Origin of the sequence: Mesorhizobium captivum, from assembly GCF_033977165.1 — a bacterium.
Classification (GTDB): domain Bacteria; phylum Pseudomonadota; class Alphaproteobacteria; order Rhizobiales; family Rhizobiaceae; genus Mesorhizobium; species Mesorhizobium captivum.
In genome coordinates this window covers 1-56,156 of sequence record NZ_JAVIJB010000011.1, presented here as the reverse complement: position 1 = coordinate 56,156, position 56,156 = coordinate 1, and the positions used below count along the sequence as shown (strand labels likewise).

At 64.6% G+C, this 56,156-nt stretch carries 53 protein-coding genes and 1 tRNA gene; 29 read left to right on the top strand and 25 right to left on the bottom strand.

Annotation, left to right across the window (positions count from 1 at the left end):
- Positions 1-126 precede the first annotated feature (126 nt).
- Positions 127-1,134 (bottom strand): iron ABC transporter substrate-binding protein, encoded by a 1,008-nt coding sequence (locus RFM40_RS11960; protein ID WP_320224507.1) that lies wholly within the window; start codon positions 1,132-1,134, stop codon positions 127-129.
- Between the two features lie 208 nt (positions 1,135-1,342).
- Here RFM40_RS11960 and RFM40_RS11955 point away from each other — a divergent pair, with 208 nt between their 5' ends.
- From RFM40_RS11955 to RFM40_RS11945, 3 genes are all read left to right on the top strand, one after another.
- Positions 1,343-1,879, top strand: a complete 537-nt coding sequence (locus RFM40_RS11955; RefSeq protein ID WP_320224506.1) for a sigma-70 family RNA polymerase sigma factor — start codon at positions 1,343-1,345, stop codon at positions 1,877-1,879.
- Between the two features lies 1 nt (position 1,880).
- Positions 1,881-2,519 carry an NrsF family protein gene (locus RFM40_RS11950; RefSeq protein ID WP_320224505.1) on the top strand — a complete coding sequence of 213 codons (639 nt, stop codon included), beginning with the start codon at positions 1,881-1,883 and terminating at the stop codon, positions 2,517-2,519.
- 193 nt (positions 2,520-2,712) lie between these two features.
- A complete protein-coding gene (locus tag RFM40_RS11945) occupies positions 2,713-4,617 on the top strand; it encodes a PAS domain S-box protein (protein ID WP_320277572.1) in 1,905 nt (634 codons plus the stop codon).
- A 28-nt stretch (positions 4,618-4,645) separates the two neighbouring features.
- Here the strand turns inward: RFM40_RS11945 and RFM40_RS11940 are convergent, their stop codons facing one another.
- The 7 genes from RFM40_RS11940 to RFM40_RS11910 all read right to left on the bottom strand — a co-directional run bounded on the left by RFM40_RS11940 (position 4,646) and on the right by RFM40_RS11910 (position 10,213).
- Positions 4,646-5,524 (bottom strand): 3-hydroxybutyryl-CoA dehydrogenase, encoded by an 879-nt coding sequence (locus RFM40_RS11940; RefSeq protein ID WP_320224503.1) that lies wholly within the window; start codon positions 5,522-5,524, stop codon positions 4,646-4,648.
- Positions 5,525-5,739: 215 nt separating this feature from the next.
- Positions 5,740-6,669: an electron transfer flavoprotein subunit alpha/FixB family protein gene (locus RFM40_RS11935; protein ID WP_320224502.1), complete on the bottom strand. Its 930-nt coding sequence runs from the start codon at positions 6,667-6,669 to the stop codon at positions 5,740-5,742.
- Positions 6,670-6,691: 22 nt separating this feature from the next.
- The gene (locus RFM40_RS11930) at positions 6,692-7,441 is read right to left on the bottom strand and encodes an electron transfer flavoprotein subunit beta/FixA family protein (RefSeq protein ID WP_040989245.1); all 750 of its coding nucleotides are present in this window, start codon (positions 7,439-7,441) and stop codon (positions 6,692-6,694) included.
- A gap of 249 nt (positions 7,442-7,690) precedes the next feature.
- A complete protein-coding gene (locus RFM40_RS11925; protein ID WP_320224501.1) occupies positions 7,691-8,500 on the bottom strand; it encodes a rhomboid family intramembrane serine protease in 810 nt (269 codons plus the stop codon).
- 25 nt (positions 8,501-8,525) lie between these two features.
- Positions 8,526-9,107, bottom strand: a complete 582-nt coding sequence (locus tag RFM40_RS11920; RefSeq protein ID WP_320224500.1) for a cob(I)yrinic acid a,c-diamide adenosyltransferase — start codon at positions 9,105-9,107, stop codon at positions 8,526-8,528.
- 23 nt (positions 9,108-9,130) lie between these two features.
- Complete coding sequence (locus tag RFM40_RS11915) at positions 9,131-9,322, bottom strand: twin transmembrane helix small protein (protein ID WP_126097705.1); 192 nt, start codon at positions 9,320-9,322, stop codon at positions 9,131-9,133.
- A 24-nt stretch (positions 9,323-9,346) separates the two neighbouring features.
- Complete coding sequence (locus RFM40_RS11910) at positions 9,347-10,213, bottom strand: SDR family oxidoreductase (protein WP_320224499.1); 867 nt, start codon at positions 10,211-10,213, stop codon at positions 9,347-9,349.
- A gap of 58 nt (positions 10,214-10,271) precedes the next feature.
- Here RFM40_RS11910 and RFM40_RS11905 point away from each other — a divergent pair, with 58 nt between their 5' ends.
- Positions 10,272-11,123: a YihY/virulence factor BrkB family protein gene (locus RFM40_RS11905; protein WP_320224498.1), complete on the top strand. Its 852-nt coding sequence runs from the start codon at positions 10,272-10,274 to the stop codon at positions 11,121-11,123.
- A gap of 7 nt (positions 11,124-11,130) precedes the next feature.
- Here RFM40_RS11905 and RFM40_RS11900 read toward each other — a convergent pair whose 3' ends face one another.
- The gene (locus tag RFM40_RS11900) at positions 11,131-12,006 is read right to left on the bottom strand and encodes a DMT family transporter (RefSeq protein ID WP_320224497.1); all 876 of its coding nucleotides are present in this window, start codon (positions 12,004-12,006) and stop codon (positions 11,131-11,133) included.
- A gap of 159 nt (positions 12,007-12,165) precedes the next feature.
- On the opposite strand from RFM40_RS11900, the gene RFM40_RS11895 reads away from it, so the two are divergent.
- Positions 12,166-12,453, top strand: coding sequence for a hypothetical protein (locus RFM40_RS11895; RefSeq protein WP_320224496.1), 288 nt, complete (start codon positions 12,166-12,168; stop codon positions 12,451-12,453).
- On the opposite strand, the gene gluQRS is transcribed toward RFM40_RS11895, so the two are convergent.
- On the bottom strand, positions 12,454-13,323 hold the full coding sequence (gene gluQRS / locus RFM40_RS11890; protein ID WP_320224495.1) for a tRNA glutamyl-Q(34) synthetase GluQRS: 870 nt from the start codon (positions 13,321-13,323) through the stop codon (positions 12,454-12,456).
- 91 nt (positions 13,324-13,414) lie between these two features.
- Here gluQRS and RFM40_RS11885 point away from each other — a divergent pair, with 91 nt between their 5' ends.
- A complete protein-coding gene (locus RFM40_RS11885) occupies positions 13,415-14,074 on the top strand; it encodes a DNA-3-methyladenine glycosylase family protein (protein ID WP_320224494.1) in 660 nt (219 codons plus the stop codon).
- 110 nt (positions 14,075-14,184) lie between these two features.
- Positions 14,185-14,742, top strand: a complete 558-nt coding sequence (locus tag RFM40_RS11880) for an HNH endonuclease (protein ID WP_013892845.1) — start codon at positions 14,185-14,187, stop codon at positions 14,740-14,742.
- Between the two features lie 161 nt (positions 14,743-14,903).
- Here the strand turns inward: RFM40_RS11880 and RFM40_RS11875 are convergent, their stop codons facing one another.
- A complete protein-coding gene (locus RFM40_RS11875) occupies positions 14,904-15,422 on the bottom strand; it encodes a disulfide bond formation protein B (protein ID WP_320224493.1) in 519 nt (172 codons plus the stop codon).
- Positions 15,423-15,550: 128 nt separating this feature from the next.
- The gene (locus RFM40_RS11870; protein ID WP_320224492.1) at positions 15,551-16,141 is read right to left on the bottom strand and encodes a YqaA family protein; all 591 of its coding nucleotides are present in this window, start codon (positions 16,139-16,141) and stop codon (positions 15,551-15,553) included.
- 274 nt (positions 16,142-16,415) lie between these two features.
- Between RFM40_RS11870 and RFM40_RS11865 the strand changes: the two genes are divergently transcribed.
- Positions 16,416-16,500: transfer RNA gene (locus tag RFM40_RS11865), tRNA-Leu, on the top strand.
- A 44-nt stretch (positions 16,501-16,544) separates the two neighbouring features.
- On the opposite strand, the gene RFM40_RS11860 is transcribed toward RFM40_RS11865, so the two are convergent.
- The 5 genes from RFM40_RS11860 to RFM40_RS11840 all read right to left on the bottom strand — a co-directional run bounded on the left by RFM40_RS11860 (position 16,545) and on the right by RFM40_RS11840 (position 21,918).
- Positions 16,545-17,711: a YncE family protein gene (locus RFM40_RS11860; RefSeq protein WP_320224491.1), complete on the bottom strand. Its 1,167-nt coding sequence runs from the start codon at positions 17,709-17,711 to the stop codon at positions 16,545-16,547.
- Positions 17,712-17,782: 71 nt separating this feature from the next.
- Positions 17,783-19,063, bottom strand: coding sequence for a GNAT family N-acetyltransferase (locus RFM40_RS11855; RefSeq protein WP_320224490.1), 1,281 nt, complete (start codon positions 19,061-19,063; stop codon positions 17,783-17,785).
- Entirely contained in the window at positions 19,063-20,466 is a 1,404-nt protein-coding gene (locus tag RFM40_RS11850; protein WP_320277571.1) for a lipopolysaccharide biosynthesis protein, read from the bottom strand. Before RFM40_RS11850 ends, RFM40_RS11855 begins: the two co-directional genes overlap by 1 nt.
- A gap of 283 nt (positions 20,467-20,749) precedes the next feature.
- Positions 20,750-21,202, bottom strand: coding sequence for a hypothetical protein (locus RFM40_RS11845; protein ID WP_320224488.1), 453 nt, complete (start codon positions 21,200-21,202; stop codon positions 20,750-20,752).
- Between the two features lie 443 nt (positions 21,203-21,645).
- The gene (locus RFM40_RS11840; RefSeq protein ID WP_320224487.1) at positions 21,646-21,918 is read right to left on the bottom strand and encodes a DUF4242 domain-containing protein; all 273 of its coding nucleotides are present in this window, start codon (positions 21,916-21,918) and stop codon (positions 21,646-21,648) included.
- Between the two features lie 245 nt (positions 21,919-22,163).
- Between RFM40_RS11840 and RFM40_RS11835 the strand changes: the two genes are divergently transcribed.
- Positions 22,164-24,749, top strand: coding sequence for a helix-turn-helix transcriptional regulator (locus RFM40_RS11835; protein ID WP_320224486.1), 2,586 nt, complete (start codon positions 22,164-22,166; stop codon positions 24,747-24,749).
- A 104-nt stretch (positions 24,750-24,853) separates the two neighbouring features.
- Here RFM40_RS11835 and secA read toward each other — a convergent pair whose 3' ends face one another.
- Complete coding sequence (gene secA / locus RFM40_RS11830; RefSeq protein WP_320224485.1) at positions 24,854-27,586, bottom strand: preprotein translocase subunit SecA; 2,733 nt, start codon at positions 27,584-27,586, stop codon at positions 24,854-24,856.
- Positions 27,587-27,849: 263 nt separating this feature from the next.
- On the opposite strand from secA, the gene RFM40_RS11825 reads away from it, so the two are divergent.
- Entirely contained in the window at positions 27,850-28,767 is a 918-nt protein-coding gene (locus RFM40_RS11825; protein ID WP_320224484.1) for a peptidylprolyl isomerase, read from the top strand.
- A gap of 54 nt (positions 28,768-28,821) precedes the next feature.
- Here RFM40_RS11825 and RFM40_RS11820 read toward each other — a convergent pair whose 3' ends face one another.
- Positions 28,822-29,412 carry a TetR/AcrR family transcriptional regulator gene (locus RFM40_RS11820; protein WP_320224483.1) on the bottom strand — a complete coding sequence of 197 codons (591 nt, stop codon included), beginning with the start codon at positions 29,410-29,412 and terminating at the stop codon, positions 28,822-28,824.
- A 247-nt stretch (positions 29,413-29,659) separates the two neighbouring features.
- Between RFM40_RS11820 and argJ the strand changes: the two genes are divergently transcribed.
- From argJ to RFM40_RS11795, 5 genes are all read left to right on the top strand, one after another.
- A complete protein-coding gene (gene argJ, locus RFM40_RS11815; protein WP_320224482.1) occupies positions 29,660-30,901 on the top strand; it encodes a bifunctional glutamate N-acetyltransferase/amino-acid acetyltransferase ArgJ in 1,242 nt (413 codons plus the stop codon).
- Positions 30,901-31,680 (top strand): GNAT family N-acetyltransferase, encoded by a 780-nt coding sequence (locus tag RFM40_RS11810; protein ID WP_320224481.1) that lies wholly within the window; start codon positions 30,901-30,903, stop codon positions 31,678-31,680. The genes argJ and RFM40_RS11810 overlap by 1 nt, the downstream gene beginning before the upstream one ends.
- Positions 31,677-32,099, top strand: a complete 423-nt coding sequence (locus tag RFM40_RS11805) for a (deoxy)nucleoside triphosphate pyrophosphohydrolase (protein WP_320224480.1) — start codon at positions 31,677-31,679, stop codon at positions 32,097-32,099. The genes RFM40_RS11810 and RFM40_RS11805 overlap by 4 nt, the downstream gene beginning before the upstream one ends.
- Before the next feature lie 175 nt (positions 32,100-32,274).
- Positions 32,275-32,592 (top strand): hypothetical protein, encoded by a 318-nt coding sequence (locus tag RFM40_RS11800; protein ID WP_320224479.1) that lies wholly within the window; start codon positions 32,275-32,277, stop codon positions 32,590-32,592.
- Between the two features lie 111 nt (positions 32,593-32,703).
- Positions 32,704-32,886, top strand: coding sequence for a Flp family type IVb pilin (locus tag RFM40_RS11795; RefSeq protein WP_320224478.1), 183 nt, complete (start codon positions 32,704-32,706; stop codon positions 32,884-32,886).
- Positions 32,887-32,915: 29 nt separating this feature from the next.
- On the opposite strand, the gene RFM40_RS11790 is transcribed toward RFM40_RS11795, so the two are convergent.
- A complete protein-coding gene (locus tag RFM40_RS11790) occupies positions 32,916-33,788 on the bottom strand; it encodes a methyltransferase domain-containing protein (protein WP_320224477.1) in 873 nt (290 codons plus the stop codon).
- Between the two features lie 63 nt (positions 33,789-33,851).
- On the opposite strand from RFM40_RS11790, the gene RFM40_RS11785 reads away from it, so the two are divergent.
- From RFM40_RS11785 to RFM40_RS11770, 4 genes are all read left to right on the top strand, one after another.
- Positions 33,852-34,652: a ComF family protein gene (locus RFM40_RS11785; RefSeq protein WP_292344743.1), complete on the top strand. Its 801-nt coding sequence runs from the start codon at positions 33,852-33,854 to the stop codon at positions 34,650-34,652.
- 68 nt (positions 34,653-34,720) lie between these two features.
- A complete protein-coding gene (gene grxC, locus RFM40_RS11780) occupies positions 34,721-34,990 on the top strand; it encodes a glutaredoxin 3 (RefSeq protein ID WP_292372991.1) in 270 nt (89 codons plus the stop codon).
- Between the two features lie 2 nt (positions 34,991-34,992).
- Positions 34,993-35,859: a carbon-nitrogen hydrolase family protein gene (locus RFM40_RS11775; protein WP_320224476.1), complete on the top strand. Its 867-nt coding sequence runs from the start codon at positions 34,993-34,995 to the stop codon at positions 35,857-35,859.
- Positions 35,856-36,281, top strand: a complete 426-nt coding sequence (locus RFM40_RS11770) for a DUF1178 family protein (protein ID WP_320224475.1) — start codon at positions 35,856-35,858, stop codon at positions 36,279-36,281. Before RFM40_RS11775 ends, RFM40_RS11770 begins: the two co-directional genes overlap by 4 nt.
- A 65-nt stretch (positions 36,282-36,346) precedes the next feature.
- On the opposite strand, the gene RFM40_RS11765 is transcribed toward RFM40_RS11770, so the two are convergent.
- Positions 36,347-36,832, bottom strand: a complete 486-nt coding sequence (locus RFM40_RS11765; protein WP_320224474.1) for a MarR family winged helix-turn-helix transcriptional regulator — start codon at positions 36,830-36,832, stop codon at positions 36,347-36,349.
- A gap of 102 nt (positions 36,833-36,934) precedes the next feature.
- On the opposite strand from RFM40_RS11765, the gene RFM40_RS11760 reads away from it, so the two are divergent.
- A complete protein-coding gene (locus RFM40_RS11760; RefSeq protein ID WP_320224473.1) occupies positions 36,935-37,849 on the top strand; it encodes a DMT family transporter in 915 nt (304 codons plus the stop codon).
- A 128-nt stretch (positions 37,850-37,977) separates the two neighbouring features.
- Here the strand turns inward: RFM40_RS11760 and ubiG are convergent, their stop codons facing one another.
- Both ubiG and RFM40_RS11750 read right to left on the bottom strand, forming a co-directional pair.
- A complete protein-coding gene (ubiG, locus tag RFM40_RS11755; protein ID WP_320224472.1) occupies positions 37,978-38,727 on the bottom strand; it encodes a bifunctional 2-polyprenyl-6-hydroxyphenol methylase/3-demethylubiquinol 3-O-methyltransferase UbiG in 750 nt (249 codons plus the stop codon).
- A gap of 134 nt (positions 38,728-38,861) precedes the next feature.
- Positions 38,862-39,158 carry an antibiotic biosynthesis monooxygenase family protein gene (locus RFM40_RS11750; protein WP_320224471.1) on the bottom strand — a complete coding sequence of 99 codons (297 nt, stop codon included), beginning with the start codon at positions 39,156-39,158 and terminating at the stop codon, positions 38,862-38,864.
- A 218-nt stretch (positions 39,159-39,376) separates the two neighbouring features.
- Here RFM40_RS11750 and RFM40_RS11745 point away from each other — a divergent pair, with 218 nt between their 5' ends.
- From RFM40_RS11745 to RFM40_RS11710, 8 genes are all read left to right on the top strand, one after another.
- On the top strand, positions 39,377-40,630 hold the full coding sequence (locus RFM40_RS11745) for an aspartate kinase (protein WP_095804440.1): 1,254 nt from the start codon (positions 39,377-39,379) through the stop codon (positions 40,628-40,630).
- 83 nt (positions 40,631-40,713) lie between these two features.
- Positions 40,714-42,984, top strand: a complete 2,271-nt coding sequence (ptsP, locus tag RFM40_RS11740; RefSeq protein WP_126097733.1) for a phosphoenolpyruvate--protein phosphotransferase — start codon at positions 40,714-40,716, stop codon at positions 42,982-42,984.
- A gap of 8 nt (positions 42,985-42,992) precedes the next feature.
- The gene (gene prfA / locus RFM40_RS11735) at positions 42,993-44,072 is read left to right on the top strand and encodes a peptide chain release factor 1 (protein WP_320224470.1); all 1,080 of its coding nucleotides are present in this window, start codon (positions 42,993-42,995) and stop codon (positions 44,070-44,072) included.
- Positions 44,065-44,934, top strand: a complete 870-nt coding sequence (prmC, locus tag RFM40_RS11730) for a peptide chain release factor N(5)-glutamine methyltransferase (protein ID WP_320224469.1) — start codon at positions 44,065-44,067, stop codon at positions 44,932-44,934. Before prfA ends, prmC begins: the two co-directional genes overlap by 8 nt.
- A gap of 336 nt (positions 44,935-45,270) precedes the next feature.
- Positions 45,271-46,269 (top strand): DUF4167 domain-containing protein, encoded by a 999-nt coding sequence (locus RFM40_RS11725; protein WP_320277570.1) that lies wholly within the window; start codon positions 45,271-45,273, stop codon positions 46,267-46,269.
- Between the two features lie 221 nt (positions 46,270-46,490).
- Positions 46,491-49,097: an ATP-dependent chaperone ClpB gene (clpB, locus tag RFM40_RS11720; protein WP_320224467.1), complete on the top strand. Its 2,607-nt coding sequence runs from the start codon at positions 46,491-46,493 to the stop codon at positions 49,095-49,097.
- A gap of 122 nt (positions 49,098-49,219) precedes the next feature.
- Positions 49,220-49,579 (top strand): MmcQ/YjbR family DNA-binding protein, encoded by a 360-nt coding sequence (locus tag RFM40_RS11715; protein WP_320224466.1) that lies wholly within the window; start codon positions 49,220-49,222, stop codon positions 49,577-49,579.
- Positions 49,580-49,712: 133 nt separating this feature from the next.
- Positions 49,713-51,248, top strand: coding sequence for a L,D-transpeptidase family protein (locus tag RFM40_RS11710; protein ID WP_320224465.1), 1,536 nt, complete (start codon positions 49,713-49,715; stop codon positions 51,246-51,248).
- Here RFM40_RS11710 and RFM40_RS11705 read toward each other — a convergent pair.
- Positions 51,222-51,854, bottom strand: coding sequence for a TMEM175 family protein (locus RFM40_RS11705; RefSeq protein ID WP_320224464.1), 633 nt, complete (start codon positions 51,852-51,854; stop codon positions 51,222-51,224). The genes RFM40_RS11710 and RFM40_RS11705 overlap by 27 nt on opposite strands.
- 167 nt (positions 51,855-52,021) lie before the next feature.
- On the opposite strand from RFM40_RS11705, the gene RFM40_RS11700 reads away from it, so the two are divergent.
- Positions 52,022-53,578: an MFS transporter gene (locus RFM40_RS11700; RefSeq protein ID WP_320224463.1), complete on the top strand. Its 1,557-nt coding sequence runs from the start codon at positions 52,022-52,024 to the stop codon at positions 53,576-53,578.
- On the opposite strand, the gene RFM40_RS11695 is transcribed toward RFM40_RS11700, so the two are convergent.
- Positions 53,575-55,554, bottom strand: coding sequence for a M23 family metallopeptidase (locus tag RFM40_RS11695; protein ID WP_320224462.1), 1,980 nt, complete (start codon positions 55,552-55,554; stop codon positions 53,575-53,577). The two genes, RFM40_RS11700 and RFM40_RS11695, sit on opposite strands and share 4 nt — an antisense overlap.
- Between the last annotated feature and the right edge of the window lie 602 nt (positions 55,555-56,156).

Here is a 56,156-nt window from a genome sequence, read left to right as displayed (position 1 = left end):
GCCGCTGACGCGGCCGGAAAGGCAGCTGATCGTCATCGACGAGGCCATCTCCAAAACAAAAACGCTCCCGCGGAAAGCGAATTCCCGCAGGAGCACGGTCGGTTGTCCTTTTAGGACGAACGCGAACTAAAGCAAGCCGGCTTGCGTCATCAGGTCGATGACCTTCTTGGAGTTCAGGTGCGTCGGATCGATCTTGGGTGCCTGCAGATCGGCCAGCGGCACGAGCTTCGGGTTGGACTCGGCACCTTTGCCCACAGCGTATTCATAGGAGGTTCCGGTTTTCAGCACCTCCTGGCCGCCCTTGCCGGTCACCCATTTCAGGAAGGCCTGAGCCTCCTTCGGATGCTTGCTCGAGGCCAGCACGCCGCCGCCGGAGATCGACACGAACGCGCCCGGGTCCTGGTTCTTGAAATAGTGCAGGCCGACATTCTTGCTGTTCTCGCCGGTCTTGGCCTGGTCGCCGAAATAGTAGTAGTGGTAGATCACGCCGCCATCGATCTCGCCGGCATTGACCGCCTTCATCACCGTGCTGTTGCCCTTGTAGGCGGTGAAGTTCTCCTTCATGGCCTTCAGCCAGTCGGCGGTCGCGGCTTCGCCCTTGAGTTCGAGCAGGGCGCTGACGATGGCCTGGAAATCGGCGCCGGCCTGCGAGGCGGCCCAGCGGCCCTTCCAGCTCGGATCGGCGAGGTCGAGCAGCGACTTGGGCAGCTGGTCTTCCTTGAGCTTGTCCTTATTGTAGGCAAAGACGGTGCTGCGTGCGGCGACGCCCACCCACTTGCCGCTCGAGGGCTGATATTCCTGCGGCACCTGGGCGAGGGTGTCGGCATCGACCGGCGCGAACAGGCCGGCCGCCTCGACCAGCGCCATGGCGGGTGAATTCTCAGTCAGGAACACATCGGCCGGCGAGGCAGCGCCTTCGGCTACGATCTGGTTGGAGAAATCGCTGTCGCCGCCATTGCGCAGCGTCACCTTGATGCCGGTTTCCTTGGTGAAACCCTTCGCCCATTCCTTGGCGAGGCTCTCATGCTGGGCGTTGTAGACGATGATGCCTGCATCCTCCGCCATAGCCGGTGCTGCGATCAGGCTGGCTGTCAGCGCAACGGCGCCGGCAAGGGTCGAAAGGGCAAGTTTCATGGGCATCGTCCTCAAAATCTGGAGACAGGGGTTCGGGCACGGCTGCACCTAGCAATACCTGAATATCATAGTCAACATTGTGATGCTGCTTCAATTGGTCGCCCGCGCCACAAGCTTTCGTGATTTTCCGGTACTTTGGCTTGGACATTATTTGATCGGCCACGTAACAAATCAGCGCCGAGGCACGAAAATCGGGGGAGTGGACTCTGTGACCGGCAAGGACGAGACCGAACTCTCCGGGCTGTTCAGGGCCGCAATCGCGGGAAATGAAAGGGCGTATGCCGACTTTCTGCACCGGATTGCCGCTCTCGTTCGCGGCTTTGTCCGGCGCAAGATCGTACAGGGCGGGGTCGACCCCGAGGATGTCGTGCAGGAAACCTTGCTGGCCATTCACGTCAAACGGCATACCTGGCGCGAGGACGCGCCGGTGCTGCCATGGGTCTATGCGATTGCCCGCTTCAAGCTGATCGATGCGTTCCGCAGGCGTGGGCGTCGGATCGAGATCGAGATCGACGAGATCGCCGAGACTTTCGCCGAGCCGGAAGCCGAGACGGTCAGCGAGCGCGACATAAACCGGGCTCTAGACGGCCTGCCGCCGGCGCAGCGCTCCGTGGTTTCGGCGATTTCGGTCGATGGCCGCTCGATCGGCGAGACGGCGGCGAAGCTCGGCGTCAGCGAGACTGCGGTGCGCGTGTCGCTGCATCGCGGCCTCGCCGCGATCGCCAAAAGGTTCGGACGGCAGTGACATGAGAACCGAGGATCTCATCAAGGCGCTCGACGCCGATGCAAGCAGCAAGGCGATGCCGCTGGGGCTGGCCTGGTGGGCAGCCTTCGGTGTGGCGGTGGTGGTCGCGGCGGCGGTCTTTTTCATGACGATCGGCCCGCGCCCCGACATCATGCCCGCCATGCACACGATGCGCTTCATGTCGAAGTTCGTCTTCACACTCACGCTCGCCGCCAGCGCTTTCGCGCTGATCCGCGCCCTGTCGACACCCGGCGCGGCAACAAAGCGGACGATGGCGTGGATGGTCGCCGCGCCATTGCTCGTCGCGGCGGCGGTGGTCCTGGAGCTTTTCGTCGTGCCCGAGGCCGACTGGGGCAGGCGGCTCGTGGGATCCAACATGATGATCTGCATGAGCTTCATCCCGCTGATTGGTATCGGCCCTTTGGCGATCTTCCTCGGCATGCTGCGCTACGGCGCGCCGACGCGGCCGGTGCTGGCCGGCGCGGTCGCGGGCCTTTTGGCGGGCGGATTGGCGGCGACCTTCTATGCCGCTCATTGCTTCGATGATTCGCCGCTGTTCGTCGCCACCTGGTACACGATCGCCATCGCCTTCCTGACCGCGCTTGGCGCGCTTGGCGGGCGGCTATTCGTGCGCTGGTAGGATTGCACACCGATCCTTAATCATGCCGGCAATTGTTTGCCGGTTATCGGAGCGGTCGGTCTCCCACGCAACCATTCCTTAAAATCGATCCGCCAGGGTTGTGGCAACGCGCAGTTGCGCATGGGGTGGATCGCATTTGACGTGGTTGGGTTTGAAAGCTCCGCGGACCAGCGAGCGCGCGGTGCTGGTCTTGATGACAGCCGGCATCGTTGCCGTGGCCGCATCGATTCTGTCGCCGAGCTTTCAGCTTAGCGCCGAGGCGCTCAGGCTCTGCCTGCAGCTGTCGATTGCCGCGATCGGAGCGTCGCTTTTCCTTTTCGCGCTGTTCATTCGCCGGATCGCCGACGACCACCGGCAAATCGCCGAAAGCGAGCAGCGCTTCCGCCGCGCGATGGAGGATTCAGCGATCGGCGTCGCTATCGTCGGTCTCGACGGTCGCATCGTGCAGACCAATCCCGCCTTCGCCACCATGCTCGGCTACAGTCGCGCTGAAATCGAGACGCTGACCTTCTTCCAGATCACGCATCCCGACGATCAGCAGCTCGGCCGCGAGACGATGGTTGCGCTGAAGGAGGGAAAGATCGATTCCTTTCATTTCGAGAAGCGCTACCTCAAGAAGGACGGCACTCCGGTCTGGGCGCAGCTTGCCGGTTCCGTCATCCGCGAAGAGGAGACCGGCAGGCCACTCTATCTCGTGTCGCAGATCGAGGACATCGATGCGCGCAAGCAGGCCGAAGCGCGCATCGCCGAAGCGGAGACCCGCTGGAACTTCGCGCTGACCAGCGCCGGACAAGGCGTCTGGAGCCTCGACATGCGCAAGGGCGGCACGACCTATTCCGAAACCTGGGTGAGGATGCTTGGTTATGACGACGGCGAGCTCGACGGTGATCCCGACCGCTGGCTGACGATGATCCACCCGGACGACCGCGAGCGCGTCGCCGAGGCGGACCGGGCGCATCTTGCCGATGAGACTGCCTTCTTCGAGGCCGAGTTCCGGATGCGCCACAAGGACGGTCATTGGGTGTGGATCCTGGACCGCGGCAAGGCAATCGAGCGCGACGGCGAAGGCCGGCTGATCCGTGCCATCGGCAGCCTGACCGACATCACCGAGCGCAAGGAAGCGGAAGAACGTCTCAAGGTTTCGGCAGCCATGCTGGCCGACGAGAAGGAGCGGCTCAGGGTGACGCTGCAGTCGATCGGCGATGCGGTTATCTGCACCGACGCCGCCAACCGCATCACCTTCATGAACCCGGTCGCCGAAAAGCTGACCGGCGTTGCCGCCGGCGAGGCACTGGGCAAGGCGCTCAGCCATGTCTATTGGGCGGTCGACGAGGAAACCGGGCAGAGGATCGGCCTGACGCGTCCCTCGGCCGGCGACCGTCAGCATTGCGACCAGAACACACGTGCCGTTCTCGTACGGCGCGACGACACGCGCTGCAGCATCCGGCAGGTGGTGTCGCCAATCATGAACGATCGCAACGAGTTCTGCGGACTGGTCATCGTCTTCCAGGATTTCACCGATGCCCGCGCCTTGCAGCGCCAGCTGGCCCATGCCGCAGCCCATGACGCGCTGACCGGGCTCGCCAACCGTTCGAGCTTCATGCGCACGATGGAGAAGCTGGTCGATCAGTGCCGTCTCAACGGCGGTGAGCACCAGTTCATGTTCGTCGACCTCGATCATTTCAAGGCAGTCAACGACACAGGCGGTCACGCCGCGGGCGATGCGCTGCTCAAGCGCGTCGCCGACGCCATCCGCAACGTGCTTGGGCCGGAAGATATCGTCGCCCGCCTCGGCGGCGACGAGTTCGCCGTCATCCTGAAAGCCAGCGCGGCGGCACCGGCGTTAATCGCGGCGCGCTCCGTCATCGACGCCATCCGCAACCTGAACTTCAGCTGGGACGGCCGCCCGCATTCGATCGGCGCCAGCATCGGGCTCGCGGCGATCCGGGCCGGCTGCGGCGAAGTGGATGAGATCATCGCCCGGGCGGACGCCGCCTGCTATGCCGCCAAGGCGGCCGGACGCGGTTGCGTTTCGGCAGCACCCGACCAGGGCCCGAAGGAAGGGGTGACGTCTCTACCGCTTGCCGCGGCATCCTGAGCGCCGGAAAGCGCTCAATCGACGAGGATCAGCGCGTCGGCACCGGATGGTCGCCGCGATAGTCGTAGAAGCCGCGTCCGGTCTTGCGGCCGAGCCAGCCGGCCTCGACATATTTCACCAAAAGCGGGCAGGGGCGGTACTTCGAGTCCGACAGCCCCTCATGCAGCACCTGCATGATCGACAGGCAGGTGTCGAGGCCGATGAAGTCGGCAAGCTGCAGCGGCCCCATCGGATGGTTGGCGCCGAGCCGCATCGCGGTATCGATGGCGTCGACCGTGCCGACGCCCTCATAGAGCGTGTAGATCGCCTCGTTGATCATCGGCAGCAGGATGCGGTTGACGATGAAGGCCGGAAAATCCTCCGAGACGGTGATCGTCTTGTCGAGGTGATTGACGAAGGCCTTGGCCGCTTCGAAGGTCTTGTCCTCGGTGGCGATGCCGCGCACCAACTCGACCAGCTTCATCACCGGCACCGGGTTCATGAAATGTATGCCGATGAAGCGCTCCGGCCGGTCGGTCTGGGCGGCGAGCCGGGTGATCGAGATCGACGAGGTGTTGGTCGCCAGGATCGCTTCCGGATTGAGCTGCGGGCAGAGCTGGGCGTAGATCTTGCGCTTGACCGTCTCGTCCTCGGTCGCCGCCTCGATCACGAGGTCGGCGGCGGCGAGATCAGCCATGGTGGATGCCGACGAGATGCGTGCCATCGCTTCGTTGCGCGCCTTCTCCTCAAGCTTCCCTGAACCGACCTGGCGAGCCATGTTGCCGCTGACAGTGGCGATGCCCTTCTCGATGCGGTCGGAGGAGACGTCGTGGATCAGGACCTTGTAGCCGGCCAGCGCCGCGACATGGGCGATACCCCCTCCCATCTGGCCCGCGCCGACAATGCCGATCGTCTCGATCTTGCTCATTACCCCGATCCCGTCCGAGCATTTCCGCTTCTCCCGAAGCACGGAAAGGCTCCTATCTCTTTGTTTCCTGCAATTCCGGACGGAAAACCGCTAGGCACTTTTCCTGGAATTGCTCAAGCTTTGAGCGGCCTGCTTTTTGTGCAGCGCAAACTAAAAGGGCGGGGCGACTTCGTCTACCCCACCCTTCGGATTTTAATATGCCTGAGCAGAAGGCGTCAAAGCGCCTTTTGCAGTTCCGGCAGGATGACGAAGAGGTCGCCGACGAGACCGTAGTCGGCAACCTGGAAGATCGGCGCCTCCTCGTCCTTGTTGATGGCGACGATGACCTTCGAATCCTTCATGCCGGCGAGGTGCTGGATGGCGCCGGAGATGCCGACGGCGATGTAGAGGTCGGGAGCGACCACCTTGCCGGTCTGGCCGACCTGCCAGTCGTTCGGCGCATAGCCGGCGTCGACCGCCGCGCGGGACGCGCCGACGGCGGCGCCGAGCTTGTCGGCGACGGGCAGGATGACTTCCTGGAACTTTTCCGAGGAGCCGAGAGCGCGGCCACCCGAGATGATGATCTTGGCCGAGGTCAGCTCCGGACGATCGGTTTCGGAGAGCTTGTTCTCGACGAAGGAGGAGAGGCCGGGGTTGGCGGCGGCGCCGACCGTCTCGACCGCAGCCGAGCCACCCTCGGGCGCGGCCTGGAAAGAGGCGGTGCGGACCGTGACAACCTTCTTGGCGTCGGTCGACTGCACGGTCTGGATGGCGTTGCCGGCATAGATCGGCCGCTTGAAGGTGTCGGGCGAGACCACCTCGATGATCTCGGACACCTGGGCGACGTCGAGCAAGGCGGCCGCGCGCGGCGCGACATTCTTGCCGACCGACGTGGCCGGCGCGACGATGGTGTCATAGGAGCCTGCCAGCGAGACGACGAGCGCCGCCGTCGGTTCGGCGAGACGCTCCGAAAGCTCGTCGGCCTCGGCGAGCAGCACCTTGCGGACGCCCTGCAGTTTCGACGCGGCGTCGGCCGCAGCCTTGGCGCCCTTGCCGGCGACCAGCACGTCGACATCCGAGCCGATCTGGAGGGCCGCCGACAGCGCCTTGGCGGTCTGGTCGGAAAGGCTTGCGTTGTCGTGTTCGGCGATGAGGAGAATTGCCATTTTCTGTTCCTTTCCTAACCGCTCAGAGCACGCCGGCTTCGTTCTTGAGCTTCTCGACCAGCTCGGCGACGCTCTTGACCTTGACGCCCGCCTTGCGGCCGCCCGGCTCCTCGGTCTTGATCACCTTGAGGCGCGGCTTGACGTCGGCGCCGTAGTCGGCCGGGCTCTTCTCGTCGAGCGGCTTCTTCTTGGCCTTCATGATGTTGGGCAGCGAGGCATAGCGCGGCTGGTTTAGGCGAAGGTCGGCGGTCACGATCGCCGGCATCTTCAGCTCGACGGTCTGCAGGCCGCCGTCGACCTCGCGCGTCACCTTGGCGTGGTCGCCGGCGAGCTCCACCTTGGAGGCGAAGGTCCCTTGAGCCCAGCCCAGCAGCGCCGCCAGCATCTGGCCGGTCTGATTGCTATCGTCGTCGATCGCCTGCTTGCCGAGGATGACGAGGCCGGGCTTCTCGGCCTCGACCACACCCTTCAGCACCTTGGCCACACCCAGCGGCTCGGTCTGCTCGTCGGTCTTGACCAGGATAGCGCGGTCGGCGCCCATGGCGAGAGCGGTGCGGAGCGTCTCTTGCGCCTGCTGCGGGCCGATCGACACGACGATGATCTCCTCGGCCTTGCCAGCTTCCTTGATCCGGATGGCTTCCTCGACCGCGATCTCGTCGAACGGGTTCATCGCCATCTTGACGTTGGCAAGCTCGACGCCCAGCCCGTCGGCCTTGACCCGGACCTTGACGTTGGCGTCCACAACCCGCTTCACGGGCACAAGGATCTTCATTTTCCTGTCACCTCTCCTGAGATAGTCGGGCGCGCTATAGCAGTGTGCGCCTTGTCAGAGTTGTCGAAAGCCGACATTCCGGGCGGAATTCTGGCCTTCAACCGCCAAGAACCTGTTCCACCCCGATCTTTCGTTTGAGCATGATCTTTTCCGAAAACCGGTTCCCACTTTTCGGGATCATGCCCGGGGTGGCGTTTCCGTAGTGGCGGCAATCCGGCGCGTCAATATGCGTGACGCATTCAAATCGGTTCAGTCCTGAGGCGACGCAGCCCCGCGGCCCCATTGCGGCGCGGACTGCGCCGGGGGCTCCGGCGTTGTCCCGGGCTCAGTCGGAACGGGCACCTGCTGGACATTCGGCGTAGGGTCCGGCTCGCCGTCGGCGCCGGCAAGCAGCGGCACGCCGCGGCTGCGCAGCACCAGAACGAGAACCGCACCGGCAATGATGCCGCCGATATGGCAGGCCCACGAAACCTGGTCCTCGCCGCCCGCGGCAAACATCACGATCTGGAACAGGATCCAGAGGATGAGCGGGATGAAGGCAGGAATGCGCAGAGGGATGCGGGCGAAGGCCAGCACCCAGACCTTAACCCTGGGATAGAGGATCAGGTAGGCGGCGACAACGCCGGCGATGGCGCCGGAGGCGCCGATCAGCGGCACCTGCGAATCCCAGGCCACCAATCCCTGGAAGAAGGCGCCGGCGACGGCGCAAGCGAGGTAGAAGATCAGGTAGCGGATATGGCCGAGCGCGTCCTCGACATTGTCGCCGAACACCCACAGGAACAGCATGTTGCCGCCGAGATGGAAGATGTCGGCATGCAGGAAGGAATAGGTGAGATAGCTGAGGCTTTCGGGAATGACGACGAATTCGGGCGACAGCTCGACCTTGTCGTGGACGACCGAGGGGATGAAGCCGAGGCCGAGCACCGCGGCATTGTTGAAGTTCTCGCCGCCAAGCGTGGTCGCGAGATAGACCAGGGCGTTCGCCGCGATCAGGCCGATCGTCACATATTGCAGGCGGATGTGGCGCAGCCTGTTGGTGTCATAGAGCGGGATAAACATCGGATCCTCCCGCCATACCTGATTGTCAGCGGTTCTTGCCGGGAACCCATAGCACGTCGGCATTTCCGTTGTCATTGACCGCACGCGCGGCGACGAAAAGGAAGTCCGAGACCCGGTTGATGTATTTCAGCGCCTCGCGGTTGACGTGCTCGGCCGGGCCCTGCGCCAGCGCCACCATGACGCGCTCGGCGCGCCGCGCCACCGTGCGCGCCAGATGCAGGGCGGCCGCCGCGGGCGTGCCGCCGTTCAGCACGAAGGATTTCAGCGGCTGCAGCTGCTTGTTGAGAAGATCGATGTCCCTTTCGACGCGCTCGGTCTGCGCGGCAACGATGCGCAGCGGCTCGTAGTCGAGCGGCTTGCCCTCGTCCGGCACCGCAAGATCGGCGCCGAGGTCGAAAAGGTCGTTCTGGATGCGCGAAAGCATGACGTCGATCGCCGGATGGTCCTTTCCGGTGTGGAGGCGCGCCATGCCGATGCAGGCATTGGCCTCGTCGACCGTGCCGTAGGCTTCGACGCGCAGATCGGATTTCAGCCGCCGCTCGCCGCTGCCGAGACCGGTGGTGCCGTCGTCACCGGTGCGGGTGTAGATCTTGTTGAGCTTGACCACGCCTTACCTCCTTGCGGCGAACGTCACTTGCGAGTGAACCAGACGGCCAGCAGGATCAGCGCCAGGGCCACGGCCTGCAGCAGAACGCGCGCCTGCATCAGCTTGTTGGAGGTCACGCCGGAGCCGCCTCGCATCATGTTGACGAGGCCGCGGATCAGCACGACGACGACGGCGGCCATGACGACAAGGGCGAGGATTTTGAAGGTGGTTGCCATGGGCTGGCTCCAGTTCGGTTTCGTTCAGGCGCGCCTGGCGAGCACGCGGTAGAGCGCTGATGCCGGCAGGATGCGCTTGAGCATCACGCCGATTCTGGCCGGCACCGTTACCACATAGTGCGGGCGCGGGCGCTGTGACAGAAGCGCGTGGCGCAAGGCAACATGGACAACTTCCGGTCCGGGCTTCAGCCGCGAGACGCTGCCGCCAGCCTGCAGCCGCGCAAGCTGCGCCTTATAGTCGGCGCGGTGGACGGAGTTCTCGATGTCGATATTCTTCAGGAACCAGGCGAGGCCGTTGCTGGCGATCCTCGAGGTCACCGGCCCGGGCTCGATCAGAGAAAGCTGGATGCCGCTGCCTTCGAGTTCCTGGCGCATGCACAGCATCAGGCCTTCGATGGCGTGTTTGGACGCCGAATAGGCGCCGCGAAAGCGGACCGGGGCAAGGCCCAGGATCGAGGAGCAGTGGACCAGACGGCCGTGACCCTGGCGGCGCATGACCGGCACGACGCGCCGCGTCAGGTCATGCCAGCCGAAGAAGTTCGCCTCGAATTGCTCGCGCAGCGCCTCGACGGACAGGTCCTCGACGGCACCGGGCTGCGCGTAGGCGCCGTTGTTGAACAGCGCGTCGAGTTTGCCCTCAGTGCGCTCCAAGACCGCGTCGACCAGGGCGGCAATCGACTCCGGCTCACGATAGTCGAGATAGAAGGCCTCGAGACCGTCGGCCTCGAGAGCCTCGATGTCGGTCGGCTTGCGTGCCGTGGCGAATACGCGCCAGCCTTCCGCCTTCAATGCCCGCGCGCAATAGGCGCCTATGCCGGAGGAGGCGCCGGTGACGATAATGGTGCGCAACTCTTTGGCGGCGGGAATCGCGATTTGACCTGGGGTTGCCATTTGCCGCAATCACTTCCCATATTCGCGGCGTCGACACAATCGAGCGGAGCGCGGGTCCTTGCTCAGGAATATCGTCGCGGTCAAACGCGTGCTCTACGATGCGATCGGCCATTTCAACACCGACGACGGCTGGGCGATGGCCAGCCATCTGGCGATCACCTCGCTGATGGCGCTGTTTCCGTTCCTGATCTTCGCCACGACGCTTGCCAGCTTTCTCGGCGCGCGCGCCTTCGCCGACACGGCCGTGCATCTGGTCTTCGACACCTGGCCGGAGCAGATCGCCAAGCCGATCGCGCGCGAGGTGCTGAACGTGCTCACCGTGCGGCGTACCGACCTTCTGACCTATGGCGTGCTTTTAGCCGCCTACTTCGCCTCGAACGGCATCGAGGCTTTGCGCACCTCGCTCAACCGCGCCTATAGGGTCACCGAGACGCGCGGCATCATCCACCGCAGGGTGCAGAGCATCATTTTCGTGCTGATCGCGACGGCCTGTTTTCTTGCCGTCAGCGTGCTTCTTGTGTTCGCGCCGCTGCTGGCGCGGCTGGCCGAAGCGCATCTGGAATGGATCAAGCCCTATATGGGCACGATCACCATATGGCGTTACGTGATCGCCTCTACGGTCATCGTCATCGGCCTTTTCGCCGTGCATATCTGGCTGCCGGCCGGCAAGCGCCGCTTCGTCTCCATCGTTCCCGGTATCGTCTTCACGCTGGTCGCCTGGCTGGCCGGCTCGACCATCTTCGCCGCCTATCTCGACCATTTCTCGTCCTATGTGACGACCTATGCGGGACTGGCCTCGATCATGATCGCGGTGGTGTTCCTCTACATCATCTCGGCCATCTTCATCCTCGGCGGCGAGCTTAATGCCGCCATCAGCCGTTATCTCGAGGCGCGCGCGAGGGTAGGTTGAGGCAAGATCATGCCTTGGCTAGCCGCGCGGTCGCCAGGCCGACGCCCAGCGTGGCGATCGCCATGCCGGCGATCTGCAGCGGGTTGAGCTGCTCGCCGAACAGGGCCCAGGCGATGACGGCGGTGACGGCCGGCACCAGATAGAACAGCGAAGCGACCTTCGACATCTCGCCGTCCCTGATCATGACCATCAACAGGAAGATGGCGCCGACCGACAGCACGAGGACCAGCCAGGCCATGGCGAAGACGAGCTCGCCATTGACGGTGATTGTGCGCGTCTCTAAGGCGAGCGACCCTAGGATCGTCACGACGGAGCCGCCGACATACTGCCACATCGTCGCCGAGACGAGGTCGCCGCCGGAGGCGAAGCGCTTCTGCCAGATCGTTCCGGCGGCCATGCCGAGCACCGAGACCAGCGAGGCCGTCAACGTCGCCGCGGTGACGCCGCCGCCATTCATGCCAAGCTTCGGCCAGAGCACGATGACGACGCCCAACAGCCCGACGGCAAGGCCCGCCCAATGGCGCGGCAGGATCGCCTCGCCGAGGAATTTGCCGGCAAGCACCGCCGTGATCAGCGGCTGCAGACCGACAATCAGCGCCGAAAGACCGGCCGGCATGCCCCGGTGGATCGCCCAGAACACGCCGCCCAGATAGACGCCGTGCATGAGGACGCCGGCCACCGTTGCGTGCAGTGCCTCCTCGCGGCTCGCCCTGCGCGAGCCGAGCAGAACGGTCAGGCCCGCAAACAGGATCGCCGCCAGCACGAAGCGGATGGCGAGGAAGGTGAAAGGCTCCGCCCACGGCATGGCATAGCGCGCGCCGATGAAGCCGGTCGCCCACAGGACGACGAAGGAGGCGGGAATGAACCGCTTGATGCTGTGCATTGTGAGAGAGGGCTCTGGCTGCGGTGAAGGGTTGATGACGGCAATTGCTCTAATGCCGTTCAATTCGGCAAGCAAAACGAAACGGTTGATCCATAAGCTCATTCGAATTCAACAAACGGTGCCAGAGGGGCATGGCGTCAAGGCACGCCATGAAGAGGCATGCTTTTGCATCTCGGTACAACGTGGCTGCTGTTCGCGGTCGCGACCGTCGCGGTTTTCGGATTCTTCTTCGGCACGGCGCTCGACGCCATCATGAAGGAAGACGGATTCGGCTCGACCGGCAACACGCTGCTCTTCACGCTGGGCTTCTTTGTTGCGGTGATGGTCGCCAATGAGCACGGCATCACCTTCAGGGACCTCGGACTTGCGGTGGCATGGGGTTTGAGCGGCGCCTTCGTCCTTATCAGCGTGATGGCGCTGATCAAGGCGGGACTCGCGCGCCTGTAATCAAAGCCCGACGAGCCGCCTGACGTCTTGCGGCGCCATGCCTGCGTGCCTGAGCGCGGCGAGGCCGGTGTCCTTGAGGCTCTTCGACAATTTCCTGCCGTCCGGTCCGAGGATCAGGCGGTGGTGGAAGTAGCGCGGCGGCGAGAGGCCGAGCAATTCCTGGAGGAGGCGCTGCACGCCCGTGGCCGCGTAAAGGTCCTGACCGCGCACGACATGGCTGACGCCCTGCAGCGCGTCGTCGACGACCACGGCGAGATGATAGCTGGTCGGGATGTCGCGGCGCGCCACGATGACGTCGCCCCAGGCCTGCGGCCTCGCTTCGACCGAATGTGTCGCGGCCATGGTCTCGTCGGTGAACTCCGTCCAGGACAAGGCGCCGGACATGTGCGCCGTTGCCGCTTCGACGTCGAGCCGCCAGGCGAAGGGTATGTTCTCGGCGATGCGTCGCTTGCGCTCTTTCATCGACAGCGCCTTGTCCAGGGATGGGTAGAGCGGCACGCCGTCAGGGTCGCGCGGCCAGTCGCGGCCGCCGGTCTCGGCGATGAAGGCGCGGATCTCACCCCGGCTCATGAAGGCGGGATAGACCAGTTCCTCGGCGATCAGCCGGTCGAGCACCGCCCTGTATTCGGCAAAATGCTCGGACTGGCGCCGCACCGGCTCCTCCCAGCCGAGCCCCAGCCATTTCAGGTCGTGAAATATGCCGGCCTCGAATTCCGGCGTGCAGCGCGCGATGTCGATGTCCTCGATGCGCAGCAACAGCCGCCCGCCGGCCCGCGCCGCCATCTGCTGGTTGAGCAGGGCCGAATAGGCATGGCCGAGATGCAATTCGCCATTGGGGCTCGGCGCGAAGCGAAATGTCAGGAGCGTCATGTCTCAAGGCGCATTCGGGTTGAAAGGCGCTTCCGGCGGTTGCTAGTTAGCCATCAATTGCCATTTCGCGGCCGCCTAGGGAACAAGCAACGTGCAACGCATCGCCTCGCTCGACGACATTGCGGCAGGGCTCGACGCGCTCTGCCTCATCGATCCGCGGCTGGACAAGGTGCGCGGCATGGCAGGCGAGGTGCCGCTCAGGCTGTCCGAGCCGGGGTTCGGGAGCCTCGCCTCCATCATCGTCTCGCAGCAGGTTTCTCGCGCCAGTGCGGACGCCATCTTCGGCCGGCTGACCAGGCTGGTCGATCCACTGACGCCGGAAGGGATTCTCTTCGCCGGCGAGGATATTTTCCGCGAGGCCGGCCTGTCGCGCCCGAAGCAGCGCGGGCTCATCGCTGTCGCGCAAGCCGTCGCCGGCGGGCTGGATCTCTTCCATCTTTGCTCGCTCGACGCCACCGATGCGATCGCTGCGATGACGGCGGTGCCCGGTATCGGCCCCTGGACGGCGGAGTGCTATCTGCTTTTCGCCGCCGGCCATCCCGACGTCTTTCCGGCGCGCGATGTCGCGCTGCAGACGGCGGTCGGCCATGCGCTGGGCATCGACCCCCGTCCGCCGGAGAAAACGCTGATTCGACTGGCCGAATCATGGAGCCCGTGGCGAGGTGTGGCGTCGCGGCTTTTCTGGGCCTATTATCGTGAACTGAAGGGCAGGGATGCGGCGCCCCCTGTCGAAACGGCCAAAAAAGCATGAAAATCATGCGTTTTTGACGGTTTCGGCGAACGACAATCCGCTTCACATCCCTGTCATGTCGGGCTTACAGTATCCGCGCCGTTCGGTTCTGGAATAAGGAGGCCAACGACGTGACGGTTGCCGTATCTCCGGATGGGCTTCCCGCGCTGGTGCTGAATGCGGATTACCGTCCGCTCAGCTATTACCCCTTGTCGCTCTGGTCGTGGCAGGACGCCATCAAGGCTGTCTTCCTCGACCGGGTCAATATCGTTGCCGAATACGAGCACGCCGTCTCTTCGCCGACCTTCTCGATGAAGCTGCCGAGCGTGGTCAGCCTCAAGGCCTATGTTAAGCCGTCGCGGCATCCGGCCTTCACGCGCTTCAACGTCTTCCTGCGCGACCGCTTCCAGTGCCAGTATTGCGGCACTCCGGACGACCTCACCTTCGACCATGTCATCCCGCGCCATCGCGGCGGCGCGACGACCTGGGAGAATGTCGTCGCAGCCTGCTCGCCCTGCAATCTCAGGAAAGGCGGCATGATGCCGGCGCAGGCCAAGATGTGGCCGCTGCAAAAGCCCTATCAGCCGACGGTGCACGACCTGCACAACAACGGCCGCCTGTTCCCGCCCAACCATCTGCATGAAAGCTGGATGGATTATCTCTACTGGGATGTCGAACTGGAGCCTTGAGATCGTTCGATAATTCGGGAGGCTGGCCGCCTGAAGCGATTTTCTGCGCTTCCGGTGCTCACGGACTTAAATGTCCGCTCCGCTCCGGTTCTCGAAAATCACTTCATCCGACTCAGCCTGCCGAATTCTTTGAACGATCTCGGGTCGGCGCTTTGGGTGATTCAGTCGCGCGACAGCGCACTGCGGAAGGCGACGGCGGCCAGGATGAGGCTGGCGATGGCGTTCCAGCCGGCGAGCGACAGGCCGAGGATGCGCAAAGCTGCCTTGTCGCAAGAGGGCGGCACGAATTTGTCGAGCGCGTCGAGCACGCCCTTGCCGCCGGTGTCGACCGGACCGGCGCCGGCGGTGCAATCGGCCGGGCCCGGCCACCAGGCCCATTCGACGCCGGAGTGGTAGACGCCGAGATAGAGGCCGTAGAGCATCAAAAGGCCGCCGATCGCCAGCAGGCCGCGCGTCACCCAGGCCGGCGCGCGCAGCATCGAGGCGATCGCCGCCACCAGCATCAGCGGCACACCGATGTAGTAGGGCGTGCGCTGCTCGAGGCAGAGATGGCAGGGGATGTAGCCGCCTATGTACTGGAAGGCGAGCGCGGAGCCGACGGTCGCTGCCATGGCCACGGCGAGAAACAGCGCGGCGCGAGTCTGCTGGCGTCCGGTGTCGGCAGTCATGGTCGCTGTCATCGGTCTGGTCCGTTCGCTTGGCGCTTAGAGCGCGTCGCACAGAAATGGATTCAGGCGGCGCGCATCAAGTCTTTGTTTTGATGCATGTCGTTCTCCCAAAACCGCTGCGCGCTTTTGGGCGACATGCATTATCCGTGGGCGTATCTGACCGCGATATAGAGCAAAATAAGGGCAGCGGCACCGGCGCTGACGATGAGCCCCAAGCGTTTTTCGATGAACTCCTTGATCGATTCGCCGTAGCGGCGCAGCAGCCATGCAAGCAGCAGGAAACGGGCGCCGCGCGCCACGATCGCAAGCCCGATGAACAGCAAGAGGTTGACGCCGATGACGCCGGACAGGATCGTCACCACCTTGATCGGCGGCAGATGCGCCGCGCCCGAGGTGATCAGCATCAGGATGATGAAGCCGACGCCGGAGGAGGTGCGCAGCTGCTCGAACTCGTCATATTTGCCGTAAAATTCGAGGATCGGCTTGGCGACCGCCTCATAGGCGTAATGGCCGATGAACCAGCCGGCGACGCCGCCGAGCACCGAGGCTATCGTCGCGATCAGCGCGTAGCGGTAGGCGCGCTCCGGCTTCGACAATGCCATCGGCAAATAGAGCACGTCGGCCGGCACCAGGAAGACGGAGCTTTCGACGAAGGCGATGAAGGCCAGCCACCACTCGGCCGATTTCCGTGCCGCCAGCGACAGGGTCCAGTCGTAAAGTCCGCGAAGCATCGGCTCTCCTGATTTGGTTCCGAACGGCGGAGCGGTTTTCGGCCACCGGCATGCACGACGCAAGGACCCAAAGCGCCGCAGTGAACGCTTTTGGCCCGGCCACCCGACCCGCAGCCTGTCTAGAAAGAATTTCCGCGCCGCACAATGGCGGCGCCGTCTCGCAACCGAAAGGGACGGTTTGGCCGCGGTTAGCGCTGGTGAATTCGGCAACAGGCCAGTTGACGAAAGGGCCTCCGCCCGTATAGTCCGCGCCCATCCAGGCCGCCCGGCCTGAGCCCCTATGGCGGAATTGGTAGACGCGCTCGACTCAAAATCGAGTTCCGCAAGGAGTGCTGGTTCGATCCCGGCTAGGGGCACCATCCTTCGCTCTGCGAGCTTCGGATGGCAGGCCACCTGAAAAGTCTTACCGCATATTCCCCGTATGCCCCTGCGAATACCGCCCCGGCTGCGGCCACACGGTCAGCCCATGCGGTTCCACGCCGACGCGGATCTTGGTCACGGCGCCTGAGGTCGTGTCGATCATATAGACCTCGCTGTCGAAGCGGCCGGAGAGCCATAGCTGGCTGCCGTCAGCGCTGACATTGCCCATGTCAGGGCTGCCGCCGTTAGCGATCGGCCATTGCGCCACGACCGCGCGGGTGGCGAAATCGATCACCGTCACGCTGCCCGGCCCGTCGGCGCGGCCCTGCTCCATCTTGTGCGAGCCGCGGTTCGAGACAAAAAGGCGCTTGCCGTCGCGGCTGACGACGAAGCCGTGCGCGCCTATTCCCGTCGGAATGAAGCCGATCTCCTTGAAGCTGTCGCCGTCGACGAGAAACACGCCGTCATTCATCATGTCGGCGACGTAGAAGACCTTGCCGTCGGGCGCGAGGCGGATGTCCTGCGGCATGCCCATCTTCGACAGGTCGAGATGGCCGAGCACCTTCCGGTTCTTCAGGTCGATCTTGGCCAGCCCGCCGTCGCCATATTCGCAGGTGAAGATCGCGTAGGAATTGTCGGCCGCGAAATCGGCATGGTTGATGCCGGGGCAATCGGGCGTCGGGATGATCGATTTCAGCGCCATGGTCTGCGGATCGCGCAGGTCGAGCTGCCTCAGCGCCTCGTCGATGATGACGGCGGCGCTGCCGTCCGGCATGAAATACATGTTGTAGGGATCGTCGACAGGCACCTGCTTGCCGGGTTTTCCGGTCGTCGGGTCGATCGGCGTCAGGCTGCCGTTCTTGCCGGTGCCGTTGTTGGCCACCCAGAGCGTCTTCAGGTCCCAGGAAGGAACGACGTGCTGCGGCTTGCTGCCGACCGGAAACCTGTCGACCTCCTTGAGCGTCGCCGGATCGATCACCGAGACACTGTTCGAGGATCGGTTCGGCACATAGACGCGCGGCAGCGCGCCTGATGTCGCCGGGCTCATATGGCCGGCGGTCGTGTGGCTGTAGATGTTGACGAGCGGTAGCGGAGGCTCGGAGCAATCCTCGGGACAGGAGCCCGCGAAGGCGCTTGTCGGCAGCAGGACAAGCAATAGGCCAGGCAGCGCGATTGACAGGCCGGCATGGCGCAGGAGTGTTCTGATCATCTGGATTGCTTTGCGAGGAAGGCGGACCGGATCGGCCCGCCACATGCCATAGCCTGTGTGGCGCTCTCCATCTAGCGCCTTTTCAACAGGCTCCGCATGCGGTTGCGCAGGATGCGCGCCATGTTGCGGGTCTCGCGGTAGAGGTGGAGCTGCGAGGCCGCCTGGCGAGCCAGCCGGTCGGCGTCGGGCGTGAGGCCCACGACCAGCGTGCCCGTCGGCTTGCGCTCCGTCCACAGCCGGCTCATCACCGGATGGTCGGGCACCGCGCAGGAATCGGTCATGACGATGTTGGGATCGTCGAGATGCTGCTTCGTCACCTCGATCATCAGCAGCGTGCCCGGCGAATAGGCGGAGAGCGTCTCGTCGTAGGCCGTCTTCCAGGTGTAGGCGACGCCTGCCTCTACGAAGACGACGAGACAGGCAATGGTGCGGCCATCGAGCTTCAGCGAATGGATGCGGCACATGTCGTGCTCGGCCAGCCGGTGCACGGCCTCGCGGGCGAAGGCGGCGCGGTAGCGGTCGATCGCCATGGCCGTACGCTCGCGGCCCTTCCAGCCGGCGGCCTCCAAGGTCAGGAAGCTCTCGATGGCGTGGCGGATCTCGTCCTGTCCGCGCGCCACGACATGCTCGAGCTTGCCGAGGTCGGCGAGGCGCCGCTTCAGCCGGCGGAATTCGCGATAATGGTGCGCGCGCAGCGAGGCCTTGAGGTAGTCGTCGCCGTCTGCATCGCTTTCCAGCACTGGGCGCTCGGCCTTGCCGGTGGTGACCAGGGTCAGGCCGCGGCTGTCGGCAAAGGAAGTGAGCAAGCTCGCCACCGGGCCGTCCAGCTTCATGTCGGGCAGCACGAACACCTTCGGCAACTTGAGATGCGGCCTCGACAGCATCGAGAAGAAATCCTCGATGACGCCGACCGGGTCGTCGCGGTCGACCAGCGGGGTGCCGAGCGGACCGAACGGGCTCGACCATGTGCGCATGACGGGAACGCCGAGCGGGATGGCCGGCCGCTCGACCGAGAACGGCACCAGGAGCCGCAGCCGGTTGCGGTATTCGTCGCCATCGCGGATCACGGCCAGCCGCACCTCGCGGTCCTCGAGCCTCGGCATGGCGGGCGCCAGGAAGCGCGGGTTGAAGAAGACGTTGGGCTCGATCGTGCGGGCGCTCAGATAATCGAGCTCCTCGACGAGGTCGAACCCGGCTGAAGCTGGATAGATCGCGAGCTTGCGCTCCGGCCGGTTGTTGGCGAAGAGCTCGATATGGGCGGGATCGGCCTCCCTGGCGAGGCCGGCAAGGCCCGACACCATGGCGCCGGCCGGGCCGCCGCTGGTCTCCTCGAGCAACGGAACGGCGGCCATCAGGCGATTTCCTTCTTTGCAGGCACGAAAATCGCCATGACGATGCCAAGCTTGCGCCAGACGGTGAAGGACAGCGCGCCGGCCTCGAAGATCATGGCGAGGCTGGTGGCGATCGCGGCGCCCCAGAGGCCGAAGAGCGGGATCAGGACCACGTTGAGGCCGATGTTGAGGGCCAGCGTCATGGCATAGACGGCGGCGCAGATGTTCTGGTTGCCGCTCATGGTGAGCAGGCTTTCGCAGGGGCCGACGGCGCCGCGCGCGACGACGCCGAAGACGAGCAGGAAGAGCAGCGGATAGCCGGCGGTGAATTCCGGACCGAACAGCACCAGCATCGGCTCGCCGAGCGCCAGCACCAGCAGCGCCATCAAAAGCGACGGCCAGAAGGTCCAGGAAACGGTCTCGCGGGCGAAAGCGGCGAGCCTTTCCGGCTCGCCATGGGTGAATTGCGCATAGCGCTGGGCAACGCCCGCCTTGACGGCGAAATAGACGAAATGCACCAGCGCCAGCGTCTTGACCGTCGCGAAATAGACGGCGACGTCATCGGGATCGAGATAGGCGCCGACCATCAGCACGTCGGCATTGGTGAGCAGGAAGAAGAAACTCTCGACCAGGAAGATCGGCAGCGAGACGAGGAACCATTGGCCGAAATGCACGGCGATCGGCCCTGCCGGGATCTTCTTGTCCATGCGCGAGGTGACGCCCACCAGCTGGCCGAGCGTCGTCACATAGGTGGCGGCAATGGATGCAAAGATCGCGGTCTTGGCATCGGGCACGTAGTGCATGGCGAGCATCGCCGCCATGAACACCAGAATCAGCACGGGCCGCACCAGATAGGTCGGCGACAGCGCGAACAGCGCCCATGAATTGGCGCGGGCCAGGCCCTGCAGGAGATCGCCCATCGCGATCATCGGCAGGCAAATGACGCCGAGGATGAAGGGAACGACGTAGTAGTTCTCGATCAAGGGCGAGGCGAGCCAGACGCCGAGCGCGCCCAGCCCTGCGATCGCCGTCGAGGCGACCAGCACGAACAGCCGGCTCGCGAGCACGATGCCGCGCAGCTCGGCGAGCATGCCGCGCTCGCGATATTCGGGAATGAAGCAGATGACGGAGGTGTGGAAGCCGAGGCAGGCGAGGTTGCCGACGATCACCATCGTCACCCAGACCAGCACGAAGATGCCGTATTCGAACGAGCCCATCCAGCGCGCCATCAGCACCTGGCTGATGAAGGCGATGATGGCGCTGACGATGCGGATGGAAAAGGCGATCAGCGACATGCGGCCGGCTTCGCCGCGTTCGTCGGCGGTGAACAGCACGGCGTCGATGCGGCCAAGCAGCGGCCGCATGCGCAGCGCCCAGCGCTGCGGCAGGAACCGCCCGGCAGTCGTCGCCGCGGAAAAGCGCACCCCGAATACTCTCCGTTTTCCGCCTCTTTTTCAGCGCTCCGGTGTATTCGAAACACATTAAGAAACGGTTGGGTGGGGAGCGCGGCGTCCTCCTTCTTCCCTTGTGGGAGAAGGTGTCGCCGAAGGCGACGGATGAGGGGTATTGGAAGGATCGCGGCTTTGCAGGCACAGGCGCTTCAGATCCTTCAATCCGTTTACGCCGCGTTCCGTCCAGCACCCCTCATCCGTCTCGGTGCTGCGCGCCGATTCACCTTCTCCCACAAGGGGAGAAGGAAGAGTCGCTCTACATCCCCTTCATCGCGTTGCACGACACGTTCGGGTTCATGTCGGCGAAGGCGCCGGTGGGGTTCTGCTTCCAGGTCCAGACATGCAGTTCATAGAACGGGCCGAGGCCGTAGCGGTTGGGTGCCGTGTTGAAATTGAACAGATGGCCTTCGAGCGAGGCCGGACCCTTCGAGGTGATGTACTCGACGGCGATCAGCTTCAACGTGCCGTCGGCCGTCGGTTCGTACATCACGGCCTCCGGCTTCGCCACGTCGACGGCGTCATCCTTCAGATAGTCGGCGTTGACGTAGTGGATGCCCATGGCGCCGCCAGTGAGACCGCTGGCGCAAGGGATCGGCGCATAGCCTTCGGCTTTCGCCACCGCGACGTCCTCGAAGCGGCTGTCGAGCGCCCGCACCTTCTCGGCAAGCGGGTTGACGGTTTCGGCCTTGACGGCGCTGACTGCGAGCATGGCCAGAACCGATGCGGCGATCAGGCGCCTGTTGCAATTTTGCGAATGCTCATTTTCCTCTCCAATTCGGTTGAGGCGCGCAAGGCGGAGCCGAGCCCGGTTGAGGCCACGTTCACGCCTGTCGCGCCTGTCACGCTGTGTGCGGAGCCGCTCGATCCACCGGAAGGAATCAGCGGTGGTGCCACCAATATTCCCAGTATTCGCGCGGCATCTCGCGCTCCTCGAGGCCGATGTCGCGTCTCAGGAAGGCGTCCCGCGGGGGCAGAAGGCGCCGCCGGTTTCGCAGGGGCGAAAGCAGCGCCGACACGGCCCGCCGGATGACGCCGCGCCGTGGCGCGAGGATATCCGCCGGGGCGGATACTCCCTCGCTGTCCGGCACCACATCAGGTCCGCCATCGGCGGGGACGATCTGGAGCGCATCGTTGCGTCCCTCGGCTGTTCGATCAGCGATAAAAGTAGGGGTCGAGGACCCGCACCTCCGTGATCTTGTCGACGGTGAGCGCGTTCTTCTGCGCGGTGCTGCGGATCGCCTCGGGCGAGGGAGCGTCATAGATGCAGAAGCTCTTGCCCTTATCGGGCGAGACATAGGACTGCACCCAGGTCACGCCCTTCTCGGCGTTGCGGGCGATGACGCCGCCCATGGCGGTCGCGCCGGCATCGTTCATCGGCACGTTGAGGCCGTCGGGAAATGTGCGTTCAACCAGATAGCGAGGCATGATCGGTTTTCCTTTGACGATTGAATCACGCTCGGTCTGAGCGCGGCTGGACTAAAGCCACGCTCGGAAAGGCCGCGCATCGGAACCTTTCCCCATATTGGGCGGGACGATTCCCCATGTTGGAAGCGTTAATTGTGGAGAACCGCACCCAAATATGTGGAAGGTCACATTGTGGCGCGCTCATCCGGACTATCGGAGGCGGCACCCGCCGCGGTGAAATCCCGACTTTGCGTGAGAGAACGAGAATGCTTCTGGAACGGCAGATGCAGCTGCGGCTATTGGAGGCTCTCCTGGCGGAGTCGATGCAAGGCCGCGGCCGCGTCGCGGCGCTGTCGGGCGAGGCCGGCGCCGGCAAGACGGCGCTGGTCGAGGCTTTGGTGGATCGTGTGGGGCAAGGTGTGACCCTGCTCCGCAGCGCCTGCGAGGACCTGTCGATCCCTGATCCGCTGGGGCCGCTCTATGATCTCGCCCGCGAGGCTCAATGGGAACTGCCGCGCGCGATCGACGACCGGCAGGGGCAGCGGCTGCCGCTGTTTTCCGATGCGCTCGACGTCTTCGAGGCAAAAGGCCCGAGCCTGCTGGTCATCGAGGACCTGCATTGGGCGGATGACGCGACGCTCGATTTCGTTCGCTTCCTCGGTCGTCGTATTGCAAACTCGCACATCCTGCTTCTGGTCACGGCGCGCACCGATCGCAGCGAGGGACAGATGCGCGTGCGCCGGGCGTTGGGCGAGATCCCGGCCGGCAATGTCGTGCGTATCGAGGTGCCGCTGCTCAGCGAAGCCGCCGTGCTGTCGCTGGCCGAGATAGCCGGCCGCGACGGCGGCGCCATCTACCGGGCCACCGCCGGCAACGCCTTCTTCGTCACGGAGCTGCTCGCCGCCGAAAGCGACAGCGCGCTGCCGGCCAGCGTGCGCGACGCGGTGCTAGCGCGGGCGGAGCGGCTGTCGCCCGGCGCCCGCTCGATGCTCGACGCGGTGTCCGTCTTTCCGCGCCGCGCCGACGGCTGGGCGCTGCAGGGCCTGTGCGGGATCGCCGCCGCCGGTCAGCTCGCCGAATGCATCAGCCAAGGCCTGCTCGAGGATTTCGGCGACGGCTACGCCTTCAGGCATGAGATCGCCCGTCGGGCAATCGAGACGGCGCTGGCACCGAGCCGGCGGCGCGAGTACAACCGGCGCGCGCTGGCGGCACTGCAGGAAAACCCGGATGTGGCCACCGCAAGGCTGGTGCATCATGCCGTTGAGGCGCAGGACCTGGAGGCGGTGCGCCAGCTCGCGCCGCTCGCCGCGCGCGAGGCTTCCCGCGTCGGCGCGCATCGGGATGCCGCCGGCCACTACGAGGTCGCCTTGCGATATTACGACGGCCTGCCGATGGAAAGCCAGGCGGCACTGCATGAAGGCCATGCCTTCGAATGCCACCTCATCGGCCGCGTCGACGCGGCCATGGAGGCGCAAGGTGAGGCGCGCCGGCTGCGGCAAGCGCTAGGCGACAGGCTGAAGGAAGGCGACAGCCTGAGATGCCTCTCGCGCTTCGCCTACCTGCTCGGCGACCGCGCGGCGGCGGATCGGTTCGGGGCTCAGGCCGTCGAGCTTCTGGAGACGGCGCCCGACAGTCCCGAGCTTGCCATGGCTTATTCGAACCGTTCCCAACTGGCGATGCTGGCCGAAAGGCTCGACGAGACGATTTTGCTTGGAGCCAAGGCGGTCGAACTGGCCGAGCGGCTGAACCGGCCGGACATTCTCTGTCACGCGCTCAACAATGTCGGCGCCGCCGGGCAATGGCTGGATTTCGCCAAAGGGCGGCGCGACCTCGCCCGCAGCCTTGCATTGGCCCTGGCGGGGAATTTCCAGGAGCACGCGGCGCGCGCCTTCACCAATTGCGCCTGCGTGGAGATGAACAGGCTCAACCTCAACGAGGCGGAAGCCGTCCTCGACCGCGGCATCACCTATTGCGTCGAGAACGATCTCGCGACCTGGCGCGATTACATGCGCGGCGTGCAGGCGCAATTGCTTCTGCGGCGCGGCCTGTGGAACGACGCGGCCGCGGTGGCGCATGACGTCATCGACGACGAGGCAACCACCGCGCTTGTCCGCTATCCCTCGCTGGTGGCGCTGGCGAAACTGCGCATCCGGCGGGGCGATCCGTCGGCCGAGCCGGTGCTGGACGAGATGAGGCGGTTTCTGGACAAGGGGATGGAGCTGCAACGGCTGGTGCCTTATGCGGCGGTGATGGCCGAGCTCGCATGGCTTGGACAGGGCGACAGAGCCGAGGCGCTGCGCCTTATCGATCTGGCCGAAGACCTATCGCCGACGCGGGCGGTGTTCGGCGAGCTGGCGACTTGGCGGCAGCTGCTGTCGCCTGAGAGCGATCCCGGCGACACCCGCGGCATGACCGAACAGCATCGCCTTCTGCTTGCCGGCGATTGGCAGGGCGCCGCGGCATTCTGGGCCGGGATGGATGCCCCCTTCGAGCGCGCGCTCGCCTTGCTGCAAGGCGACGAGGCGGCGCTGCGCGAGGCGCTCGATATTTTCGAAGGGCTTGGCGCAAGGCCGGTGGCGCAGCATGTGCGCGGCATGATGCGGCAGAGCGGCGTCATTCATATCGCGCGGGGACCAAGGCAGGCGACGCGCGCCAATCGCGCCGGCCTCACCCAGCGCCAGATGGAAGTGCTGCAGCTGATCGAGCGCGGCTTCTCCAACAAGAAGATCGCCGCGCAGCTGACCATCTCGCCGAAGACCGTCGATCACCATGTTTCGGCGGTGCTGGAGAAACTGGAAGCCGTCTCGCGCGGCGAGGCGACGGCCACCGCGCGGGCGTCGGGGTTGTTGTGAGGGTCAGCTGATCAGGGGAGTCTGGAATCCTCAGCGCCGGCGCTGCCCCTCATCCGCCCTTCGGGCACCTTCTCCCCGTTCAACGGGGAGAAGGAAGAAAGGTGTCAAGCAAACGCGCCGTGGCAGTGCTTGTACTTCTTGCCGGAGCCGCAGGGACAGGCCTCGTTGCGGCCGACCTTGCCCCAGGTCGCCGGGTTCTTCGGATCGCGATTTTCCGGCGCGACGATGGCGTTGGATTCCTGGCGGACCAGAAGCGCGGTCTCGCCGCCCTGGAAATCGTCCTCGCCGGTGGTGCCGTCGAGATGGCTGCCGAACATGTCGGGCGCTTCCGGCGGCGGCGCTTCCGCCGCCTGGCGGACCAGCTCGACGCGCATCAGCTGCGCGGTGACGGCCTGGCGCAGATTGCCGAGCATGCCCTGGAACAGCTCGAACGCCTCGCCCTTGTACTCCTGCAGCGGGTCGCGCTGGGCATAGCCGCGGAAGCCGACGACCGAGCGCAAGTGGTCGAGGTTGACGATATGCTCGCGCCACAGATGGTCAAGCGTCTGCAGCACCACCGAGCGCTCGACATAGCTCATCACATCGGGGCCGAAGCGCTCGGCGCGCTCCTTGGCGGCGGCATCCGCAGCGGCCGAAATGCGCTCGCGGATGTCGTCCTCGGCGATGCCTTCTTCCTTGACCCACTCCTCGACCGGCAGGTCGAGGTTGAGGTACTGAGCCACTTCTTCCTTGAGGCCGGCGACGTTCCACTGCTCCGCATAGGCGTTTTCGGGGATGTTCTTGGCGACGATTTCCTCGATGACGCCCTCGCGCATCTCGATGATCGTCTCGGACAGTCCTTCGCCGTCCATCAGCTCGATGCGCTGCTCGAACACCACCTTGCGCTGGTCGTTCGAGACGTCGTCATATTTCAGAAGGTTCTTGCGGATGTCGAAGTTGCGCGCCTCGACCTTCTTCTGCGCCTTTTCCAGCGCCTTGTTGATCCATGGGTGGATGATCGCCTCGTCTTCCTTGAGGCCGAGCTTCTGCAGCATGCCGTCCATGCGCTCGGAGCCGAAGATGCGCATCAGGTCGTCCTGCAGCGACAGGAAGAATTTCGAGCGGCCGGGGTCGCCTTGGCGGCCGGAACGACCGCGGAGCTGGTTGTCGATGCGGCGCGATTCATGGCGCTCGGTGGCCAAAACATAGAGGCCGCCGGCGGCCAGCGCCTTTTCCTTCAATTGCGCGATGTCGTCGCGGATCTGCTTTTCGCGTGCCTCGCGCTCCGGTCCGGGCGGAACCTCCGCAAGCTCCTCGGCGATGCGCATGTCGGCATTGCCGCCGAGCTGGATGTCGGTGCCGCGGCCGGCCATGTTGGTGGCGATGGTGATGGCGCCGGGCTTGCCGGCCTGGGCGACGATGGACGCCTCGCGCTCGTGGTGGCGGGCGTTCAGCACCTCGAAGTTCTTGAAGCCGTCCTTGCGCAGACGCTCGGCCAACTGCTCGGATTTCTCGATCGAGGTGGTGCCGACCAGGATCGGCTGGCCCTTGTCACGCGCTTCCTTGATTTCCTTGACGATCGCCTTGTATTTTTCATCGACCGTCCGATAGACCTCGTCGTCCTCATCCTTGCGCACGACCGGCAGGTTGGTCGGGATCTCGGTGACTTCGAGATTGTAGATGTTGGCGAATTCCTCGGCCTCCGTCAGCGCGGTGCCGGTCATGCCGGCGAGCTTCTTGTAGAGGCGGAAATAATTCTGGAAGGTGACCGAGGCCAGCGTCTGGTTCTCCGGCTGGATCTGCACATGCTCCTTGGCCTCGAGCGCCTGGTGCAGGCCTTCCGAATAGCGTCGACCGGGCATCATGCGGCCGGTGAACTCGTCGATGATGACGATCTCGCCGTTGCGCACGATGTAGTCCCTGTCCTTCTGGAACAGCAGATGCGCCTTCAGCGCGTTGTTCACGTGGTGGACGATGGCGACGTTCTCGACGTCGTAGAGCGACTCGCCCTTCAAAAGGCCGGCGTCGCGCAGCATGTTTTCCAGCTTCTCGGTGCCGTCCTCGGTGAAGATCGTGGTCTTCTGCTTCTCGTCGACCTCGTAGTCGGCCGGGCCGAGTTTCAGCATGTAGGCGTCGATGGTGTTGTACATCTCCGAGCGGTCCTCGAGGGGGCCGGAAATAATCAGCGGCGTGCGCGCTTCGTCGACCAGGATGGAATCGACCTCGTCGACGATGGCGTAGGCATGGCCGCGCTGCACCATCTGCGAGCGCTCGTATTTCATGTTGTCGCGCAGATAGTCGAAGCCGAGCTCGTTGTTGGTTGCGTAAGTGACGTCGCAGGCATAGGCCTCGCGGCGCTCGTCGTCGGAGAGTCCGTGAACGATGATGCCGACGGTGAGGCCGAGGAACTTGTAGACGCGGCCCATCCATTCGGCGTCGCGCTTGGCGAGATAGTCGTTGACGGTGACGACATGCACGCCCTTGCTGGCGAGCGCATTGAGGTAGACCGGCAAGGTGGCGACCAGCGTCTTGCCCTCGCCGGTGCGCATCTCGGCGATGCCGCCATTGTGCAGCACCATGCCGCCGATCAATTGCACGTCGAAAGGGCGCATGCCCAGAACGCGGCGGGCCGCCTCGCGCACGGTGGCGAAAGCCGGTATCAGCAAGTCGTCGAGCGAGGCGCCGTTGGCGAGATCCTGGCGGAATTTTTCGGTGCGGCCGGCAAGCTCGGCATCCGAGAGCGCCCGCATCTCGTTTTCCATGGCGTTGATGGCCTCGACACGGGGCCGGGTCGACTTGACGCGGCGATCGTTGGAGGAGCCGAAAACCTTACGGGCGAGACCGCCGAGACTGACCATCCATGGCCCTTTCGATAGCAATTTTAGCCGTTTGCGACGGGCGCCTGGCGGGCCCATCAAATCCGCGTGACTGCGGACAAACGCAAATAGCGCCCGGAAAACGGTTCTGGACGCCAAGTCGTTGGACAGATAAGAGGGGGCTCAACTGATGTCAACGCCGCGTTAGCCCCATGGGCAGCGCCAAATTCCGCCACAATCCGACTGATCTGGAACCTTTCCGCGCAAGCGATCCTTATTGGCAATCCCCATTGGAGTTTATCTTGATGTCCCTGTTGTTCCGCCGCGCGTCGCTCGCCAGCCTTGGCCTGGCCTTCGGGCTCTCGGCTTTTTCGCTGTCGCCGCTGATGGCGCAGGAAACCAAGCCAGCCCAGCCGAACGCCGCGGCGCCCGCTGCCACTCCGGTCGACCCGAATGCCGTGGTCGCCACCGTCAATGGCGAGAAGCTGACCGAGGCCGACCTCGCACTCGCCGAAGGCGAGCTGTCGCAGCAGTTCCAGCAGCTGCCGCCGGAACAGCGCCGCGCCGCCGCCCTTTCGGCGGCCATCGAAATCCGCGTCATGGCCAAGAAGGCGGTCGATAGCGGTCTCGACAAGGACGCCGATTTCCAGCGCCGCATGGCGTTCCTGCAGCAGCGCGCCCTGCACGGCGAGGTCGTCGAGAAGGAGGTCGTCAACAAGGTGACGGATGCGGATGTCCGCGCCCGCTACGACCAGGAAATCGCCAACACGCCGCCGGTCAATGAGATCCATGCCCGTCACATCCTCGTGAAGACGAAGGAAGAGGCCGAGGCGATCATCAAGCAGCTCGATGGCGGCGCCGACTTCCAGAAGCTCGCCAACGAGCACACCAGCGACCCGAGCGGCAAGAGCAGCGGCGGCGATCTCGGCTGGTTCGGTCCTGGCCAGATGGTGCCGGAGTTCGACAAGGCGGCGTTCGCGCTTGACGTCGGCAAGTACTCGAAGGAGCCGGTGCAGTCGCAGTTCGGCTGGCATGTCATCAAGGTCGAGGACAAGCGGGCCAAGCAGCCGCCGGCTTTCGACGACGTCAAGGATCAGGCCAAGCAGGCGGTCATCCGCGACAAGTATTTCGCCATGGTCAAGGAATTGCGCGGCGCCGCCAAGGTCGAGATTCCGGACGCGAAGCTGAAGGCGGCTGTCGACACGATGGAGAGCGGCAAGTAATCGGCACAGGCTTGGAACTTTGCGAAAGGGCGCCCTCGGGCGCCCTTTCGTGTTTTATGCGGCTATGCCGCGCACCACATAGCGCACTGCGGCCCGGATCGTCTCCTCGTCTTCGTCGAGGCGGTTGGTCAAAAGATGCCTCCAGGCATAGGAGGCGATCAGGTCGGCCACGATCTCCGCATCGATGTCCGCCACCACCTCGCCGCGCGCCTTGGCGCGCTCGATCATTCGGCCGGTATGGGCGCGGCGCCCCCTTGCGTAGTCGGCAAGCGCCGCTGCGGCGGCCGCGTCGGATTGCGCCTCGGCGACCAGCGACCTGAAGACATTGCCGGACGAGGTGTCGCGCCAGTGCGCGAACAGGTTCATGAGGAAGCCGGCAAGGTCCGTTTCGATGTTTCCCGTATCGGGCGTCTCGACGCGTTTTTGCCGCTGATAGACCTCGATCAGCAGCGCCGCCTTGCTCGGCCACCAGCGATAGATGGTCGGTTTCCCGGCCCGCGCCCGTCGCGCGACGGCCTCGATCGAGAAGCCGGAATAGCCGGCCTCCGCCAAGACCGCTTCGGCGGCCTCGAGGATGGCATCGGCGCTTTCCGGGTTTCGCTTTGCGCCGATCGATTTGCGCCCCGGGGCGGCGAGTTCGCCCATTTCGTCGTCCTTAGATCGTTTTGACGCAATTCCGGACGGAAAACCGTTTTCACACTTTTCCTGGAATTGCTTTAGCCGGTGAATCTCCGGCCCGATCATATCGGGTCCGGAGCTGAAACGAAACGGACCGTATGGGTCGCAGGACCTTTGGCGGCGACCGCGGAGCGCGGCCAGAACGCCTCTTGCGCTGGCGCGCGCTATCGGGCAAACCGGCCTTCCTTTCGCGTTCTGCCGCTTCGGGGTCCCCATGTCCGCAACGATTTCGCCGCTCGCACCGAAGAAATATCCCAAGATGCCGGTCATCGAGGGCGTGCGCATCGCCACCGCGGAGGCCGGGATCAAGTACCGGAATCGCACCGACCTGCTCGCCATGGTCTTCGATGCGGGCACGGCCGTCGCCGGAGTCTTCACCCGCTCGAAATGCCCCTCGGCGCCAGTCGACTACTGCCGCCAGAACCTGCCCGCCGGCAAGGCGCGCGTGCTGGTGGTCAATTCCGGCAATGCCAACGCCTTCACCGGCAAGAAAGGCATGGCTTCGACCGCGCTGACCGGCGAGGCGGCGGCGAAGGCCGCCGGATGCTCCGAGAGCGAGGTGTTCCTGGCCTCGACCGGTGTCATCGGCGAGCCGCTCGACACCAACAAATTCAGCCACCTCCTTGCCGGCCTGGTGAAGGACGGCAAGCCGGACCTGTGGACCGAGGCGGCGAAGGCGATCATGACCACGGACACCTATGCGAAGGTGGCAACGCAGACGGTGAAGCTCGGCGACGCCGACGTCACCATCAACGGTATCGCCAAGGGCGCCGGCATGATCGCGCCGGACATGGCGACGATGCTTTCCTTCATCGCCACCGACGCGCCGATCGCGGCCCCCGTGCTGCAGGACCTGTTGTCGCGCGGCACGGCCAAGACCTTCAACGCCGTCACCGTCGACAGCGACACCTCGACCAGCGATACGCTACTCATCTTCGCTACCGGCAAGGCCGCTGCGCGTGGCGCTCCGGCGATCAGCGATCCGAAGGATGCGCGGCTCGGCGCCTTCCGCCGCGCGCTCGGCAAGGTGCTGAAATCGCTGGCACTGCAAGTGGTGCGCGACGGCGAGGGCGCGCGCAAGCAGGTCGAGGTCACCGTCACCGGCGCCAAGTCCGCCCGCTCGGCCAAACGCATCGCGCTTTCGATCGCCAACTCGCCGCTGGTCAAGACCGCGGTCGCCGGCGAGGACGCCAATTGGGGCCGCGTCGTGATGGCTGTCGGCAAGGCCGGCGAGCCGGCTGACCGCGACCGGCTGTCGATCTGGTTCGGCGACAACCGCCTGGCGCATGAGGGCGAGCGCGATCCGGCCTACTCCGAGGAAGCGACCTCCGCCTACATGAAGCGCGACGACATCCGCATCCGCGCCGACATCGGCATCGGGCGCGGCAAGGCGACGGTGTGGACCTGCGACCTCACCAAGGAATATGTCGCCATCAATGGCGACTACCGGAGCTGATGGCGCCGGTGTCGAGACATCCGGCAAGCGTGCTCGCGGTCGTGCGCCGCTACGAGGCGGCGGGCTTTCGCGCCTGGCCGGCGGCGGCCGTCCACTATGACGGGACATGGGTGGTTCGGCTGACGGCCGGCCACCCGGCGAAGCGCCTGAATTCGGTCAATCCGCTGGATCCGGGCGATACGCAGCACATTGCCGAGCGGATTGTGCGCGCCAGCCGCCGCTTCGACGCCTATGGCAGGCCGCTGACTTTTCGCATGTCACCGCTTTCGGGGCCGGTGCTGTCGAAGCATCTCGACGAGGCGGGCTGGAGCCGGTTCGACGAATCGATGGTGATGCGGCTGCCGCTCAAGGAAGCGCAGCTCGACGCGGCGATGGACCAGATTCCGCTGAAGGACATCAGCCGCTTCATCGGCGCGGCGATCAAGACGAACGGCTCGGACATCTCGCTGCGGCCCGGCCTGTCGGAGGTCATCGGCGCCATCCAGCCGGAAGCGGGGCTGTTTGCACTCGAAGACGGAAACGAGGCGCTGGCGACGCTGATCTGCGTCCATGACGGCGACCTCGCCGGACTGTTCGAGGTCGCCACCGAGAAGTCGGCGCGCAACAAAGGCCATGGCCGCAATCTCATCCTGTCGGCACTGAAATGGGCGCGGCTGCGCGGCGCGCGCGAGGCCTGGCTGCAGATCGAAGCCGGCAATGTTGCGGCGCTGTCGCTCTACCGGTCGCTCGGCTTCGAGGAAGTCTACCGCTACCACTATCGCCGGCCGCCGGGCGCATGAGCGAGATCAAGCCAGCCGGAAAGCGCCTGCTCCTCGTCGCGGCCTGCGCGCTGGTCGACGCCGACCGGCGCGTGCTTCTGGCGCAGCGCCCCGAAGGCAAGCAGCTCGCGGGTCTTTGGGAGTTTCCTGGCGGCAAGGTCGAGCCGGGCGAAACGCCGGAAGAGTGCCTGATCCGCGAACTGCATGAAGAACTGGGCATCGAGACCGAGATCCCCTGCCTTGCGCCTCTCACCTTCGCCAGCCACAGCTACGACGATTTCCACCTGCTGATGCCGCTTTATATCTGCCGGCGGTTCCGCGGCATCGCGCAGCCGAAGGAAGGGCAGGGGCTGAAATGGGTCAGGCCGCGGCAGATGCGCGACTATCCGATGCCGCCTGCGGACGCGCCGCTGATCCAGTTCCTCATCGACCTTTTGTGATCCAATTATTTGTTTTTACACAATTCCGGACGGAAAACCGCCGCACACTTTCCCCGGAATTGGTCCAAGCTGCCCCGTCTGTTTTAGGCAGCGTTAATGGAAGATTTATCTCGACATGGAAGATTGAGGCCAAGTCGTCCGCGCAGCGGCATGCCGATTTATTGGGAGCCATTCCATGAGCATCGAGGGAGACTGGGACGCGATCCGGCCCGACCGCACTTTCCGCGCCGCCGACGCCGGCATGGGCATTTTGCGGATCGCCTTGCTTTTCGGGTCGGCCGCGGTGGCGCTGGCGTTGATCGCGACGCCCTTCCTCGACAGCCAGACGCGCCCGCAGAGCGCGCGTAACGGCTTGGCCCGCGGACTCGACATGACCAGCACCGGCTCGATCGGCCACCGCAACACCTACACGCTGCGGCGAAGCGTGCTGCAGCCGCTGCCAAGTTCCATCTGCGTGATTCGCAACGATGGCAGCCGCTATGGCGACTGCTAATTGGTTAATGAATTCAGCCAGAGACGGCTATTTCACCCCCCGTTAAGCTTTTGCCGTTAACCTTTCTTAACGGGTAGGCCTTATGGTTCCCGACAAGAGGGATCGACGACCATGAAAAACCTGCTGCAGCAATTCCTACGGGATGAAACGGGCGCGACGGCCATCGAATATGGCCTGATCGTTGCCGTGCTGTCGCTTGCAATCATCGGCGGCGTAGGCAAGGCCGCCGACGCGATCCAGTGGCTGTTCTCCGACAACAACAGCAGACTTGCCAACGCCTTCGCGCAGCACTGACTAAACCAGCCAGGTCCTGGCGCAATCGATCAGTGCCCCGTCGGCTTCTCCAGGATCGTCTTCAGAGAGACCTTGGCCGAGCCGGGCTTGAGCGGCTTCTGCTGCGAGGCGTCGGGCGCCCAGCCGGACATCCACACGATCGAAAAACTTGCCCGGATGCGGCCGTCCGGGTCCGAGAACCGCTCGGCATAGATTTCGGCGGAGCGCGCGAACAGCCGCCTGGTGGCCGGTCGCCGGCTGCGGTCGGAAAGCGGGCTGGTCTCGCCCATGGCGCGCAGATCGGCGGCAAGGCCGAACAGCGAGGAGTAGCGCACCGTGACCGTCTCGACGTCGGCGACCGGCAGCGCCAGCCCGGCGCGCTGCAGCAGCGCGCCGGCGTCGCGCACATCGGTGAATGGAAGGACGCGGGGGCTCGCGCCACCATGAAGCTCGGTCTCGGCGGCAAGCAGGCTTTCGCGCAGCTCCGCAAGCGTGCCGGCGCCGGCCAGAGCGCCGAGGAACAGCCCGTCGGGCTTCAGCGCGCGGCGGATCTGTGCCAGCACGCCGGGGATGTCGTTCATCGCCTGCAGCGACAGCAGCGAGACGACCAGATCGAGGCTTTCAGCTTCGAACGGCACGGTTTCCGCCGGGGCGACGACGCCGGCTTCGCCTGCAAGGAAGGCGTCATCGGTCTCCACACGAACGATATCGGCCACCTTGCCGCTGTCCGCGAGCACCCTGGCCGCAGCCGATGTCTGGCAAAACAGCGCCACCGCCTTGCCGAACCTGCGCTCGACGGCGCCCAGCCGGTCGGCAAGGTCCTCCGCCGCCCGCCGCATCAGGAAATCGGCGCCGTCGAGGGGGCGGATGAGCGCACGGCGCTTGTGCGCAAGCCAAAGCTCCGTGTCGATCAAGGGTTGCAATGGGCTATTCCTGTTGTCCGCGCATGCCGGACCGATGCTATGGTGGCGCGGGATTACCTTCACGTGGCCGATCCGGTGCACAAGATCAAGACCATTGCGATCAAGGACATGGCGCGGCAGACGCTCAACTGGCCGGCGCGCATGCTGTTTCCGCCGGTCTGCGCCGGCTGCCGCCGCCACGTCTCGCAGCCTGGCGTGCTGTGCGGCGCCTGCTGGCCGAAGCTTCGGCTGCTGGAGAAGCCCTGGTGTCCGGTGATGGGCACGCCTTTCACCCACGACATGGGCGAGGGTTTTCTCTCCGCCGAGGCGATCGCCGATCCGCCGCCTTTCGAGCGGGCACGGGCGGCGGTCGTCTATTCAGGGGTTGCACGCCAGATGGTGCAAGGGCTGAAATACCAGGATCGTACGGATCTCGCGCCATGGATGGCGCGCTGGATGCTGCGCGCCGGCGCGGAGCTGATCGCCGAAGCCGACGTGGTGGTGCCGGTGCCGCTGCATTGGCGGCGGTTCTTGCGGCGGCAATTCAACCAGTCCGCGGAACTGGCGCGGGCGGTATCGAAGCTCAGCGGCCTGCCTTTTTCGCCGGCAGCGGTGAGACGCGTGAAGCTTACCCGCCAGCAGGTCGGGCTGGAGCGGCACGAGCGTGAGGAGAATGTGCGCGCCGCCTTCCGCGTACCGCCTGAAGCCGAGATCGAGATCTCCGGCCGCAGGGTGCTCGTCATCGACGATGTCTTCACCACAGGCGCCACCGTGCGCGCTGTGGCCAAGGCGCTGAAGAAGAGCGGCGCCGGAGCGGTCGACGTGCTGACCTTCGCCCGTGTCCTGCCGGGGGACTTTCGGGCCGACGAGTCCGCGACTATATAGGATTGAATTTGGTGCATGTTGTCGTCCCGCAACTCCTGGGCGATGTGCGCAAGCAGGATTGCTGACTGATGGTCGACGTGACGATCTACACCCGGATGATGTGCGGCTATTGCACCGCCGCCAAGCGGCTGCTCGAGCGCAAGGGTGTGGCCTATACCGAGCACGACGCTTCGTTTTCGCCGGAACTGCGCCAGGAAATGATTTCGCGGGCGCATGGGCGAACCACCTTTCCGCAAATCTTCATCGGCGACACGCATGTCGGCGGCTGCGACGACCTCCATGAATTGGAGTCGCAAGGCCGGCTGGACGGGCTGCTTGCCAACGGAGCGAGGGCTTGATCATGGGCATTTTCAAAGCGGCGGCTGTGCAGATGCGTTCAGGCACCAGCCCGGAGCGCAACGCGGCCGATATGGAACGGCTGGTCCGCGAGGCAGCAGACCAGGGCGCGACCTATGTCCAGACACCGGAAATGACCGGCGCGCTTGTCCGCGACAAGCAGGCAGGCGCCGCGGCCTTCACCAGCGAGGATAAGGATGTCGTCGTTTCGACCGCGCGGAAGCTTGCCGAGGAACTCGGCATCTACCTGCATGTCGGCTCGACGGCGATACTGCGCGCCGACGGCAAGCTCGCCAACCGCGCGTTCCTGTTCGCGCCCGACGGCGCCACGATCGCCAATTACGACAAGATCCACATGTTCGACGTCGACCTCGACAATGGCGAAAGCTGGCGCGAATCCGCCTCTTACGAGCCGGGGACCGAGGCCATCGTCACCGACATCGATGGCGCGAGGCTGGGGTTCGCCGTCTGCTACGACCTGCGCTTCCCGCAGTTGTTCCGCGCCGAAGCGCTGGCAGGGGCTCATGTGCTTTCGGTGCCTGCCGCCTTCACCCGCCAGACCGGCGAGGCGCACTGGCACGTGCTGCTGCGGGCGCGCGCGATCGAAAACGGCGCCTATGTCGTCGCGGCCGCGCAAGGCGGGCTGCATGAGGATGGGCGCGAGACCTATGGCCATTCGCTGATCGTCGACCCGTGGGGGCGCATCATCGCCGAAGCCGCGCATGACGAGCCGGGCGTGATCGTCGCCGAGATCGATCCGTCGCAGTCTGCGACCGCGCGCCGCAAGATCCCCAATCTCAAGAACGCGCGGGATTTCAGTGTCAATGCCGGCGAAGGCGAGGCGCCACGTCTCAGGGGTGCAGCCTCTTGATCCGCTTTTCGCTTATCTGCGAGCACGAGCACGAGTTCGAGGCCTGGTTCCGCAGCAACGACGACTTCGACACGCAGAAGAAGCGCGGCTTCGTCGACTGCCCGGCCTGCGGCTCGCACAAGATCGAAAAGGCGCTGATGGCGCCTGCCGTCTCGACCTCGCGCAGCCAAGAAAAGGTGGCGCTCGCCATGGGCGAGGCGCAGAAACAGGCGCTGGAGCAGCTCAAGGCCCTTGCCGAGAAGGTGCGCGAGAACGCCGACTATGTCGGCGACAAGTTCGCCGAGGAAGCGCGCAAGATCCATTTCGGCGAGACCGATCCGCGCGGCATCTATGGCGAAGCGACGCCGGAGGAGGCGCAAAGCCTCGCCGAGGACGGCGTCGAGTTCATGCCGATCCCGGGCTTTCCGGAGGACCGGAACTGAATCCCGACCTTTGTTCTTATGCAATTCCGGACGGAAAACTGCTACAAACTTTTTCTGGAATTGCTTTAGCTCAGGCTTCCGATCAGCTTTTCCAGCAATTTTGCCAGTGTTTCCCGGTCCTGGCTCGTCAGGCCTGAAAGGATCTGGTGCTCGTTGGCGACATGGGCGGCAAGCGCCCCGTCAATCAATTCGCGGCCTTTTGCGGTGAGTTGCACAACCACGCCGCGCCGGTCGCTGGGGTGCGGCGCGCGCTGGATCAGGCCGGCCTTCTCCAGCCGGTCGAGCCGGGCGGTCATGGCTCCGGATGTGACCATCGTCGCCTCGTAAAGCTCGGTCGGCGTCAGGGCGTAAGGCGCGCCTGAACGACGAAGCGTCGCCAGCACGTCGAACTCGCCTTGCTGCAATCCGAAGCGGGCGAAGAGCGGCGCCAGCCGCTCTCGCGAGATCAGCGAAGCGACTTCGCTCAGCCGCCCGATCACGCCCATCGGCGAGACGTCGAGGTCGGGCCGCTCCTTGCGCCATTGTTCGATCGCTCTCGCTGCACGGTCCATGTGTCTCACTGCAAAGTATCTTGACATTAAGAATCTTGTCGTTATGTTACCTCAAGTTGGAGCAGCCGCCAAGCTCGGCCTCGCGGCTACAGGATCACGCAGATGAAAATTCTCTGGGACTCGGCACTCGGCCTTCTGATCGTCACCGGCGGCCTGCTCGGCATGACGCTGCCCTTCGGCAAGCTTGCGACGGCCGCCGGAGTGCCGGCTATGGTCTGGGCTTTCGTGATCTCGCTCGGCGCCGGCGGCGTGCTGCTGATCGCGCTTCTGCTGCTTGGCCAGCGCATCCGGCTGACGGCACACAAGCTGCGTTACTTCTTCGTCACCGCGGCTGTGTCCTATGCCTTTCCCAATCTCCTGATGTTCTCGGCCATCCCGCATCTGGGCGCCGGCTACACGGGCATCATGTTCACGCTGTCGCCGGTCATCACGCTGGTCTTCTCGATCCTGCTCGGTGTCAGGCGACCCAACCTCACCGGCGTCATCGGCATTGCCGTCGGCTTCGTCGGCGCTGCGATGGTAGCGCTCAGCCGCGGCGAGGCCGGCCAGCCAGCCGATTATTTCTGGGTGGCGATCGGCCTGCTGATCCCGGTCAGCCTCGCCGCCGGCAACATCTACCGCACGGTCGACTGGCCTGAGGATACGGGCCCGATCGAACTCGCCGTCGGCAGCCATCTAGCATCGGCGGTCTTGCTTCTCCTCGGCATCCTGACGCTGTTCGGCTGGCAGGCGTTTGCTCCACTCGGCGGCGTGCCGCTGGTGGTTGCCGGCCAGGTGGCGTCGGCTTCGGCGATGTTTGCCTTCTTCTTCCGGCTGCAGGCTGTCGGCGGCCCGGTCTATCTCAGCCAGATCGGCTATGTGGCGGCTGCGGTCGGGCTCTTTGCCGGTACGATCTTCCTCGGCGAGCACTATCAGTTGCTGACCTGGCTGGGTGCCGCCATCATCACCGCCGGTGTGTTCATCACCACCAAGGCGCAGAGCCAGCCAAGAATGAGGGTGCAAAGCCAGGCGGCCTAATGCATGTCGCCCAGAAGCGTGCAGCGGTTTTGGGATAACGACATGCATAAAAACAAAGACTTAAGGCGCGTCGCCTGAATCCGTTTCAGTGCGACGCGCTTTACGTCCAAAACCGCAATGTTGGCCAGTCAGACCGAGGCCTTCTCGGCCAGCACCATGTAGTTGACGTCCATGTCCTTCGACCGCTGCCAGCGGTCGGCCAGCGGATGATAGATGACGCCCGTGCGGTCGATGACCGTGAGGCCCGCCGCTACAAGCGCCTTCCCCAGTTCCTCGGGCCGCACCAGCTTGCCGAACTGATGCGTTCCGCGCGGCAGCCAGCGCAACACATATTCGGCGCCGATGATGGCAAGGCCGAGCGCCTTCAGCGTGCGGTTGATGGTGGCGACGAACATGATGCCGCCGGGCCGGACCATCTCACCGCATTTGGCTACGAACAGATCGACATCGGCGACATGCTCGACCACTTCCATGTTGAGGATGACGTCGAATGTCTCGCCGGCGTCGGCCAGCGCCTCGGCCGTGGTGGCGCGATAGTCAATGCTGACGCCCGCCTCCGCCGCGTGCAGCTTGGCGACCTCGATGTTGGTGGTCGAGGCGTCGGCGCCGACCACCTCGGCGCCAAGCCGCGCCATCGGTTCGCACAAAAGCCCGCCGCCACAGCCGATGTCGAGGAAGCGCAGGCCCTCGAAAGGCCTGGCTGCCCGCGGATCGCGGCCGAAGCGCGTGGCGACCTGGTCGCGGATATAGGCCAGCCGCACCGGGTTGAACTTGTGCAGCGGCCGGAACTTGCCGTTCGGGTTCCACCACTCGGCGGCAAGGGCGGAAAAGCGCTCGACTTCTCCGGCATCTATGGTCGATCGGCGGGGCTCTGGCATGAAGCGGGTCTCCTCGAGCGCTAGGAAGTCGGGGAACGCTAGGAAGTCGGGTCCCCGGCGGAGAAAGTCAAGGCAGGTTTTTCCGCTGCCGGCAGGGATCAGCCCCCTATCGAGGCAGTTCTAGCCGATCGGACCTAACGCGACAGCGCGATCGTTGCATGCCCCATCTCGACGCTAGCCGGCTCGATTGCCCGCATCGCCTCGCAATCGCCGATCTCGGCCATGATGCGCTGCGCCGCCGCCTGGGCCTGTTCAAGGCTTTGCCAGCGCACGACATCGAGCCAGCTTCCGTCGTCGCGCTCGCCGAGATGGCGGCTGAGAAAGCCGGGCTGGCGCGCGAGCCAGTCGGTGACGACGCCATTTTGGGCGACAAAATCGGCCGCAGCCTCCGGGTTGAGGCGGAAGCTGACGATTTCCAGCGTCTCGGTCATGAATTCCTCCATCCAATGCCTTTCTTCGACCTTATCGCACGAAGGCCGCAGGAATCTGTCAGGAGACCTCAACCCGACCAGAGCCTTCTTAATCCCGCCATCGCTTGCGAAGCTTGGATGTTTTGGTTAAGGAGGCCGCGCATTTCCGCGGCTCGGCCTTGCCGGGCGCTTCCCGCATTCGGCATAGAGCCGGCTTTAGTCAAAGGCATCTCGCTTCCATGGCGCGCATCGTGATGAAATTCGGCGGAACCTCGGTCGCCGACATCGCCCGCATCCGCAATGTGGCGCGCCATGTCAAACGCGAGGTCGATGCGGGCCACGAGGTTGCGGTGGTGGTTTCGGCGATGGCCGGCAAGACCAACGAGCTGGTCGCCTGGACCCGTGAGGCATCGCCGATGCACGATGCGCGCGAATATGATGCCGTCGTCGCCTCCGGCGAGCAGGTCACCGCAGGTCTTTTGGCAATCACGCTGCAGAACATGGGCGTGCATGCCCGCTCCTGGCAGGGCTGGCAGATCCCGATCAAGACCGACAACGCGCATGGCGCGGCGCGTATCCTCGATATCGACGGCGCGTTCCTGATCAAGCGCTTCGGCGAGGGTCAGGTGGCGGTCATCGCCGGCTTCCAGGGCATCGGCCCGGACAACCGCATCGCCACGCTCGGCCGCGGCGGCTCCGACACCAGCGCCGTGGCGATCGCGGCCGCGGTCAAGGCCGACCGCTGCGACATCTATACCGATGTCGACGGCGTCTATACGACCGACCCGCGCATCGAGCCGAAAGCCCGCCGGCTGGCCAAGATTTCGTTCGAGGAAATGCTCGAAATGGCCTCGCTCGGCGCCAAGGTGCTGCAGGTGCGGTCGGTCGAGCTTGCCATGGTGCACAGGGTGCGTACCTTTGTGCGGTCGTCCTTCGACGATCCCGACGCGCCCGGAATGGGGGATTTGCTCAATCCGCCCGGAACGCTTATTTGCGACGAGGAAGAGATCGTGGAACAGCAGGTCGTCACCGGAATTGCCTATGCCAAGGACGAAGCGCAGATTTCGCTGCGTCGCGTCGGCGACCGCCCGGGCGTTGCCGCCGGCATCTTCGGCCCGCTGGCCGAGGCCAACATCAATGTCGACATGATCGTCCAGAACATCTCCGAGGACGGCAAGTTCACCGACATGACCTTCACGGTGCCTTCCGGCGACGTCGACAAGGCGCTGGCCGTGCTCGAGCGGCTGAAGGCCGATGTCGGCTACGACGTGGTGCAGTCGGAAGCCGGCATGTCGAAGGTCTCGGTCATCGGCATCGGCATGCGAAGCCATGCCGGCGTCGCCGCCACCGCCTTCAAGGCGCTGGCCGACAAGGCGATCAATATCCGGGCGATCACCACGTCCGAGATCAAAATCTCGATACTGATCGACGGTCCCTACACGGAACTTGCAGTTCGTACTTTGCATTCCGTCTACGGGCTCGATAAGCAATAGCAAGAACTGAGTCAGTTGTTGCGTGAGCGCCGGCCGCGGGAGAAACTGCGGCGGGCACAGTGCCCATTGGAGAAGAAGCCGCGATGCGTGACATGGCCGGTGGCCCGCGCGTTCTGCTGAAACGGCTCCGCGAGCTCATGCAGGAGCCGCTGGAGCCGCAGGAGAGGCTCGACCGCATTGTGCGCGACATCGCCTCCAACATGGTCGCCGAGGTGTGCTCGCTCTATGTGCTGCGCGCCGATTCGGTGCTCGAGCTCTACGCCACCGAGGGTCTCAACCCCAACGCCGTCCACCTCGCGCAGCTGCGGCTTGGCCAGGGTCTGGTCGGCACGATTGCTGCCAGTGCGCGGCCGCTCAATCTCTCCAACGCCCAGGAGCACCCGGCCTTCGCCTACCTGCCTGAGACTGGCGAGGAGATCTACAACTCCTTCCTCGGCGTGCCGGTGCTGAGGGCAGGGCGCACGCTGGGCGTCCTGGTGGTGCAGAACAAGACGATGCGCCACTATCGCGACGACGAGGTCGAGGCGCTCGAAACGACGGCGATGGTGATCGCCGAGATGATCGCCACCGGCGATCTCGCCCGGCTGACCAGGCCGGGGCTCGAACTCGACCTCAGCCGCCCGGCAAGCTTCACCGGGCTTTCCTTCAACGAAGGCGTAGGACTAGGCCATGTCGTGCTGCACGAGCCGCGTATCGTCGTCACCAACCTGTTCAACGAAGACAGCGAGGAGGAGGTCCGCCGCCTCGACCGTTCGCTCGGCTCGCTGAGGCTTTCCATCGACGACATGCTGGAGCGCCGCGACGTCGCCTTCGAGGGGGAGCATCGCGAGGTGCTCGAGGCCTACCGGATGTTCGCCAACGACCGCGGCTGGGTGCGCCGGCTGGAGGAGGCGATCCGCAACGGCCTGACGGCGGAAGCGGCGGTGGAAAAGGTGCAGAGCGACATGCGCGCCCGCATGCTGCATATGACCGACCCTTACTTGCGCGAGCGGATGAGCGATTTCGACGATCTCGCCAACCGGCTGCTGCGCCAGCTGATGGGACGCGGACCGGAGGACGTCGCGGCCTCGCTGCCCAAGGACGCCATCATCGTCGCCCGCTCGATGGGTGCGGCCGAACTGCTAGACTACCCGCGCGACAAGCTGCGCGGCCTGGTGCTTGAGGATGGTGCTGCGACCAGCCATGTCGTCATCGTCGCCCGCGCCATGGGCATCCCGGTCGCCGGGCAGGTCAAGGGCGCCGTCTCGATGGCGGAAAACGGCGACGCCATCATCGTCGACGGCGAGGAAGGCACCATCCACCTTCGCCCGCAGTCCGACCTTGAGGCCGCCTATGCCGAAAAGGTCCGCTTCCGGGCGCGGCGGCAGGAGGTCTACCGGGAGCTGCGCAAGAAGCCGTCGCTGACCAAGGACGGGGTCCAGGTCGATCTCTTGATGAATGCGGGCCTCGCCGTGGACCTGCCGCAGCTTACGGAGTCGGGCGCTGCCGGCATCGGCCTGTTCCGTACCGAATTGCAGTTCATGGTCGCCTCGACCTTCCCGCGCGCCGAGGCGCAGGAACGGCTCTACCGCGACGTGCTCGACGCCGCGCGCGGCAAGCCGGTCACCTTTCGCACAATCGATATCGGCGGCGACAAGGTGCTGCCCTACTTCAAGGGCGCGCTGCAGGAGGAGAACCCGGCGCTCGGCTGGCGGGCGATCCGCCTCACGCTCGACCGCCCCGGCCTGCTCAGGACCCAGATCCGCGCGCTGCTCAAGGCCTGCGGCGGGCGCGAGCTGAAGCTGATGCTGCCGATGGTGACCGAGCTGTCGGAAATCGCGCAAGCGCGCGAGATCATCGACCGCGAAGTGCGGCATCTGTCGCGTTTCGCGCATCATCTGCCGACCAGCCTCAAGCTTGGGGCAATGCTGGAAGTGCCGTCGCTGCTGTTCCAGCTCGACGAGCTAATGAAGGCGGTCGATTTCGTCTCGGTCGGCTCCAACGACCTCTTCCAGTTCATCATGGCGGTCGACCGCGGCAACACGCAGCTCGCCGACCGGTTCGACACGCTGTCGGCGCCGTTCCTGCGCGTGCTGAAGCAGATCGCAGATGCCGGCGCGCGCAACCATACGCCGGTGACGCTTTGCGGCGAGCTGGCCGGCAAGCCGATATCGGCGATGGCGCTGATCGGCCTCGGCTTCCGCTCGATCTCGATGTCGCCAGCCTCGATCGGCCCGGTCAAGGCGATGCTGACCGAGTTGCCGCTGCGGGAGCTGGAAGCCTTCTTCAAGGACAATCTGATGGCGCCGGCCCAAGGGACGCCGATGCGGGCGCTGCTGCAGGCCTTTGCCGACGATCGCTCCATTCCGCTATAGCATCCGCCATGATCAACCTGCCCCGCGACCGTATGGATCAAGTCGTCAAGCGTTTCGACATGCTCGAGGCGCAGATGTCGGCCGGGCCGTCGGCCGATGCCTATGTCAAGATGGCTTCGGAATATGCCGACATCCAGGAGATGGTGGGCAAGATCCGGGCGCTGCGCGCCGCCGAGCAGGAACAGACCGATCTGGAAGCAATGCTCGCCGACAAGGCCACCGACGCCGATATGCGGGCGCTGGCCGAGGCCGACCTGCCTGAAGTCGAGGAGCGCATCGAGGCGCTGCAGAAGGATATCCAGATCCTGCTTCTGCCCAAGGATGCCGCCGACGAGAGGAACGCCATCCTCGAAATCCGCGCCGGCACCGGCGGCGACGAGGCGGCCTTGTTCGCCGGCGATCTGTTTCGCATGTATGAGCGCTATTCCGCTTCGCGCGGCTGGCGTTTCGAGGTCGTCTCGGCCAGCGAAGGCGAGGTCGGCGGCTACAAGGAAATCGTCGCCTCGGTATCGGGCAAGGGCGTTTTCGCGCATCTCAAATTCGAATCCGGTGTGCACCGCGTGCAGCGCGTGCCGGAAACCGAAGCCGGCGGGCGGATCCATACCTCGGCGGCGACGGTCGCCGTGCTGCCCGAGGCCGAGGAGGTCGATATCGATATCCGGCCCGAGGACATCCGCATCGATACGATGCGCGCTTCCGGCTCCGGCGGCCAGCACGTCAACACCACCGATTCGGCGGTGCGCATCACCCATCTGCCGAGCGGCATCATGGTGGTGCAGGCGGAGAAGTCGCAGCACCAGAACCGGGCGCGCGCGATGCAGATCCTGCGGGCACGGCTTTACGACCTCGAACGCAGCCGCGCCGACGAAGAGCGCTCGGAGTCGCGAAAGTCGCAGGTCGGCTCGGGCGACAGGTCGGAACGCATCCGCACCTATAATTTTCCGCAAGGCCGCGTCACCGATCACCGCATCAACCTCACCCTCTACAAGCTCGACCGGGTGATGATGGGCGAGCTCGACGAGGTGGTCGATGCGTTGATCGCCGACCATCAGTCGAAGCTACTTGCCGACATGGGCATTGATGGCTGATGTGCTGCCTGCCACGCTCGGTCCGCTGCTGCGCGCGGTGAGGGCGCGGCTCGCTGCGGCCGGCGTTGCCGATCCGGCGCTCGATTCCAGGCTGATCGTCGAGCATTTTTCCGAAACCACACGCGCCCAGGCCATCGCGGAACCGGGCCGAGTGGTGGGTTCTACGGCGCTTGCGGCCATCGAGGCGGCCATGAGACGTCGCGTCGCAGGCGAGCCGGTGCACCGCATCCTCGGCTATCGCGAATTCTACGGGCTGCGGCTGTCGCTGTCGCCGGACACGCTGGAGCCGCGTCCGGACACCGAGACACTGGTCGACGCGGTTCTGCCCTTCGCCAAGGCAACGGCTGAGAGGCTCGGCGAATGCCGTATCCTCGATCTCGGCACCGGAACCGGCGCCATCGCGCTGGCGCTGCTCAGCGCCGTTCCCGCCGCGACCGCGACCGGCGTCGATATTTCCCCCGCCGCGCTGGCGACCGCCACGCGAAACGCCAAGGATCTGGGGCTCGGCGGGCGCTTCAACGCCTTGAATTCCAACTGGTTCGAAAAAGTTTCGGGCCGTTACCATGTAATTGCCGCGAACCCACCCTATATACCCAGTCGAGACATTGGAAATCTGCAGGACGAGGTCCGCGATTTCGATCCACGCCGGGCCTTAGATGGCGGTGTGGACGGTCTGATCCCCTACAGGATCATCGCCGGAGAGGCGGAAGGGTTTCTGGAAGCACAGGGCAAGGTAGCGGTCGAGATCGGCTACACGCAAAAAGACGAGGTCACCGCAATCTTCGCGGCGGCCGGCTACAAGCTGGCGGACGCGCGGCGCGATCTCGGCGGAAACGACAGGGTTCTGGTGTTTGAGCGTTGAAACCCCTGATGCAGTCCGAAAAAACGCTTGGCAACATTAGGGAATGCAGCTAGGTTCCGGCTTGACCGGATGAGACGAAGCAGGCAGTGCTCTTAGCGATTCGGTTTTCCTTGGAAATAGCTGCCTCCTTGCGCAAACGACGCCCATGCTTCGTGCGGGAATCGTCCGGCAAGTGATGTAACCGGAACAGGATGGCACGTGGCGCCAACGCAATCGATGCGGGCGAACGCCGGTGAAAAAACGAAACGGGCGGCTGCATGAGCGCCACCGCTCGCGAACAGTTTTGAAATTTCACATGAAGAGAGTCGAATGAGGCCACAACAGCAGAACAGGCGCATGCGCGGTCGCAACAACAATGGCGGCGGTGGCAACCAGAACCGCAAGGGACCCAATCCCCTGACGCGCAACTACGAGAGCAACGGTCCGGACGTGAAGATCCGCGGATCGGCTCAGCAGATCGCCGAAAAATACGCCGCACTCGCGCGTGACGCGCAAAGCTCCGGCGACCGGGTGATGGCGGAGAACTACCTCCAGCACGCCGAACACTACAATCGCATCATTGCCGCCGCCCAGGCGCAGATGCCGATCCAGAACGCCCAGCAGAACCGCGACGATTTCGACGACGACGTCGATGAGGATCGCGACGAGTTCGACGCCGTCGGCAACGCAAATGCCGGCGAGTCGCAGGGCGCGGCGAACGGCTCAGGGCCGCAGCCGGTGATCGAAGGCACGCCGGCCGAGCTCGGCTTCAACCAGGAAAACGGCCGCGACAACAACCGGCGCGATAACAACGGCCGCGACAGGCACCGTGACCGCCGCAATGGCGGCTATGGCCAGTACGGTCAGAATGGCCAGCGCGGCGACAATGGTCAGCGTGATGGGGGTCAGCGTGATGGGGGCCAGCGTGATGGGGGCCAGCGCGGCGAACATGGCGGCCAGCAGCTCGACCAGAACCGCCGCAACGAGGCGCAGGTGCAGTCTGAGGCTTCCGCCGAAGCTGGCTCCGCGGCTGATCCGGCTCCGCTGTTCGACAGTTTCTCGCCGGCGGCGCTTGCCGCCCAGGCCGAGCGCAACGAAGCCCCCGCCGACACTGGCGGCGGGCGCCGGCAGAGACGTCCTCGCCGCGGACGCGGCAGTGCCGAGCAAGCCGATAACGCCGAACAAGGCAATGCCGACCGGGCGGACAGCCCTGCCGATGAAGGCAACGCCGTAGGCAACAGCAACGACGCGGTGGCCTCTGCTGCCGAACCGGCCAGTTCAGCGCCGAGCGAGAGCGTCGCCAGCGAACCGGCAGGCGGCGCCAGCGAACCGGCGATCGCCGACGCAAACAACTGACCCAAGTCCATTTTCAGGCATTCGAACGGCGGAGAGAAATCTCCGCCGTTTTTGTTTGTGCGCCCATGGAATAATATGCGGTGGTCGAGATCCAGACGTCTTGAGAGCCCGTCATTCCCACACCATATCTCGCCCGAACAGGACTCGGCTCGAATGGGCGGGTCCGTCACCGCAATCTGATCCGGTGCCGCAAAGCGGGCCGGTGATGGAAGGAGACAGATATGAATCTTGAGAAATACTCGGAGCGCGTGCGCGGTTTCATCCAGTCCGCGCAGACCATGGCGCTCTCGCGCAATCACCAGCAATTCACTCCCGAACATATGCTGAAAGTGCTCGTCGACGATGAGGAGGGGCTTGCCGCGTCCTTGATCGAGCGCGCCGGCGGCCGTGTCCGCGATGTCAAGCTCGGCGTCGAGACGGCACTGGAGGCCATGCCCAAGGTCGAAGGCGGCAACGGCCAGCTCTATCTCGCCCAGCCGCTCGCCAAGGTGTTCTCGACCGCCGAGGAGCTGGCCAAGAAGGCCGGCGACAGTTTTGTCACCGTCGAGCGGCTGCTGCAGGCGCTCGCCATGGAAAAATCGGCCAAGACAGCCGACATCCTGGCCAAGGCCGGCGTCACCGCGCAGGCGCTGAACCAGGTCATCAACGACGTGCGCAAGGGCCGCACCGCCGATTCGGCCAATGCCGAGCAGGGCTATGACGCGCTGAAGAAATACGCCCGCGACCTCACCGCCGACGCCCGTTCGGGCAAACTCGATCCGGTCATCGGCCGCGACGATGAAATCCGCCGCACCATCCAGGTGCTGTCGCGGCGCACCAAGAACAATCCTGTGCTGATCGGCGAGCCCGGCGTCGGCAAGACGGCGATCGCCGAAGGCCTGGCGCTGCGCATCGTCAATGGCGACGTGCCGGAATCGCTGAAAGACAAGCAGCTGATGGCGCTGGACATGGGCGCGCTGATTGCCGGCGCCAAATATCGCGGCGAGTTCGAGGAGCGGCTGAAGGCCGTGCTCAACGAGGTCACCTCGGCCAACGGCAACATCATCCTGTTCATCGACGAGATGCACACGCTGGTCGGCGCCGGCAAGGCGGACGGCGCGATGGACGCGTCGAACCTTTTGAAGCCGGCGCTGGCGCGCGGCGAGCTGCACTGCGTCGGCGCGACCACGCTCGACGAGTACCGCAAGCATGTCGAGAAGGACGCCGCACTTGCCCGCCGCTTCCAGCCCGTCTTCGTCGACGAGCCGACGGTCGAGGACACCGTCTCGATCCTGCGCGGCCTGAAGGAGAAGTACGAGCAGCATCACAAGGTGCGCATCTCCGACTCGGCGCTGGTCTCGGCCGCGACGCTTTCCAACCGCTACATCGCCGACCGCTTCCTGCCGGACAAGGCGATCGACCTGGTCGACGAGGCCGCGTCGCGGCTGAGGATGCAGGTCGATTCCAAGCCCGAGTCGCTGGACGAGATCGACCGCCGCATCATGCAGCTCAAGATCGAGCGCGAGGCGCTGAAGGTCGAGAAGGATGACGCCTCGAAGGACCGGCTTGCGAAGCTGGAGAAGGAACTCACCGACCTCGAGGAGCAGTCGACCGAGCTGACCGCGAAGTGGCAGGCCGAAAAGCAGAAGCTCGGGCTTGCCGCCGACCTGAAGAAGCAGCTCGACGAGATGCGCAACGAGCTGGCGATTGCCCAGCGCAAGGGCGAGTTCCAGCGCGCCGGCGAGCTTGCCTATGGCAAGATCCCTGAGCTGGAGAAGAAGCTCAAGGAAGCCGAGGCTCAGGACGGCAAGGCCGGTATGGTGGAAGAGGTGGTCACGCCCGACCACGTCGCCCATGTCGTGTCGCGCTGGACCGGCATCCCGGTCGACAAGATGCTGGAGGGACAGCGCGAGAAGCTGCTGCGCATGGAAGACGAGATCGGCAAGCGCGTCGTCGGCCAGGGCGAAGCGGTGCAGGCGGTGTCGAAAGCTGTGCGGCGCGCCCGCGCGGGTCTGCAGGATCCGAACCGGCCCATCGGCTCGTTCATGTTCCTGGGCCCGACCGGCGTCGGCAAGACGGAACTCACCAAGGCGCTCGCCGCCTTCCTGTTCGACGACGAGAACGCATTGGTGCGCATCGACATGTCGGAGTTCATGGAGAAGCACTCCGTCGCCCGGCTGATCGGCGCGCCTCCCGGCTATGTCGGCTATGAGGAGGGCGGCGCGCTCACCGAAGCGGTGCGGCGCCGGCCTTACCAGGTCGTGCTGTTCGACGAGATCGAGAAGGCGCATCCGGACGTGTTCAACGTGCTCCTGCAGGTGCTCGACGACGGCCGTCTGACCGACGGTCAGGGCCGCACGGTCGACTTCCGCAACACGCTGATCATCATGACCTCGAACCTCGGTGCCGAATATCTCGTCAATCTTCGTGATGACCAGGATGTCGATGCCGTGCGCGACGAGGTGATGAGCGTGGTAAGGGCCTCGTTCCGGCCGGAGTTCCTCAACCGCGTCGACGAGGTGATCCTGTTCCATCGGCTGCGCCGTCAGGACATGGACCGCATCGTCGAGATACAGCTCAAGCGCCTGGAGAACCTGCTTGTCGACCGCAAGATCGAGCTGTCGCTCGATCACGACGCGATCGAGTGGCTGGCGTCCAAGGGCTACGATCCAGCCTATGGCGCCAGGCCGCTGAAGCGGGTGATGCAGAAGGAACTGCAGGACCCGCTGGCGGAAAAGATCCTGCTCGGCGAAATCCTCGACGGCTCGACCGTCAAGGTCACCGCCGGCTCCGATCGCCTGAACTTCCGCTCGAAGCCGACCGTGGTGGCGGCCGAAGCCGCCGCCTGATTTCGAGCTCCAGCGTATGAACGGGAGCGCGTCGCGCCGGATCGGTGCGGCGCGCTCTTGCTTTTCGACAGGGCCATATCGCAAAACCGATACCGATCCTGGTTATCGGAAAGGGGCGATTCGTGAAGCTCGAGGACTATAACGGCTTCTGCGCCTCGCTGCCCGCTGCGACGCATGTCGTGCAGTGGGGCGGCGCCCATGTCTGGAAGGTCGGCGGCAAGGTGTTCGCGATCGGCGGGCACGACCGGGAGGGCCAAGTCTTCGTCACCTTCAAATGCTCCGACATGGCCTTCGACGTGCTGAAGGAACAGCCGGGCTGCCGGCCCGCGCCCTATCTTGCTTCGCGCGGCATGAAATGGATCCAGCGTCAGACAAGCCAGAGCGTGGATGATGCGGCGCTGAAGGACTATCTGCGCGAAAGCCACCGCCCGGTTATGCTGAAGCTGACGAAACTGGCGCGCAGCGAACTGGGGCTGCGCTGACATTCGGTTCGGGATCATGATGAAACGCCGGAAATCCGCCATCTTCATGCCCGGTTCATATTGGAAACCTTAGTTGGATGACTGATTTGCTGGCGAAGGGGTCGCCCGCGAAGCGCCGGAGAGCTTGACCACAATGCTGCGCACCGTCTTTTCCGTTTCGGCACTCGCGGCCGGGCTGGTGTCTTTCGGCGCGCTCGCTGCACCGAGCCCGGATGGCGCGCAGAAGGCGGTTCGGCCTGCCCAATACGGCGCGCTCGTGCTCGCCCAGGACGGCAATATCGACATCTACTACGATGCCAGGGGCAACCGGGTGCTTGTCGATGCCGACACCGGCAAAGTCATCGCCATTCAGCCGCCGCAGAGCAGGCTCGACCGCCGGGCGCTGCGCCGCCAGTTGCGGATGCAGGAGCTCGGGCGCGCGCCGGTCGAGGATGACGACCGCTACTATCTCGACAACCCCGACGACATGGCCCGCTTCCGCCGCAAGCAGCTGGAAGAAAACGGCAGGGTCATTCCGCCGCCGGTCGACGAATACGACGATAATTCTGTCGACGCCTATCCGCCGGCGCCCAACAATGATGAAGGCTATGCAACCACCTATCCGGAGGCGCCCGAGTCTGACACCATCAAGCGCCAGCCTCTGAACGAGGCATCGATCGATCAGGCGCAGCCCGGCCAAGGCGAAGTGCTGCAGAACAATCCGGAGACGCAGGCCGCGCTGCCGCCGGACACCGGCGGCAAGGCCACGGTCGACCCGTCGCTGTCGCTCGGCGTGCGCCAGGACGTGGCCGAACTTCAGGTGCTGCTCGACCGCGGCGGTGCCTCGCCGGGTGTCATCGACGGCCGTTTCGGCTCGAATGTCGATAAGGCTTTGGCCGCCTACAACCAGATCACGGGTAGCAATCTGAAATCGACCGACGCGGTCGGCATTAAGGCGGCGCTCGCCCAGTCGGGTGGCGATGCCTTCGCTTCCTATACGATCACACCCGAAGACGCGGCCGGTCCCTATGTCGCTTCGATCCCGGAGGATTACAGCCAGAAAGCCAAGCTCGACCGCATGGGCTACACCTCGGTCACCGAGGCGCTCGCCGAGCGCTTCCATATGGACGAGAACTATCTGAAGTCGATCAACAAAGGGCTCGACTTCAACCGCCCCGGCACCATCGTCAAGGTCGCCAATTTCGGCAGGCTGGTGTCAACACCGGTTGCCCGCATCGTCGCCGACAAGGACAAGAAGGAAGTCTTCGCCTATGAAGCGGGCGGCAAGCTGGTCGCGGCCTACCCGGCCACAATCGGCTCGGCCGACACGCCGTCGCCCACCGGCATCCACACGGTCTCGCGCATCGCGCTCGACCCGAACTACACCTACAACCCCAGCATCAATTTCAAGCAGGGCCAGAACGACAAGATCCTGACCATTCCGCCAGGGCCGAACGGTCCGGTGGGCTCAGTCTGGATCGCGCTGGACAAGCCGACCTACGGCATCCACGGAACGCCCGATCCCTCCAAGATCGGCAAGACCGAAAGCCATGGCTGCGTGCGACTGACCAATTGGGACGCGCGCGAACTCGCCAAGCTGGTGTCGCCAGGCGTCACAGTGGAATTCGTCGGCGGACCATCAATCGCCGATATCGGCGGGACCTCAACCGATGATTTTACGCAGCAATGAGCCGCGCGGCGCGGCGGCATATATCAGCTGCACCAGCAAAATGAAGGCGATGCTCGCCAGCGGGGTGACGAGGCTGAGCGCTGCGCCGATCGCCCACAGGATCTGCGCCTTGACGATGCGCTGATAGACGACACGCTTCGTTTCCGCATCGATGTCCGCTGCCAGCATGCCATTCCTGTCGGCATACCACCAGCTGGCGAACAGTGTGGCGCCGAGCATCAGAAGGTTCAGCCAGTAGACGAGCACCGCGATCCGGAATTCGAGGAAATCGGCCAGCAGGTCGGTGGAAAACGGCAACAGCGCGATGAAGGCGAGAAAGCAGAGATTGAGCGTAGCAAGCCGCCGGTCCGATTTCGCGATCAGGCCATGCTGTGCCTGCTGGCCAAACCAGAAGATGGTCAGCGTCAGGAAGCTCAGCGCATAGGTCAGGAAACGCGGCGCGAGCGCCAGGATAGCCGCAAGCAGCTCGCTCTCCGAATGCACCGCTTCATGCGTCGGCACCCTGATCTCCAGCACGATCAAGGTCAGCGCGATGGCGAAGACGCCGTCGGTTATGCCGACGATACGTCCGCGTCCTTCGGCTGACGGTTCGAGCGGCCGCTTCATGACTTTTCCCCTGGCGCAAGTCCTAACGAGCCGGAACCTAGCATGCGACGGTTCGTTTGCATCATGACTGTCATCCCCCTGGCCATGCGGCCAGTGCAACCTGGTTTCAAGAACAGCAATCCTCTGGCTCGTTGTTGCGCACGTGCTGGAGAGCTAAGCAGATATTCATGACATCTTCGAACGAAGCTACCGCCGATTCGCTTTCGACCGCGCAGCGCGCGAACCGCACGTTCTGCCCGCAGACGCGGCGCAAGTTCGTGCTGGTCGCGGCGATCCTTGCCTCGGCGCTCGGCTTCATCGACGGTTCCGTCCTGGCGATCGCCATGCCGGCACTGCGGGTCGATCTTGGCGCCAGCCTGGCGGCAGCGCAGTGGATCTCCAACGCCTACGCGCTGACGCTTTCGGCGCTGATTCTGGCAGGGGGTGCGGCCGGCGACCGGTTCGGACTGCGGCGCGCATTCGTGACCGGCATCGCGCTCTTCATCGCCGCTTCGCTTGCCTGCGCGCTGGCGCCCAATCCGGCTATATTGATCGGCTTCCGCGCCATCCAGGGCATCGGCGCCGCCATCATGGTGCCGGGCAGCCTCGCCATCATCGCCAAGGCCTATCCCAAGAAAGAGCGCGGCCGGGCGATCGGCATCTGGGCGGCTGCTTCGGCGCTGACGACGGCGCTCGGCCCGGTCCTGGGCGGCTTCGTGCTGTCGACCTTCGGCAACGGTGTCTGGCGCGCGATCTTTGCCGTCAACCTGCCGCTTGGACTGGTTTCGATCTATCTGCTGCTCGTCAAGATCCCGGCCGACCAGCCGACCGAAAAGCGCAGCCTCGATCTCGGCGGCGCCGGGCTCGCCACGCTCGCCTTCGGGGCGCTGGCCTACGGACTGACGGCGATGAACGCGGAGGGTGGCGGGATGATGGCCGGGCCGGCGATCGTTGCCGGCGTGGTCCTGCTTTTCGTCTTCATCCTTTACGAGCGCTGGCAGCGCGAGCCGATGATCGATCTCGGCCTGTTTCGCATCGGCGCTTTCGCCGGCGCCAATCTCGCGACCTTCTTCCTCTATTTCGCGCTGTCGGCGAACCTGTTCTACCTGCCGATGGTTCTGATCGCAGGCTGGGGACTGAGCTCGGCCGAGGTCGGCTTCATCTTCCTGCCGCTGTCGGCATTGATCGCGGTGCTGTCGGGCCCGGTCGGCCAGTGGTCCGACAAGATCGGCCCGCGCCTGCCGATCGCCGCCGGCAGTTTTGTGGTCGCCGTCGCCTTTGCCGGCATGGCCCTGCTTGCCCATGCCGGCATTCATAATTTCTGGACCGGCACCTTTCCGCTGATGGCCTTGATGGGTCTCGGCATGGCGCTCGTCGTGTCGCCGCTGTCGACGGCGATCATGACTTCCGTCGAGGACAAGGACACGGGCGCGGCGTCGGGCATCAACAACGCCATTTCGCGCATCGGCGGGTTGATCGCGGTGGCGGCAATGGGTTCGCTCGCGGCTTTCGTCTATGCGCGATTGACGGGCAATTCCGTCGGCATGCCCGGTTTCGGCGAACCGCCCACGTCCGGGCTCGCGGCCGATCTCGACGCATTGAGGATTTCGGCAAGCGATTCGGCTTTTGCCGCGGTTGCCGCCGTCACGACGCTGCTTTGCCTGCTGTCGTCGATCGTCGCCTGGTTCACCGTGCCTGGACAGGCGCTGCCGTGGCCGCAGCAAACGGATGATTCGCGCGGTTAATTAGGGACCTGCGATTCGGTCTTGGCGCTGGCGACCTTCAGCGAATTTCCGTCTTCCTGCTTGAGCAGGTCGTCGATGCGCTCGCGCTCGCGCTTGAAGGCGACGAGATCGTCGCCCCTCAGCACCTTGCCGACCGGCAGGCGCACGCGCATCGAATCGACCTTGGTGCCGTTGACGATCAACTCGTAGTGAAGGTGCGGACCGGTGGAGAGGCCGGTCTGGCCGAGATAGCCGATGACCTGGCCCTGCCGGACATGAACGCCAGGCTCGATGCCTTTGGCGAAGGCGCTCTGGTGATTGTAGGAGGTTTCATAGCCATTGGCGTGGCGGATGATGATCTGCTTGCCGTAGCCGCCGGCCCAGCCGGCCTTCTCGACCACGCCATTGCCGGCGGCAATGATCGGCGATCCTATCGGAGCGGCCCAGTCGGTGCCGGTGTGCATGCGGACATAGCCGAGGATCGGGTGCCGCCGTGCGCCGAAGCCGGAGGTGAAGCGCCCGTTGGGCAGCGGGTTGCGCAGCAGGAACTGCTTGGCGCTGCTGCCATTCTCGTCGAAATAGTCGGTGCTGCCGTCCTGCATCTGGAAGCGGTAGAAATTCCGCATCTGTCCGCCGAAGTTGGCCGAAACGTAGAGAAGCTCGGAACTGTCGGAAGTCTGGTCGTCGCCGTCAGGCTGCGAGAACAGCACCTCCAGACGATCGGAAGGCGAAAGCCGCGACTGGAAATCGACGTCCGAGGCAAGAAGCTTGATCAGCTTCTGCGTCATCGATTTCGACATGCCGTAGGAATAGGCGGCACGATAGATGCCGTCATAGACATTGGGCAGGTTGCCGCGCACCACCACTGGCGGCGAATCATCGAATGCCGTCAGCAATTCGGGATTGGGCTCCGGCTCCTGAGCCGGCACCAACTGCCCGCGATCGTCTAGCGCGATGGTGACGATATGCGTGGTGCGGTCGTAAACGCTGGTGCGAACCACCTTGGCGATATCGCCACGCACCTCGAGGCCGACGCGCAGCACCGTTCCCGCCTTGAGCGCCGTCGCGTTCAACAGCTTGCCGATCGCTTCAGCCATGCCGGTGGCGTCGTCGCCGGTGTAGCCCGAGTCTGCGAAGGCCTCGGCGATGTCCGTATCCTGGGTGAAAGGGATGATTTCCTCGGCAAAGGCCGGCGCCTGGTCGTCCAGCGTGGCGCGCGCCGACACCGAGACGTTCTCCGGCGTGATCTTGACGTCGTAGGAGCCGGCCATGCTCTCGGCGAAAGCGTCGCCGAATCGCTGCGGGTCGACATAATGAAGCGCCGCCACCTGGACGGCGCCGTCGCTCAAGCCGTTGCCGGCCTCGCGCACCACCTTTTCCACTTCGTCGGCGGAGAGGTCGCTCTTTTCGTCGAAGGACGCCGTCTCGATCGGGAAGTCGACCGTCTTCAGGCTCATCTCGCTTTCGACCTTGGCGCCGTAGATCTGGCCGGCGGCCGCGGCGGCGGAAGCCGGCTGGGCGTTGTCGTCGCCGTCGTCGCCGAAGACCTGCATCGGGTCGAAGGGCGGGTAGGGCCGGCTGGTGGTGTGGCCGGCCGCAAGCGCCATCTTGATCTGCACGAAGGGCATGGTGTGGATAACGTCGCGATCGCCGACCTTGGTGACCATCGACACTTCCATGCGCCGGCGGTCCTTGGCCCTGGCGATCTGGCGCGGCGCGACCAGCCTGGTCGTCTTGGCCTGCTCGCCGGAATCATCGCCACCGCCGGCGAGGTTGATGAGTTCGGCAATTTCCGGCGGCGTCGCCAGTTGCTGGCGACCGTCAAGGGCAGCGAACAAGGCCACGCCCATAAGCACGCTCGAGGTCACGCCGGTCAGGAAAGTACCCGAAAGCCAACGCGCCGAGACCTCGCGGCGGTCAGGCGGACCGCTGCGGCCGTCCGCGATCAGCGGCGGCTCGTTGCCGAGTTCGGCTATGACATCTTCCGTGTCTGGCATCCAGAAAGGCTGCTTCTTCCCCGGGGCGAAACGGCTTGTCGTTGTTCGTTGCGGCCATGACATTTGCCTGTCACGGCCTTTGAAGTCAAACGAAGCGGCAAGCCTGGGCCGTTATCCCCACTCACACGTCTCTTTACAAACGGTGCTTTCGTCGTCTGTTGTCGAGGCTCTCGCGCGTACGCGGGCGCCTTCCTTGTTGTCCCGGTGTCGAACCTCAATGCGGCGGCAATAGGGCTCCCTGTGGATGGCTGAGGACCTGCCGCGGGGGCAGTTGGCGGGCGAAACATAGCCGTCGAAAAATTCGTCGCAAAAAATTCAAAAAAGTTCGAAATCGGTGTTGACGGTTCGAGTAACCCCCGACTATATACGCCTCACCAACGAGGGCGGCGACGCTGCTGGCGACGAAGAAGTTTGCTTCTGAGGTTCGCGAGTTGGAAGAATTCAAGAGAGCCGCGTGAGCGACACTCGAGGGGCCCCGAAGCCAAAAGCGAAAGGGGCCGAGACGTTGCGTCTGCGATGTCTGTTCTTTGAAAACTGAATATTGAAGAAAGAGAAACGTGGGCGGCAGAGTCCTGCTGAACCGCTTATCCCGCCAGGGGTGA

What these genes read in the sequence shown, in the direction of transcription:
- RFM40_RS11855 (WP_320224490.1), bottom strand. Translation starts at nt 19,063, where the DNA reads ATGGCCGCCGTTCCGTTGCTCGAGGAGACCAGCGGCGGCCCGGCCGGC.
- RFM40_RS11745 (WP_095804440.1), top strand. Translation starts at nt 39,377, where the DNA reads ATGGCGCGCATCGTGATGAAATTCGGCGGAACCTCGGTCGCCGACATC.
- RFM40_RS11870 (WP_320224492.1), bottom strand. Translation starts at nt 16,141, where the DNA reads ATGCTTCGCGGACTTTACGACTGGACCCTGTCGCTGGCGGCACGGAAA.
- RFM40_RS11765 (WP_320224474.1), bottom strand. Translation starts at nt 36,832, where the DNA reads ATGGACCGTGCAGCGAGAGCGATCGAACAATGGCGCAAGGAGCGGCCC.
- RFM40_RS11940 (WP_320224503.1), bottom strand. Translation starts at nt 5,524, where the DNA reads ATGAGCAAGATCGAGACGATCGGCATTGTCGGCGCGGGCCAGATGGGA.
- secA (WP_320224485.1), bottom strand. Translation starts at nt 27,586, where the DNA reads ATGGTCAGTCTCGGCGGTCTCGCCCGTAAGGTTTTCGGCTCCTCCAAC.
- RFM40_RS11750 (WP_320224471.1), bottom strand. Translation starts at nt 39,158, where the DNA reads ATGACCGAGACGCTGGAAATCGTCAGCTTCCGCCTCAACCCGGAGGCT.
- RFM40_RS11695 (WP_320224462.1), bottom strand. Translation starts at nt 55,554, where the DNA reads ATGCCAGACACGGAAGATGTCATAGCCGAACTCGGCAACGAGCCGCCG.
- RFM40_RS11895 (WP_320224496.1), top strand. Translation starts at nt 12,166, where the DNA reads ATGCTTTTGCATCTCGGTACAACGTGGCTGCTGTTCGCGGTCGCGACC.
- RFM40_RS11950 (WP_320224505.1), top strand. Translation starts at nt 1,881, where the DNA reads ATGAGAACCGAGGATCTCATCAAGGCGCTCGACGCCGATGCAAGCAGC.
- RFM40_RS11705 (WP_320224464.1), bottom strand. Translation starts at nt 51,854, where the DNA reads ATGAAGCGGCCGCTCGAACCGTCAGCCGAAGGACGCGGACGTATCGTC.
- RFM40_RS11800 (WP_320224479.1), top strand. Translation starts at nt 32,275, where the DNA reads ATGAGCATCGAGGGAGACTGGGACGCGATCCGGCCCGACCGCACTTTC.
- RFM40_RS11935 (WP_320224502.1), bottom strand. Translation starts at nt 6,669, where the DNA reads ATGGCAATTCTCCTCATCGCCGAACACGACAACGCAAGCCTTTCCGAC.
- argJ (WP_320224482.1), top strand. Translation starts at nt 29,660, where the DNA reads ATGTCCGCAACGATTTCGCCGCTCGCACCGAAGAAATATCCCAAGATG.
- grxC (WP_292372991.1), top strand. Translation starts at nt 34,721, where the DNA reads ATGGTCGACGTGACGATCTACACCCGGATGATGTGCGGCTATTGCACC.
- ptsP (WP_126097733.1), top strand. Translation starts at nt 40,714, where the DNA reads ATGCGTGACATGGCCGGTGGCCCGCGCGTTCTGCTGAAACGGCTCCGC.
- RFM40_RS11845 (WP_320224488.1), bottom strand. Translation starts at nt 21,202, where the DNA reads ATGCTCGCAGTCAGCGCCGTCAAGGCCGAAACCGTCAACCCGCTTGCC.
- RFM40_RS11825 (WP_320224484.1), top strand. Translation starts at nt 27,850, where the DNA reads ATGTCCCTGTTGTTCCGCCGCGCGTCGCTCGCCAGCCTTGGCCTGGCC.
- gluQRS (WP_320224495.1), bottom strand. Translation starts at nt 13,323, where the DNA reads ATGACGCTCCTGACATTTCGCTTCGCGCCGAGCCCCAATGGCGAATTG.
- RFM40_RS11795 (WP_320224478.1), top strand. Translation starts at nt 32,704, where the DNA reads ATGAAAAACCTGCTGCAGCAATTCCTACGGGATGAAACGGGCGCGACG.
- RFM40_RS11930 (WP_040989245.1), bottom strand. Translation starts at nt 7,441, where the DNA reads ATGAAGATCCTTGTGCCCGTGAAGCGGGTTGTGGACGCCAACGTCAAG.
- RFM40_RS11960 (WP_320224507.1), bottom strand. Translation starts at nt 1,134, where the DNA reads ATGAAACTTGCCCTTTCGACCCTTGCCGGCGCCGTTGCGCTGACAGCC.
- ubiG (WP_320224472.1), bottom strand. Translation starts at nt 38,727, where the DNA reads ATGCCAGAGCCCCGCCGATCGACCATAGATGCCGGAGAAGTCGAGCGC.
- RFM40_RS11775 (WP_320224476.1), top strand. Translation starts at nt 34,993, where the DNA reads ATGGGCATTTTCAAAGCGGCGGCTGTGCAGATGCGTTCAGGCACCAGC.
- clpB (WP_320224467.1), top strand. Translation starts at nt 46,491, where the DNA reads ATGAATCTTGAGAAATACTCGGAGCGCGTGCGCGGTTTCATCCAGTCC.
- RFM40_RS11900 (WP_320224497.1), bottom strand. Translation starts at nt 12,006, where the DNA reads ATGCACAGCATCAAGCGGTTCATTCCCGCCTCCTTCGTCGTCCTGTGG.
- RFM40_RS11810 (WP_320224481.1), top strand. Translation starts at nt 30,901, where the DNA reads ATGGCGCCGGTGTCGAGACATCCGGCAAGCGTGCTCGCGGTCGTGCGC.
- RFM40_RS11925 (WP_320224501.1), bottom strand. Translation starts at nt 8,500, where the DNA reads ATGTTTATCCCGCTCTATGACACCAACAGGCTGCGCCACATCCGCCTG.
- RFM40_RS11915 (WP_126097705.1), bottom strand. Translation starts at nt 9,322, where the DNA reads ATGGCAACCACCTTCAAAATCCTCGCCCTTGTCGTCATGGCCGCCGTC.
- RFM40_RS11760 (WP_320224473.1), top strand. Translation starts at nt 36,935, where the DNA reads ATGAAAATTCTCTGGGACTCGGCACTCGGCCTTCTGATCGTCACCGGC.
- RFM40_RS11875 (WP_320224493.1), bottom strand. Translation starts at nt 15,422, where the DNA reads ATGACAGCGACCATGACTGCCGACACCGGACGCCAGCAGACTCGCGCC.
- RFM40_RS11910 (WP_320224499.1), bottom strand. Translation starts at nt 10,213, where the DNA reads ATGGCAACCCCAGGTCAAATCGCGATTCCCGCCGCCAAAGAGTTGCGC.
- RFM40_RS11805 (WP_320224480.1), top strand. Translation starts at nt 31,677, where the DNA reads ATGAGCGAGATCAAGCCAGCCGGAAAGCGCCTGCTCCTCGTCGCGGCC.
- prmC (WP_320224469.1), top strand. Translation starts at nt 44,065, where the DNA reads ATGGCTGATGTGCTGCCTGCCACGCTCGGTCCGCTGCTGCGCGCGGTG.
- RFM40_RS11860 (WP_320224491.1), bottom strand. Translation starts at nt 17,711, where the DNA reads ATGATCAGAACACTCCTGCGCCATGCCGGCCTGTCAATCGCGCTGCCT.
- RFM40_RS11835 (WP_320224486.1), top strand. Translation starts at nt 22,164, where the DNA reads ATGCTTCTGGAACGGCAGATGCAGCTGCGGCTATTGGAGGCTCTCCTG.
- RFM40_RS11710 (WP_320224465.1), top strand. Translation starts at nt 49,713, where the DNA reads ATGCTGCGCACCGTCTTTTCCGTTTCGGCACTCGCGGCCGGGCTGGTG.
- prfA (WP_320224470.1), top strand. Translation starts at nt 42,993, where the DNA reads ATGATCAACCTGCCCCGCGACCGTATGGATCAAGTCGTCAAGCGTTTC.
- RFM40_RS11700 (WP_320224463.1), top strand. Translation starts at nt 52,022, where the DNA reads ATGACATCTTCGAACGAAGCTACCGCCGATTCGCTTTCGACCGCGCAG.
- RFM40_RS11840 (WP_320224487.1), bottom strand. Translation starts at nt 21,918, where the DNA reads ATGCCTCGCTATCTGGTTGAACGCACATTTCCCGACGGCCTCAACGTG.
- RFM40_RS11725 (WP_320277570.1), top strand. Translation starts at nt 45,271, where the DNA reads ATGCGCGGTCGCAACAACAATGGCGGCGGTGGCAACCAGAACCGCAAG.
- RFM40_RS11820 (WP_320224483.1), bottom strand. Translation starts at nt 29,412, where the DNA reads ATGGGCGAACTCGCCGCCCCGGGGCGCAAATCGATCGGCGCAAAGCGA.
- RFM40_RS11945 (WP_320277572.1), top strand. Translation starts at nt 2,713, where the DNA reads ATGACAGCCGGCATCGTTGCCGTGGCCGCATCGATTCTGTCGCCGAGC.